The organism is Actinokineospora inagensis DSM 44258, from assembly GCF_000482865.1.
In the GTDB taxonomy this organism is placed as follows: domain Bacteria; phylum Actinomycetota; class Actinomycetes; order Mycobacteriales; family Pseudonocardiaceae; genus Actinokineospora; species Actinokineospora inagensis.
Genome location: NZ_AXWW01000051.1, coordinates 1 through 55103, shown reverse-complemented (window position 1 = coordinate 55103; position 55103 = coordinate 1). Strand labels below are relative to the sequence as shown.

Annotated in this window: 69 protein-coding genes (1 of these 69 running past the window's edge); 6 read left to right on the top strand and 63 right to left on the bottom strand. The window is 68.4% G+C overall.

Annotation, left to right across the window (positions count from 1 at the left end; translation table 11 throughout):
* Positions 1-29: the beginning of a type VII secretion protein EccB gene (gene eccB, locus H504_RS35975; RefSeq protein WP_051386041.1), read on the bottom strand. It extends 1600 nt beyond the left edge of the window; only the first 29 of its 1629 coding nucleotides appear in the window; the start codon lies at positions 27-29; its stop codon lies beyond the left edge, outside the window.
* Positions 30-437: 408 nt separating this feature from the next.
* Here eccB and eccE point away from each other — a divergent pair, with 408 nt between their 5' ends.
* From eccE to H504_RS0119515, 3 genes are all read left to right on the top strand, one after another.
* Positions 438-1622, top strand: coding sequence for a type VII secretion protein EccE (eccE, locus tag H504_RS0119525; RefSeq protein WP_026424148.1), 1185 nt, complete (start codon positions 438-440; stop codon positions 1620-1622).
* 31 nt (positions 1623-1653) lie between these two features.
* Positions 1654-2385, top strand: a complete 732-nt coding sequence (locus H504_RS0119520) for a hypothetical protein (protein ID WP_026424147.1) — start codon at positions 1654-1656, stop codon at positions 2383-2385.
* A gap of 432 nt (positions 2386-2817) precedes the next feature.
* Complete coding sequence (locus tag H504_RS0119515; protein ID WP_026424146.1) at positions 2818-4446, top strand: S8 family serine peptidase; 1629 nt, start codon at positions 2818-2820, stop codon at positions 4444-4446.
* A 554-nt stretch (positions 4447-5000) separates the two neighbouring features.
* Here H504_RS0119515 and truA read toward each other — a convergent pair.
* The 46 genes from truA to H504_RS40265 form a co-directional block, all read right to left on the bottom strand.
* Positions 5001-5771 carry a tRNA pseudouridine(38-40) synthase TruA gene (gene truA, locus H504_RS0119505; RefSeq protein ID WP_245614362.1) on the bottom strand — a complete coding sequence of 257 codons (771 nt, stop codon included), beginning with the start codon at positions 5769-5771 and terminating at the stop codon, positions 5001-5003.
* A gap of 71 nt (positions 5772-5842) precedes the next feature.
* Positions 5843-6382 carry a 50S ribosomal protein L17 gene (rplQ, locus tag H504_RS0119500; RefSeq protein ID WP_026424144.1) on the bottom strand — a complete coding sequence of 180 codons (540 nt, stop codon included), beginning with the start codon at positions 6380-6382 and terminating at the stop codon, positions 5843-5845.
* 40 nt (positions 6383-6422) lie between these two features.
* Entirely contained in the window at positions 6423-7472 is a 1050-nt protein-coding gene (locus H504_RS0119495) for a DNA-directed RNA polymerase subunit alpha (RefSeq protein WP_026424143.1), read from the bottom strand.
* A gap of 123 nt (positions 7473-7595) precedes the next feature.
* Positions 7596-8201, bottom strand: a complete 606-nt coding sequence (gene rpsD, locus H504_RS0119490) for a 30S ribosomal protein S4 (RefSeq protein ID WP_026424142.1) — start codon at positions 8199-8201, stop codon at positions 7596-7598.
* A gap of 23 nt (positions 8202-8224) precedes the next feature.
* Positions 8225-8632, bottom strand: coding sequence for a 30S ribosomal protein S11 (rpsK, locus tag H504_RS0119485; RefSeq protein ID WP_026424141.1), 408 nt, complete (start codon positions 8630-8632; stop codon positions 8225-8227).
* 15 nt (positions 8633-8647) lie between these two features.
* Complete coding sequence (locus H504_RS0119480; protein ID WP_026424140.1) at positions 8648-8830, bottom strand: hypothetical protein; 183 nt, start codon at positions 8828-8830, stop codon at positions 8648-8650.
* Positions 8827-9207 carry a 30S ribosomal protein S13 gene (rpsM, locus tag H504_RS0119475; protein WP_026424139.1) on the bottom strand — a complete coding sequence of 127 codons (381 nt, stop codon included), beginning with the start codon at positions 9205-9207 and terminating at the stop codon, positions 8827-8829. The genes H504_RS0119480 and rpsM overlap by 4 nt, the downstream gene beginning before the upstream one ends.
* Positions 9208-9384: 177 nt before the next feature.
* Complete coding sequence (gene rpmJ, locus H504_RS0119470) at positions 9385-9498, bottom strand: 50S ribosomal protein L36 (protein ID WP_018682809.1); 114 nt, start codon at positions 9496-9498, stop codon at positions 9385-9387.
* 79 nt (positions 9499-9577) lie between these two features.
* Positions 9578-9799, bottom strand: a complete 222-nt coding sequence (gene infA / locus H504_RS0119465; protein WP_005166804.1) for a translation initiation factor IF-1 — start codon at positions 9797-9799, stop codon at positions 9578-9580.
* Positions 9800-10005: 206 nt separating this feature from the next.
* On the bottom strand, positions 10006-10776 hold the full coding sequence (map, locus tag H504_RS0119460; protein ID WP_026424138.1) for a type I methionyl aminopeptidase: 771 nt from the start codon (positions 10774-10776) through the stop codon (positions 10006-10008).
* A gap of 53 nt (positions 10777-10829) precedes the next feature.
* Positions 10830-11384, bottom strand: coding sequence for an adenylate kinase (locus tag H504_RS0119455; RefSeq protein ID WP_026424137.1), 555 nt, complete (start codon positions 11382-11384; stop codon positions 10830-10832).
* Positions 11381-12685: a preprotein translocase subunit SecY gene (gene secY / locus H504_RS0119450; RefSeq protein WP_026424136.1), complete on the bottom strand. Its 1305-nt coding sequence runs from the start codon at positions 12683-12685 to the stop codon at positions 11381-11383. Before secY ends, H504_RS0119455 begins: the two co-directional genes overlap by 4 nt.
* A gap of 1006 nt (positions 12686-13691) precedes the next feature.
* Positions 13692-14147 (bottom strand): 50S ribosomal protein L15, encoded by a 456-nt coding sequence (rplO, locus tag H504_RS0119445; RefSeq protein ID WP_157440516.1) that lies wholly within the window; start codon positions 14145-14147, stop codon positions 13692-13694.
* Positions 14144-14326, bottom strand: coding sequence for a 50S ribosomal protein L30 (gene rpmD / locus H504_RS0119440; RefSeq protein ID WP_035304961.1), 183 nt, complete (start codon positions 14324-14326; stop codon positions 14144-14146). Before rpmD ends, rplO begins: the two co-directional genes overlap by 4 nt.
* 2 nt (positions 14327-14328) lie before the next feature.
* Positions 14329-14991 carry a 30S ribosomal protein S5 gene (gene rpsE / locus H504_RS0119435; protein ID WP_026424133.1) on the bottom strand — a complete coding sequence of 221 codons (663 nt, stop codon included), beginning with the start codon at positions 14989-14991 and terminating at the stop codon, positions 14329-14331.
* A gap of 31 nt (positions 14992-15022) precedes the next feature.
* Entirely contained in the window at positions 15023-15433 is a 411-nt protein-coding gene (rplR, locus tag H504_RS0119430) for a 50S ribosomal protein L18 (RefSeq protein ID WP_084467897.1), read from the bottom strand.
* Positions 15430-15969 (bottom strand): 50S ribosomal protein L6, encoded by a 540-nt coding sequence (gene rplF, locus H504_RS0119425; RefSeq protein WP_026424131.1) that lies wholly within the window; start codon positions 15967-15969, stop codon positions 15430-15432. The genes rplR and rplF overlap by 4 nt, the downstream gene beginning before the upstream one ends.
* A 12-nt stretch (positions 15970-15981) precedes the next feature.
* On the bottom strand, positions 15982-16380 hold the full coding sequence (gene rpsH, locus H504_RS0119420; protein ID WP_018682819.1) for a 30S ribosomal protein S8: 399 nt from the start codon (positions 16378-16380) through the stop codon (positions 15982-15984).
* 119 nt (positions 16381-16499) lie between these two features.
* Positions 16500-16685, bottom strand: coding sequence for a type Z 30S ribosomal protein S14 (locus tag H504_RS0119415; protein WP_026424130.1), 186 nt, complete (start codon positions 16683-16685; stop codon positions 16500-16502).
* A 3-nt stretch (positions 16686-16688) separates the two neighbouring features.
* Positions 16689-17285 (bottom strand): 50S ribosomal protein L5, encoded by a 597-nt coding sequence (rplE, locus tag H504_RS0119410; RefSeq protein ID WP_051386040.1) that lies wholly within the window; start codon positions 17283-17285, stop codon positions 16689-16691.
* Positions 17286-17287: 2 nt separating this feature from the next.
* Positions 17288-17605 (bottom strand): 50S ribosomal protein L24, encoded by a 318-nt coding sequence (gene rplX / locus H504_RS0119405; protein WP_026424128.1) that lies wholly within the window; start codon positions 17603-17605, stop codon positions 17288-17290.
* A gap of 1 nt (position 17606) precedes the next feature.
* Complete coding sequence (rplN, locus tag H504_RS0119400) at positions 17607-17975, bottom strand: 50S ribosomal protein L14 (RefSeq protein WP_026424127.1); 369 nt, start codon at positions 17973-17975, stop codon at positions 17607-17609.
* A 73-nt stretch (positions 17976-18048) separates the two neighbouring features.
* Positions 18049-18345 carry a 30S ribosomal protein S17 gene (gene rpsQ, locus H504_RS0119395; protein WP_026424126.1) on the bottom strand — a complete coding sequence of 99 codons (297 nt, stop codon included), beginning with the start codon at positions 18343-18345 and terminating at the stop codon, positions 18049-18051.
* A complete protein-coding gene (gene rpmC / locus H504_RS0119390; protein WP_026424125.1) occupies positions 18342-18587 on the bottom strand; it encodes a 50S ribosomal protein L29 in 246 nt (81 codons plus the stop codon). Before rpmC ends, rpsQ begins: the two co-directional genes overlap by 4 nt.
* Positions 18587-19006 carry a 50S ribosomal protein L16 gene (gene rplP, locus H504_RS0119385; RefSeq protein WP_026424124.1) on the bottom strand — a complete coding sequence of 140 codons (420 nt, stop codon included), beginning with the start codon at positions 19004-19006 and terminating at the stop codon, positions 18587-18589. Before rplP ends, rpmC begins: the two co-directional genes overlap by 1 nt.
* Positions 19007-19009: 3 nt before the next feature.
* Positions 19010-19831 carry a 30S ribosomal protein S3 gene (gene rpsC, locus H504_RS0119380; protein WP_026424123.1) on the bottom strand — a complete coding sequence of 274 codons (822 nt, stop codon included), beginning with the start codon at positions 19829-19831 and terminating at the stop codon, positions 19010-19012.
* A complete protein-coding gene (rplV, locus tag H504_RS0119375; RefSeq protein WP_035304959.1) occupies positions 19831-20253 on the bottom strand; it encodes a 50S ribosomal protein L22 in 423 nt (140 codons plus the stop codon). The genes rpsC and rplV overlap by 1 nt, the downstream gene beginning before the upstream one ends.
* Before the next feature lie 45 nt (positions 20254-20298).
* Positions 20299-20580: a 30S ribosomal protein S19 gene (rpsS, locus tag H504_RS0119370; protein ID WP_018682829.1), complete on the bottom strand. Its 282-nt coding sequence runs from the start codon at positions 20578-20580 to the stop codon at positions 20299-20301.
* Between the two features lie 18 nt (positions 20581-20598).
* Entirely contained in the window at positions 20599-21432 is an 834-nt protein-coding gene (rplB, locus tag H504_RS0119365; protein ID WP_026424121.1) for a 50S ribosomal protein L2, read from the bottom strand.
* Between the two features lie 14 nt (positions 21433-21446).
* Positions 21447-21746, bottom strand: a complete 300-nt coding sequence (gene rplW / locus H504_RS0119360) for a 50S ribosomal protein L23 (RefSeq protein ID WP_018682831.1) — start codon at positions 21744-21746, stop codon at positions 21447-21449.
* The gene (gene rplD / locus H504_RS0119355; RefSeq protein ID WP_026424120.1) at positions 21743-22432 is read right to left on the bottom strand and encodes a 50S ribosomal protein L4; all 690 of its coding nucleotides are present in this window, start codon (positions 22430-22432) and stop codon (positions 21743-21745) included. Before rplD ends, rplW begins: the two co-directional genes overlap by 4 nt.
* A complete protein-coding gene (rplC, locus tag H504_RS0119350; RefSeq protein ID WP_026424119.1) occupies positions 22432-23082 on the bottom strand; it encodes a 50S ribosomal protein L3 in 651 nt (216 codons plus the stop codon). Before rplC ends, rplD begins: the two co-directional genes overlap by 1 nt.
* Positions 23083-23116: 34 nt before the next feature.
* Positions 23117-23422 carry a 30S ribosomal protein S10 gene (gene rpsJ, locus H504_RS0119345; RefSeq protein ID WP_003938093.1) on the bottom strand — a complete coding sequence of 102 codons (306 nt, stop codon included), beginning with the start codon at positions 23420-23422 and terminating at the stop codon, positions 23117-23119.
* 338 nt (positions 23423-23760) lie between these two features.
* Entirely contained in the window at positions 23761-24954 is a 1194-nt protein-coding gene (gene tuf, locus H504_RS0119340; RefSeq protein ID WP_026424118.1) for an elongation factor Tu, read from the bottom strand.
* Between the two features lie 134 nt (positions 24955-25088).
* Positions 25089-27194: an elongation factor G gene (gene fusA / locus H504_RS0119335; RefSeq protein WP_026424117.1), complete on the bottom strand. Its 2106-nt coding sequence runs from the start codon at positions 27192-27194 to the stop codon at positions 25089-25091.
* Positions 27195-27261: 67 nt separating this feature from the next.
* Positions 27262-27732 carry a 30S ribosomal protein S7 gene (gene rpsG, locus H504_RS0119330; protein WP_026424116.1) on the bottom strand — a complete coding sequence of 157 codons (471 nt, stop codon included), beginning with the start codon at positions 27730-27732 and terminating at the stop codon, positions 27262-27264.
* A 1-nt stretch (position 27733) separates the two neighbouring features.
* Positions 27734-28108: a 30S ribosomal protein S12 gene (gene rpsL, locus H504_RS0119325; RefSeq protein ID WP_026424115.1), complete on the bottom strand. Its 375-nt coding sequence runs from the start codon at positions 28106-28108 to the stop codon at positions 27734-27736.
* 403 nt (positions 28109-28511) lie between these two features.
* Complete coding sequence (locus tag H504_RS0119320; RefSeq protein WP_026424114.1) at positions 28512-28925, bottom strand: Imm1 family immunity protein; 414 nt, start codon at positions 28923-28925, stop codon at positions 28512-28514.
* A complete protein-coding gene (locus tag H504_RS0119315; RefSeq protein WP_026424113.1) occupies positions 28922-29329 on the bottom strand; it encodes an Imm1 family immunity protein in 408 nt (135 codons plus the stop codon). Before H504_RS0119315 ends, H504_RS0119320 begins: the two co-directional genes overlap by 4 nt.
* A complete protein-coding gene (locus H504_RS0119310) occupies positions 29326-29697 on the bottom strand; it encodes an Imm1 family immunity protein (protein ID WP_169735424.1) in 372 nt (123 codons plus the stop codon). Before H504_RS0119310 ends, H504_RS0119315 begins: the two co-directional genes overlap by 4 nt.
* 41 nt (positions 29698-29738) lie before the next feature.
* Positions 29739-30146 (bottom strand): Imm1 family immunity protein, encoded by a 408-nt coding sequence (locus H504_RS0119305; RefSeq protein ID WP_169735423.1) that lies wholly within the window; start codon positions 30144-30146, stop codon positions 29739-29741.
* Positions 30147-30188: 42 nt separating this feature from the next.
* Positions 30189-30569, bottom strand: coding sequence for an Imm1 family immunity protein (locus tag H504_RS0119300; RefSeq protein ID WP_026424110.1), 381 nt, complete (start codon positions 30567-30569; stop codon positions 30189-30191).
* Positions 30566-31162 (bottom strand): DddA-like double-stranded DNA deaminase toxin, encoded by a 597-nt coding sequence (locus H504_RS35970; protein WP_051386039.1) that lies wholly within the window; start codon positions 31160-31162, stop codon positions 30566-30568. Before H504_RS35970 ends, H504_RS0119300 begins: the two co-directional genes overlap by 4 nt.
* A 190-nt stretch (positions 31163-31352) precedes the next feature.
* Positions 31353-31505: a DUF397 domain-containing protein gene (locus tag H504_RS40275; RefSeq protein WP_084467893.1), complete on the bottom strand. Its 153-nt coding sequence runs from the start codon at positions 31503-31505 to the stop codon at positions 31353-31355.
* Between the two features lie 4 nt (positions 31506-31509).
* Positions 31510-31662 carry a DUF397 domain-containing protein gene (locus tag H504_RS40270; RefSeq protein ID WP_084467891.1) on the bottom strand — a complete coding sequence of 51 codons (153 nt, stop codon included), beginning with the start codon at positions 31660-31662 and terminating at the stop codon, positions 31510-31512.
* A gap of 4 nt (positions 31663-31666) precedes the next feature.
* Entirely contained in the window at positions 31667-31771 is a 105-nt protein-coding gene (locus tag H504_RS40265) for a DUF397 domain-containing protein (protein WP_425394066.1), read from the bottom strand.
* Between H504_RS40265 and H504_RS44065 the strand changes: the two genes are divergently transcribed.
* Positions 31722-31994 (top strand): hypothetical protein, encoded by a 273-nt coding sequence (locus tag H504_RS44065; RefSeq protein ID WP_035304957.1) that lies wholly within the window; start codon positions 31722-31724, stop codon positions 31992-31994. The genes H504_RS40265 and H504_RS44065 overlap by 50 nt on opposite strands.
* Here the strand turns inward: H504_RS44065 and H504_RS40255 are convergent.
* Positions 31979-32134, bottom strand: coding sequence for a DUF397 domain-containing protein (locus H504_RS40255; RefSeq protein WP_211239360.1), 156 nt, complete (start codon positions 32132-32134; stop codon positions 31979-31981). The genes H504_RS44065 and H504_RS40255 overlap by 16 nt on opposite strands.
* Positions 32135-32148: 14 nt before the next feature.
* The gene (locus H504_RS0119265) at positions 32149-33018 is read right to left on the bottom strand and encodes a helix-turn-helix domain-containing protein (RefSeq protein WP_245614361.1); all 870 of its coding nucleotides are present in this window, start codon (positions 33016-33018) and stop codon (positions 32149-32151) included.
* 141 nt (positions 33019-33159) lie between these two features.
* Between H504_RS0119265 and H504_RS0119260 the strand changes: the two genes are divergently transcribed.
* Positions 33160-33351, top strand: a complete 192-nt coding sequence (locus tag H504_RS0119260) for a hypothetical protein (RefSeq protein WP_026424107.1) — start codon at positions 33160-33162, stop codon at positions 33349-33351.
* A gap of 311 nt (positions 33352-33662) precedes the next feature.
* Positions 33663-34541: a DUF4082 domain-containing protein gene (locus tag H504_RS0119255; protein WP_026424106.1), complete on the top strand. Its 879-nt coding sequence runs from the start codon at positions 33663-33665 to the stop codon at positions 34539-34541.
* Here H504_RS0119255 and H504_RS35960 read toward each other — a convergent pair.
* The 14 genes from H504_RS35960 to H504_RS0119185 all read right to left on the bottom strand — a co-directional run bounded on the left by H504_RS35960 (position 34502) and on the right by H504_RS0119185 (position 54901).
* Entirely contained in the window at positions 34502-35647 is a 1146-nt protein-coding gene (locus H504_RS35960) for a glycosyltransferase 87 family protein (RefSeq protein ID WP_084467885.1), read from the bottom strand. The two genes, H504_RS0119255 and H504_RS35960, sit on opposite strands and share 40 nt — an antisense overlap.
* A 203-nt stretch (positions 35648-35850) precedes the next feature.
* Positions 35851-39747 (bottom strand): DNA-directed RNA polymerase subunit beta', encoded by a 3897-nt coding sequence (locus H504_RS0119245; RefSeq protein ID WP_026424105.1) that lies wholly within the window; start codon positions 39745-39747, stop codon positions 35851-35853.
* Positions 39748-39850: 103 nt separating this feature from the next.
* Positions 39851-43354: a DNA-directed RNA polymerase subunit beta gene (gene rpoB, locus H504_RS0119240; RefSeq protein ID WP_026424104.1), complete on the bottom strand. Its 3504-nt coding sequence runs from the start codon at positions 43352-43354 to the stop codon at positions 39851-39853.
* A gap of 318 nt (positions 43355-43672) precedes the next feature.
* On the bottom strand, positions 43673-44581 hold the full coding sequence (locus H504_RS35955; protein ID WP_157440515.1) for a hypothetical protein: 909 nt from the start codon (positions 44579-44581) through the stop codon (positions 43673-43675).
* Positions 44582-44594: 13 nt separating this feature from the next.
* Entirely contained in the window at positions 44595-45182 is a 588-nt protein-coding gene (locus H504_RS35950; RefSeq protein WP_051386036.1) for a hypothetical protein, read from the bottom strand.
* Between the two features lie 30 nt (positions 45183-45212).
* On the bottom strand, positions 45213-46475 hold the full coding sequence (locus H504_RS0119225; RefSeq protein ID WP_026424103.1) for an MCE family protein: 1263 nt from the start codon (positions 46473-46475) through the stop codon (positions 45213-45215).
* Positions 46475-47665, bottom strand: coding sequence for an MCE family protein (locus tag H504_RS0119220; RefSeq protein ID WP_026424102.1), 1191 nt, complete (start codon positions 47663-47665; stop codon positions 46475-46477). The genes H504_RS0119225 and H504_RS0119220 overlap by 1 nt, the downstream gene beginning before the upstream one ends.
* On the bottom strand, positions 47662-48858 hold the full coding sequence (locus H504_RS0119215) for an MCE family protein (RefSeq protein WP_026424101.1): 1197 nt from the start codon (positions 48856-48858) through the stop codon (positions 47662-47664). Before H504_RS0119215 ends, H504_RS0119220 begins: the two co-directional genes overlap by 4 nt.
* Before the next feature lie 7 nt (positions 48859-48865).
* Positions 48866-49858 (bottom strand): MCE family protein, encoded by a 993-nt coding sequence (locus tag H504_RS0119210; RefSeq protein WP_026424100.1) that lies wholly within the window; start codon positions 49856-49858, stop codon positions 48866-48868.
* A gap of 13 nt (positions 49859-49871) precedes the next feature.
* Positions 49872-50906, bottom strand: a complete 1035-nt coding sequence (locus H504_RS0119205) for an MCE family protein (RefSeq protein ID WP_026424099.1) — start codon at positions 50904-50906, stop codon at positions 49872-49874.
* Positions 50903-52246, bottom strand: coding sequence for an MCE family protein (locus tag H504_RS0119200; RefSeq protein WP_026424098.1), 1344 nt, complete (start codon positions 52244-52246; stop codon positions 50903-50905). Before H504_RS0119200 ends, H504_RS0119205 begins: the two co-directional genes overlap by 4 nt.
* Positions 52243-53076 (bottom strand): MlaE family ABC transporter permease, encoded by an 834-nt coding sequence (locus H504_RS0119195; RefSeq protein WP_035304954.1) that lies wholly within the window; start codon positions 53074-53076, stop codon positions 52243-52245. The genes H504_RS0119200 and H504_RS0119195 overlap by 4 nt, the downstream gene beginning before the upstream one ends.
* Positions 53076-53846 (bottom strand): MlaE family ABC transporter permease, encoded by a 771-nt coding sequence (locus H504_RS0119190; protein ID WP_026424096.1) that lies wholly within the window; start codon positions 53844-53846, stop codon positions 53076-53078. Before H504_RS0119190 ends, H504_RS0119195 begins: the two co-directional genes overlap by 1 nt.
* Positions 53843-54901: an ABC transporter ATP-binding protein gene (locus H504_RS0119185; RefSeq protein ID WP_026424095.1), complete on the bottom strand. Its 1059-nt coding sequence runs from the start codon at positions 54899-54901 to the stop codon at positions 53843-53845. The genes H504_RS0119190 and H504_RS0119185 overlap by 4 nt, the downstream gene beginning before the upstream one ends.
* Between the last annotated feature and the right edge of the window lie 202 nt (positions 54902-55103).

Sequence of the window (55103 nt, the reverse complement as noted above, 5' to 3'; positions counted from 1 at the left end):
TGGGACTTGGTGGTCGGTGTTGATGGCATTCTCGGCCTGCTGCTCTCCCCGTCGCGGTACGGTTCCGCAGGATAGCCGTACGGTGTCGGCCGGACGCGGGTCTCCACCAAACCTGTGGACAACTCCCGCGGCCGAACCGATGACGAGGGGAAGAGAACGAGCGGATGTCGGTGACCACACCCCCACGGCAGGGCCGCACGCCTCCTCCCGGCCAGCCACCGCGGCCGGGCCCGGGTGGGCCCGGCGGACCTGGCGGCCCCAGTGGGCCCGGCGGACCTGGCGGACCCGGTGGACCTGGCGGCGCGGGTCGACCGCCGGGACCGCCCGCGGGCCCCGGTGGTCCCGGACCCGCCGGTCAGGCCGGTCCGCCGCCGCGGCCGACCACCCGGGTGGCCGCGCGCAGGCGCAACCGGGGCGCGAGCCTGGGCGCGCTGCCGGTGGCGAACCTGGTGGTGCTGGAGGTCGGCGTCGCGATCGGCCTGGTGCTGCTCGCGGTCGACCTGGACCTGCTGTACGTGGCGATCGGCGTCGTCGTCGTGGCGCTGGTGGGAGCGTTCCTGCGCTGGCGCGGCCGCTGGTTCACCCAGTGGATCGGGCTCACCGTGCGCTACACGTTCCGCTCACACGCGCGGATCAGCAAGCCCGCCAATCCGGTGTCGATCGAGAACCTGGCGGCCGCCGACGGGTCGACGGTGACCGGGCCGGACGACCCGCGGGTCAGCCTGCTCCGGCTGGCCGTGCCGGACCTGGTGGTCGCGCACGGCGTGGACCACGAGCGCAGGCCGCTGGGCATGGCCTGGCACGAGGGCACCTGGACCGCGGTGCTGCTGGTCGACCCGGCGCCCGCGCTGGTCAGCCAGGTCGGGTCGACGCCGAGCCTGCCGTTGGGCGCGCTGGCGCCGTGCCTGGAAGACCGCGGTGTGGTGCTCGACGCGATCCAGGTGATCTGGCACTGCTATCCCGGTAGTGCCGCCTTACCGCCGAACTCCCCTGCTCTGGCCTCTTACCTCGAAGTGCTCGGCCCGCTTTCCGCCGCTGCCCGCCGTACGACGTGGGTCGCGGTGCGGTTGGATCCCCGGCGTTGTCCCGCTGCGGTACGCGAACGCGGCGGCGGTGTCGTCGGCTCGCACCGGGCTCTTATCGGTGCCTTGTCCCGGGTGCGCAACGCACTGGAGTCGCGCGGTGTGCCCACCCGGCCGCTGGACCCCGACGAACTGCTCAAGGCGGGGATCTCGTCCGCCGAGCTGACCGGGGTGGCCGGGTCGACCGAGCCGGTGAGCCTGCGCGAGCGCTGGACCGGCGTGACCGCGGCGGGCATCGGCCACGCGAGCTACGCGATCACCGGATGGCCCCAGGGCAAGCCCGCCACCAGCATCAACGCCCTCACCGGCGTGCGCGCCCTGTCGGCGACGGTCGCCATGTCGATCTCGCCGGGCAGCGACGACGGCCAGGTCGGTCTGCGCGGCCTGGTGCGGGTCAGCGCCCGCACGCCGGAGGAGCTCAACCACGCCGACGAGCGGCTGGGCGCCATCTCCGACCGGCTCGGCGTCACGCTGACCCCGCTGCGCGGCCTGCAGATCGCCGGTCTGGCCGCGACGCTGCCGCTGGGCGGGCAGGCATGAGATCCAGGCAGCTCAGGCAAGGAGTACGGGCATGAGTTCGTCGAGCAGGCTGCTGGACACCAAGGGCGGCACCGCGGGCATCGCGCCGGAGTTCCTGGTCTCGCCGGACATGCTGGACGCGGTGAGCCCGTCCGGCGACCGCGGCGGCATGGTGCTCGGCTCCGGGCTGCAGGGCGAGCCGCTGACGATCTCCGCGCTGCGGCCTGCGCCGACCAGGATCGTGCTGGTCGGCGGGCTGTACCTGGCCCGGCAGGTGGCGCTGCGGGCGATGGCGGTCGGCGCGTGGGTCGTCGTGGCCACCGGCCGACCGGCGGCGTGGCAGGTGCTGCAGAAGGCCGCCGGGACCAGCCCGGACGGGCGTCCGGCGCCGCTGGTGCAGATCCGCAGGCTCAGCCCGGTGGAGCTGCCACGACCGTCGGAGGACGGTCCCCTGTTGGTGGTGCACGACGGTGGCCCGACTCCGCAGGAGCTGTTCCCGCCGCGCTCGCCGTGGCAGACCACGGTCTACGTGCTGCCGTACATGCACCCGCAGGCCGGGGCGACCGCGAACGCCGCCGACCTGGTGCTGCTGCAGCGGCTGCCGGTCGGTCAGGCCCAGCTCGCGGCCAGGGTCTGGCGGCTGCCGCCGCCGATGGTGCAGCAGTTGACCACGCTGGCCGATGACCAGGTGGTGGCGCTCGGCCGGAACCTGTGGCGGCCGTTGCGGCTGGTCACCACCCAGAAGGAACAGCAGATCCTCGGCCCGGTCCGCCGGGGAGATTAGCGTCACACCACCCGTTCGCGGTGGGTGACCGCGAACGATCGGCCCGCCGTGCCGGGCCCGCCCCTTTTTGGCTGGTTGAAGCCACAACCATCCCGCACCTGGCGCGCACCGGAAGCGAAAACGAGCACCCGGTGTGATTGTCGAGCGCGGTGACCGCCGGGTCACCGCGACCAACCCGCTCACGAGCCCTCAAGAAAACACCCGATCGGCCGAACTGACAGACCCAAGCGGGTCACGCCGGACTCTTCGCCCGGTGCGCTCCGTGACTGTTCACGTTTCAGCCACACAACCGGGTGTCGTCGCTCGAGTCGGGCACGGCGACCGCTGGGGTAGGGAAGACGTCGTTTCCGCGCGCCTTCCCCCTCGCGGTGGCCACCGTCCGAACCGGCCGACCAGACCCGTGTGTGTCCCCTGGTGAAGGAGACCAACACAATGGGTATGTCTCGTGCCGCCTACCTCCGGCGCGCGGGTGGAGTGGGCCTCGGCCTGGCCGCGGTGGTAGCCACCGCCGCCGTCGGGTTCAGCCTGTCCAACTCGGCCACCGCCGCTGAAGGCCCCATCCTGGGCGCCAACACCCCCAACGCGATCCCCAGCAGCTACATCGTGGTGCTCAAGGACAACGTCACGGCCGCCGCGGCGACCACGACGTCCGACGGCATCACCCACAAGTTCGGCGGCATCATCAAGCAGCGCTTCGCCCAGACGGTGAAGGGCTACTCGGCCAAGATGTCCGAGCAGCAGGCCAAGTGGACCGCCGCCGACCCGTCCGTCGCCTACGTCGAGGCCGACCAGAAGGTCAACGTCACGACCGACCAGGTCAACCCGCCGTCGTGGGGCCTGGACCGGATCGACCAGGCCGCGCTGCCGCTCAACACCAAGTACACCTACACGGCGACCGGGTCGAACGTGAACGTGTACGTCATCGACACCGGCATCAACCTGACCCACAGCGAGTTCGGCGGCCGCGCGGTCAGCGGCATCGACACCGTCGACAACGACAAGGACGCCACCGACTGCAACGGCCACGGCACCCACGTGTCCGGCACCATCGGCGGCAGCACCTACGGTGTCGCCAAGGGCGTCAAGCTCATCGGTGTCCGCGTGCTCGACTGCAACGGCTCCGGCACCACCTCCGGCGTCATCGCCGGTGTCGACTGGGTCACCGCGAACCGCGTGAAGCCCGCCGTCGCCAACATGAGCCTCGGTGGCGCCTCGTCCACCGCGCTCGACCAGGCCGTGCAGCGCTCCATCGCCGCGGGCGTGACCTACGCGATCGCCGCCGGTAACTCCAACGCCAACGCGTGCAGCTACTCCCCGGCCCGCGTGCCGGAGGCCATCACCGTCGGCGCCACCACGAAGACCGACGCGCGCGCCAGCTACTCGAACTACGGCTCGTGCACCGACATCTTCGCCCCCGGCGACGGCATCACCTCCGCGTGGATCGGCGGCACCACCGCGAAGAACACCATCAGCGGCACCTCGATGGCCAGCCCGCACGTGGCCGGTGTCGCGGCCCTGTACCTGTCGGCCAACCCGAACGCCACCCCGGCGCAGGTGTCCACCGCCCTGGTGAACGCCGCCACGACCGGCAAGGTCACCACCCCCGGTGACGGCTCGCCGAACAAGCTGCTGCAGTTGGTCCCGGCCACGACCGGCACCCCGACGCCGACCCCGACGCCCACCCCCACGCCGACCCCGACCCCGGTGCCCGCCGGGTGCGCCGCCGTCACCAACGCGGCCAAGGTCAACGTCCCGGACATGGGCGCCGCCGTCACCAGCAACATCACCATCAACTGCACCGGCAAGGCGGACGCCTCGTCGAAGGTGATCGTCGACATCATCCACACCTACCGCGGCGACCTGAGCGTCGACCTCATCGCCCCGGACGGCACCACCTACAGCCTGAAGAAGATGTCCACCACCGACTCGGCCGACAACGTCAAGGAGACCTACACCTTGAACCTGTCCACCAAGTCCGCCGCAGGCATCTGGAAGCTCTCCGTCCGCGACGGCTACAAAGCCGACGTCGGCTACATCAACAGCTGGACCCTGGACGTCTGACAGCCAGATCACCACTGACAAGTGAACAGTCGAGCCCCCGGGAGACACGGATGTCTCCCGGGGGCACTCGACCTTTGTCCACATGGGATGGAGTTGTCCACTCCCCTCACCACCCCACGCGCCTCGAAAAGCCCACCCATATCGACGAAGCTCCACACTCGCACCGCGCGCCTCGAAAGCCGCCGATACCAACCGCCCGCTGGGGTGAAGTTGTTGTGTTTGGGGGGACGGCAACCGCAAAGCTGACAGGCGGGTAAGGCCACGCTTTCCAGTGGCCCCGCCTTTTAGCCTTGCCCCGCGGTTGCCGTAGGGGCCCCGAACACAACAACTTCACCCCAGCGGGCACAGCCCGCAAAATCTGGCGCCCCAGGCCGGCGTCGCCGCCAGGCGACCAGGCCGAACCCCGAAGCACAGCGAGGCCCAGAGACCCCTCACACCAAGATCAACCCAAACTTGAGCCCCTGAATACAAAGCCTAGCCCGAAGCACCGACAAGATCTCCCACGCCGAGATCACATGCGGTTATCGACAGGACCGACAAGCCCGCCGGAAGTGTCAACGGGTGCGGATGCGGCGGGTTTGGGTTGCGCGGGCGGCCAAGTCGGCGGTGGCGGGGTAGTCGACCTGGGTGAGGGTGAGGCCGTGGGCCGGGGCGACTGTGATGGCGCTGGGGCGTTCGGCGGCGGAGAGCATGGAGGACGGCCAGGTGACTGGTTTGCGGCCTTCGCCGACGGCGAGGAGGGCACCGACGAGGCTGCGGACCATGGAGTGGCAGAAGGCGTCGGCGGCTACCCGTGCTGTGAGGATGTCGCCCTCGCGGGTCCACGCCAACTGCTGGAGTTCCCGGATGGTTGTGGCGCCTTCACGGCGTTTGCAGAAGGCGACGAAGTCGTGTTCGCCGAGCAGCAACTCCGAGGCGGCGTTGAGGGAGGGGACGTCCAGGGGGCGGGGCCAGGTGACGACGTGGCCCCGGTTGAGGGGGTTCGCGCGCCATTGGGTGTCGCAGACGCGGTAGGCGTAGTGGCGGCGTAGGGCGGTGAAGCGGGCGTCGAAGTCGGGGGATGCCTCGGTGAGCGCGGTGACGCGGACGTCGGCGGGTAGGGCGCGGGAGAGGCGGTGCAGCAACGTGTTCAGGTCCACGGACGGGGGGATGTCCATGTGGGCGACCTGACCGGTGGCGTGGACCCCTGCGTCGGTGCGGCCCGCGACGGTCAGGCGGACGCGGCGGCGGAGGATCTGGAAGAGGAACTCCTCGATGATCCCGCACACGGTGCGACGATTGGGCTGCACGGCCCAGCCGGAGAAGTCGGTGCCGTCGTAGGCGATGTCGAGCCGGACGCGGACGAGCCCGCCGTCCTCTGCGGGGGCGGCGGGCTCGTCCGGGTGGTGCTGAGCTGTCAGGACTTGTCCTCAGTGGACGCCGAAGCGGTGTCCTCAGTGGACTCGGTGGGCTCGACGACCTCGGCCGCGGGCTCCTCGGTCGTGTCCTCGACCTTGGGGTCCTCGGTCTTGGGCGCCTCGACCTTGGCGTCCTTGGCGAACTTGGTCTTGCGCGCGGCCTCGGCCTCGGCGGTGACCGTCTTCTCCTGGATCAGCTCGATCACGGCCATCGGGGCGTTGTCGCCCTTGCGCGGCAGCGTCTTGGTGATCCGGGTGTAACCGCCGGTGCGGTCGGAGAAGAACGGGCCGATCTCGGTGCACAGGCGCTGCACGACGTCCTTGTCGCGGATCACCTTCATGATCTCGCGGCGGTTGTGCAGGTCGCCGACCTTGGCCTTGGTGATCAGCTTCTCGGCGTACGGCCGCAACCGCTTCGCCTTGGCCTCGGTCGTGTGGATGCGGCCGTGCTCGAACAGCGCGGTGGCCAGGTTGGCCAGCAGCAGCCGCTCGTGGGCCGGACCGCCGCCGAGTCGGGCGCCCTTGGTTGGGGTGGGCATGTCTTGCTCCTTGGGGAAAGCTCAGGAGTCCTTACACGGACTAGAGCTGCTCGGTCTCTGCGTAGTCCTGGCCGTCGTCGGTGCCGGGGTCCGGGCTGTCGCTCCACGTGTCGGCGGCGAAGTCGGTCGCGGCGGCGGTCGGGTCGAACCCGGGCGGGCTGTCCTTGAGCGCCAGGCCGAGGCCGACCAGCTTCATCTTGACCTCGTCGATCGACTTGGCGCCGAAGTTGCGGATGTCGAGCAGGTCCGCCTCGCTGCGCGACACCAGTTCGCCCACCGTGTGGATGCCCTCGCGCTTGAGGCAGTTGTACGACCGCACGGTGAGGTCGAGGTCTTCGATCGGCATCGCGTAGGCGGCGATGGTGTCCGCCTCCTGCGGCGAGGGGCCGATCTCGATGCCCTCGGCGTCCACGTTGAGCTCGCGCGCCAGACCGAACAGCTCGACCAGCGTCTTGCCCGCCGACGCGACCGCGTCCCGCGGCGTGATCGACGGCTTGGTCTCGACGTCGAGGATGAGCTTGTCGAAGTCGGTGCGCTGCTCGACGCGGGTCGCCTCGACCTTGTAGGTGACCTTGAGCACCGGCGAGTAGATCGAGTCGACCGGGATGCGGCCGATCTCGGCGCCCGCCTGCTTGTTCTGCACGGCCGGGACGTAGCCGCGACCGCGCTCGACGACGAGCTCGATCTCCAGCTTCCCCTTGCCGTTCAGGGTGGCGATGTGCAGGTCCGGGTTGTGCACCGTGACACCCGCGGGCGGCACGATGTCACCGGCGGTCACCTCACCGGGGCCCTGCTTGCGCAGGTACATCGTCACCGGCTCGTCCTCCTCGGAGGAGACGACCAGCTCCTTGAGGTTGAGGATGATGTCGGTGACGTCCTCCTTGACCCCGGGCACGGTGGTGAACTCGTGCAGCACGCCGTCGATGCGGATGCTGGTCACGGAGGCGCCGGGGATCGAGGACAGCAGGGTCCGCCGCAGCGAGTTGCCCAGGGTGTAGCCGAAACCGGGCTCGAGCGGCTCGATGACGAAGCGGGAGCGGGTCTCGTTGACCGGCTCCTCGGCGAGGCCGGGACGCTGTGAGATGAGCACTTCTTGGTTCTTCCTTCCCGATGGCGCCCGCTATTTGACGCCGGTGGTGATTGGGACGACCGCCCACTGCGGCGCGGTGGGCGGTCGGGGCGGCGGCAGTCGGCACCGCCGCCCCCGAAACGACTACTTCGAGTAGAACTCGACGATCAACTGCTCCTGGACCGGGACGTCGATCTGCGCGCGCTCGGGCAACTGGTGCACGAGGATGCGCAGGGTCGACGGGACCACCTGCAGCCAGCCCGGGATCGGGCGGTCGCCGTAGGACTCCTTGGCGGCGACGAACGGCAGCGTCGGCAACGACTTCGGCTTCACATCGATGATGTCGAACCGCGACACCTGGAAGCTGGGGATGTTGACCTTGTGGCCGTTCACGATGAAGTGGCCGTGGCTGACCAACTGCCGCGCCTGGCGGCGGGTGCGGGCCAGGCCCGCGCGGTAGACCACATTGTCCAGCCGGGACTCGAGGAGCTGGAGCAGGACCTCACCGGTCTTGCCCTTGCGGCGCACGGCGGTCTCGTAGTAGCGGCGGAACTGCCGCTCGAGGATGCCGTAGGTGTAGCGCGCCTTCTGCTTCTCCTGCAACTGCTGCAGGTACTCGGTGTCCTTGCTGCGGCCGCGGCCGTGCTGGCCGGGCGGGTACGGACGGCGCTCGAAAGCCTGGTCGCCGCCGACGAGGTCGACCTTGAGCCGACGGGAGATCCGGGTGGCCGGACCGGTGTAGCGTGCCATGTCTGGTTAGTCCTCCCCGTTCCTCAGACCCGGCGCCGCTTGGGCGGGCGGCAACCGTTGTGCGGCTGCGGGGTCACGTCCTGGATGGTGCCGACCTCGAGGCCCGCCGCCTGCAGCGAGCGGATCGCGGTCTCCCGGCCGGAGCCGGGGCCCTTGACGAACACGTCGACCTTCTTCATGCCGTGCTCGGCGGCCTTGCGGGCCGCGTTCTCCGCCGCCATCTGCGCGGCGAACGGGGTGGACTTGCGGGAGCCCTTGAAGCCGACGTGGCCGGAGGACGCCCAGGCGATCACCGCGCCGGTCGGGTCGGTGATCGAGACGATCGTGTTGTTGAACGTGCTCTTGATGTGGGCGTGCCCGTGCGAGATGTTCTTCTTTTCCTTGCGCCGGACTTTCTTGACCCCGGCGCCGGTACGGCTCTTGGGTGGCATGTCTGCGGGTTTCTCCTACTTGGTGCGCGAGGTGGTGAACTCGGGAGCTGCGTTGCGGATGATTGATCCAGCGTCCGTGTAGAGCTCGCGCAGGGCGGCCGGGCGGGCACACCTCGGCGCGACGGTGAGGGCCATGAAGGCCCGGTTCCGGCGTCGTTGCGGGACGACGGCGACCACGGTCTCGCAGCTCTTGCTCACTTCTTGCCGGCCTTCTTCTTGCCGGCGACGGTCTTCTTCGGGCCCTTGCGGGTGCGGGCGTTGGTCTTGGTCCGCTGACCGCGGACGGGCAGACCGCGGCGCCACCGCAGGCCCTCGTAGCAGCCGATCTCGATCTTGCGTCGAATGTCGGCCTGCACCTCGCGGCGGAGGTCACCCTCGACCTTGTAGTTGTTCTCGATGTGGTCGCGCAGACGAACCACGTCGTCGTCGGTCAGGTCCTTTGCCCGCAGGTCCGGGCTGATCCCGGTGGCGGCCAGCAGCTCCTTGGAGCGGGTCCGGCCGATACCGAAGATGTAGGTCAGCGCGATCTCCATCCGCTTTTCGCGGGGGAGGTCGACGCCTGCGACACGTGCCATTGCGGCGGTATCTCCTCTTTGCTCTCCCCAGGTCTGCTCCCGCACCGCCCCGGAGATGTGCTCCGGGCCCCGGCCTGGGTCCGGGGGTGAGTCGGGTCCGAATGACCCGACAGGTGGCGGGAGGTCCTCTTACCTTGCTGTCGCGTAGCTCGGCGAACTGCTAGGCGGTGGGACTGCTCAGCCCTGGCGCTGCTTGTGGCGCAGGTTCTCGCAGATCACCATGACCCGGCCGTGGCGGCGGATCACCTTGCACTTGTCGCAGATCTTCTTGACGCTCGGGTTGACCTTCACGTCTGTCTTCTCCTGCTTCGGCCGCGTGCTCCCCGAGCGGGAGCACCAAGTAGTGGCTGTCCGGCTCGCGCCGGACCCGTCACTTGTAGCGGTAGACGATGCGACCGCGGGACAGGTCGTAGGGCGACAGCTCTACGACGACCCGGTCCTCGGGCAGGATGCGGATGTAGTGCTGCCGCATCTTGCCGCTGATGTGTGCCAGCACCTTGTGGCCGTTCTCCAACTCGACGCGGAACATCGCGTTGGGGAGTGGCTCGACCACGCGGCCTTCGACCTCGATGGCCCCGTCCTTCTTGCCCATGTCCTCCGCGTTTCGTGACGGTGGGTGTTGCTTCGGCTTGCCCGCCGGACGCACGGGCGCGGCACAGTGAACCCACTGAACCCCACCGGGTGACACGCACGACGGAATCGGCGCTATACAGCACCAGCGGTCAAGTGTACGCGCGTGCGGTGAAGCCCCCAAATCGGGGGGTACCGACCGGGTGGTGGCCGGTCGGTCCGGGTCGGCTACTCCGGGGCGGTCAGCACCCAGGGGCCGTCGTCGGTCACCGCGACGGTGTGCTCCCAGTGGGCGGCCCGGGACCCGTCGGCCGTGACGACGGTCCAGCCGTCCGCCAGTTCCACGGTCTCCTCGGTGCCCAGGGTCAGCATCGGCTCGATGGCGATGGCCATGCCGGTGCGCAGCCGGGGGCCCTTGCCGGGCTTGCCGTAGTTCGGCAGGAACGGGTCCATGTGCATGGCGCTGCCGATGCCGTGGCCGCCGTACTCGCGGACGATGCCGTAGGTGCGACCGTGGCTTCGCTCGGACGAGTGCACCGAGCTCTCGATCGCGTGAGAGATGTCGGTGAGCCGGGCACCCGGGGCGACGGCGGCGATGCCCGCCTCCATCGACGCCTTGGTGGCCGCGGACAACGCCTGCTGCTCGTCGGTGATCGACCCGACGAACAGCGTCACCGCCGAGTCGCCGTGCCAGTCGTCCAGGATGGCGCCGCAGTCGACCGAGATGAGGTCGCCGTCGGCCAGCACCTGCTCCCGGGAGGGGATGCCGTGCACGATCTGCTCGTTCACCGACGCGCAGATGCTCGCCGGGAACCCGTGGTAGCCCTTGAACGACGGGACGGCACCCGCGTCGCGGATGGTCTGCTCGGCCAACTCGTCGAGCTCCGCGGTGGACACCCCGGCTTTCGCCGCGGCGGCCACGGTGGCCAGCGCCCGCGCCACCACCAGCCCGGCCGCGCGCATGGCGTCCAACTGGGCCGGGGTCTTGATCTCGATCATCCGCGACCGCCAGGAAGCCAGCGCCAGCCGGAACCCGCCGAACAGACCACCGGTCACGTCCGGTCGCGCAGCGCCGAGAGCACGCGCTGGGTGATCTCGTCGACGTCGCCGACCGCGTCCACGGTGATGACCGCGGTGCCGTAGTAGTCCAGCAGCGGCTCGGTCTCCGAGCGGTAGATCTGCTGGCGGCGGCGGATGACTTCCTCGTTGTCGTCGTCGCGGCCGCGGGCGAGCAGCCGCTCGACCACCACGTCCTCGTCGATCTTGAACTCGACCACCGCGTCGACCGAGGTGCCCGCGTCGCCGAGGATCTTGCCGAGCACCTCGGCCTGGCCGACGTTGCGCGGGAACCCGTCGAGCAGGAACCCGCCGCGCGCGTCCGGCTCGTCCAGCCGCTCGCGCACCATCTCGTTGGTCACCTCGTCCGGCACCAACTGCCCGGAGTCGAGGTAGCGCTTGACGTCCTGCCCCAGCTCGGTGTTGTTCGCGATGTGCGCCCGGAAGAGGTCGCCGGTCGAGATGTGCGGGACCCCGAACTCCCGGCTCAACGCCGTGGCCTGGGTACCCTTCCCCGCGCCGGGCGGACCAACGAGAACAACACGCGTCACCTGAGGAACCCTTCGTAGTTGCGCTGCATCAACTGGCTCTCGATCTGCTTCACGGTGTCGAGGCCGACACCGACCATGATCAGTACCGCGGTGCCACCGAACGGGAAGTTCTGGTTGGCGCCCTGACCACCGGTGAGGTCGAGGAAGAAGTTCGGCAGCACCGCGATGATGCCGAGGTAGATGGAGCCGGGCAGGGTGATCCGGCCCAACACGAAGTTCAGGTACTCCGAGGTGGGGCGACCGGGGCGGATGCCGGGGATGAAGCCACCGAACTTCCGCATCTCCTCGGCGCGCTCGTTCACGTTGAACGTGATGGTGATGTAGAAGTACGTGAAGAAGATGATCAGCGCGAAGTAGACCGCGATGTGCACCCAGTCGGACTGCTTGACGATGTGGTTCGCGATGAACCGCTGCCAGGCCGAGTTGTCCTGGCCGACCAGCCGGGAGATCAGGTCCGGCAGGTACAGCAGCGACGAGGCGAAGATGACCGGGATGACACCGGCCTGGTTGACCTTCAGCGGCAGGTAGGTCGAGGTACCGCCGTACATCCGGCGGCCGATCATGCGCTTGGCGTACTGCACCGGGATCCGGCGCTGGCCCTGCTCGACGAACACGACGCTGGCGATGATCAGCAGGCCGAACGCGCAGACCACGGTGAAGACCAGGCCACCGCCCTGGCGCAGGATGTTGCCGCCCTCGGCCGGGATGCGGGCCGCGATGTTGACGAACATCAGCAGCGACATGCCGTTGCCGATGCCGCGCTCGGTGATCAGCTCGCCGAACCACATGATCAGCGCGGTGCCCGCGGTCATCGTGATGACCACGACGGCCAGGGTGAACACGTTGCTGTTCGGGATGATGTCGTCCGGGCAGTTGCCGAACAACTGCTTGCGGTCGGCCATCGCCACGATGCCGGTCGCCTGCAGCACCGCCAGCGCGACGGTCAGGTACCGGGTGTACTGGGTGAGCTTGTTCTGCCCCGCCTGGCCTTCCTTCTTCAACTGCTCGAAGCGCGGGATGACCACGGTCAACAACTGGATGATGATGCTCGCGGTGATGTACGGCATGATGCCGAGCGCGAACACGGAGAGCTGCAGCAGGGCACCGCCGCTGAACAGGTTCAGCAGGCCGTAGACACCGTTGGCGTCGACCGAGTTCAGACACTTCTGCACGTTCGGGTACGACACACCCGGAGACGGCAGCAGCGCGCCGACCCGGTAGACGACGATGATCCCGATCGTGAAAAGGATCTTGCGGCGCAAGTCCGGCGTCGCGAGAGCCGAGCGGAAGGCGCTGAACACGCAAGAACCTCCTCGGCGTCACCGGCAGCTCATTACCGGTGAACGGCTGACCGGCTGTCGCCGGCGGGTACAGGGCCCGGCCGCCAGGTGTTGGCAAACCAGGAGCGCCCCAGGGCAAGCAACCCCAGAGCGTGCTCACGACTCTAACAGCACGCGGGGTTGCTCCAGCACCCCGAGGTCCGGACAACCTGCCCGCTACCGGTGACAGCGGGGGTGATGTGGCTAACACCGGTCCGGCTCGTGCTCGATCTTGAAGCCGGTGACCTGCGACAACGCTCGATTGGATCTTGCTGATCGGCCGGTGTGGCCGACACCTCGACCCGGCCGAACCTGCCTGCGCCCGCGGTGGGCCAGCGGGTGACCGGGCGGTTAATACGGGAAATCACCAGTGTTGGAACGGGATTCCCGACGGTTGTCCACAATGACCTGAGCTGTCCACAGGACGGCGCCACACCCCCTTGACAAGGCGGCGGTCGCGCTACCGTCAGGAATGGGCCCCCGGCCCCCGGGTGGGAGGGGTCCGGCCTGGACCCGGCGGCGGCGAACGTCAAGGCGCACGACCGGATGAACCGCACAGCCGCATAAACGGCACGGCCGCCGGACGCGGGAGGCGGCAGTGGGATGAGCGGCACCGCGGCTGGATGAGCGGGATGGCAGCCAGGTGGGCGTGGCGGCAGCCGAATGAGTGGGCGGCACCGGCCGTTACTGTGCGGCAACCCGCGCGGCCACCGGGTCCGCGACCCGACCCGACGCAGCCAACCCAGCCATGACGGCGATTGCCGGGCCGGTCGCCGGTGCCTGCTGCTCAGCCGGGGCAGCGTGCTCATGACAGCGCAGGTCGGCACAACGGGCTGGGTCCGGACAAGACTGGGGTCCGGACAAGACTGGGGTCCGGACAAGACTGGGGTCCGGACAAGACTGGGGTCCGGACAAGACTGGGGTCCGGACAAGACTGAGGCCCGGACACGGGGAGCGTGTCCGGGCCTCAGGTGGGGCGTGGTGGTGCTCAGGCGGCCGTCACCAGGGTGGCGGTGCCACCGGCGGCGGTGAGCTTCTCCGTGGCGCTGGTGGAGAACTTGTCGGCCGTGACGTCGAGTTTGACGCCGTTCAGGTCGCCGTCGCCGAGGACCTTGACCAGGTTGCCCTTGCGGACCAGGCCTGCGGCGATCAGGTCGGCGATGCCGACCTTGCCGCCGTCGGGGAACGCGGTGGCCACGTCGCCGACGTTGACGACCTGGTACTCGACCCGGAAGCGGTTCTTGAAGCCCTTGAGCTTCGGCAGCCGCATCTGGAGCGGCATCTGGCCGCCCTCGAAGCGCGCGGGGACGTTCTTGCGCGCCTTGGTGCCCTTGGTGCCGCGACCGGCGGTCTTGCCCTTGGAGCCCTCACCGCGACCGACGCGGGTCTTGGCGGTGTTGGCGCCCGCGGCGGGCCGCAGGTGGTGGATCTTGATGGCCATCAGTCGACCTCCTCGACGGTGACGAGGTGGCGGACGGTGTGGATGAGGCCGCGCACCTCGGGGGTGTCCTCGCGCACGGTGAACTGGCGGATCTTGCGCAGACCGAGCGTGCGCAGCGACTCGCGGTGGTTGCGCTTGGTGCCGATGCCGCTCTTCACCTGGGTGACCTTGAGCTTGGTCATGGTCACGCCCCCGTACCGGCGGTGGCCGCGGCGGCGCGGGCGCGGAGCATGCCCGCGGGGGCCACGTCTTCCAGCGGCAGGCCGCGGCGGGCCGCGACCTCCTCGGGGCGCTGCAGGCCGCGCAGGGCGGCCATGGTGGCGTGCACGATGTTGATCGCGTTGTCGCTGCCGAGCGACTTCGAGAGCACGTCGTGGATGCCCGCGCACTCCAGCACGGCGCGGACCGGGCCACCGGCGATGACGCCGGTACCGGCGCTGGCCGGGCGCAGCAGCACGACACCGGCGGCCTTCTCACCCTGGATGGGGTGCGGGATGGTGCCGCCGATGCGGGGGACGCGGAAGAAGTTCTTCTTCGCCTCCTCCACGCCCTTGGCGATGGCGGCGGGCACCTCCTTGGCCTTGCCGTAGCCGACACCGACCATGCCGTCGCCGTCACCGACGACGACCAGGGCGGTGAAGCTGAAGCGACGACCACCCTTCACAACCTTGGCGACCCGGTTGATGGCGACGACCCGCTCAAGATGCGGGGTCTTCTCGGCCGCGGCGCCGCCGCGGCCGCCACCGTCACGCCGGTCCCGACGGTCCCGGCGCTCACCGCGCTCGTTCCCGCCCTGACCGCCGCCGGGGCCGCCCTGGCCGCCGAACTGCCGCGTACGTCCCGGCATCAGGCGTTCCTTCCCTTGTGCAGATCCATCATCAGAACTCCAGCCCCGCTTCGCGGGCCGAGTCGGCCAGCGACGCGATGCGGCCGGTGTACTTGTTGCCGCCGCGGTCGAAGACGACCTTGGCGACGCCCGCGGCCTTGGCGCGGTCGGCGAGCAGTGCGCCCACCTTGGCCGCGCGGGCCTTCTTGTCGCCGTCGACGGCGCGCACGTCGGCCTCGAGGCTGGTCGCGCTGACCAGGGTGTGCCCGGCCAGGTCGTCGACGATCTGCGCGGTGATGTGCCGGGCGGACCGGTGCACGACCAGGCGGGGGCGCTCCGAGGTGCCCGCGACCTTCTTGCGGAGCCGGAAGTGCCTGCGGCCCTTGGCGACGCGGCGGCGCGTGGAGATGTCCTTGCCAACCGGCTTGCGCTTGGTGGCGGTGGTTGTGTCGCTCATGATCACTTACCCGTCTTTCCGACCTTGCGGCGGATCTTCTCGCCCGCGTACCGGACGCCCTTGCCCTTGTACGGGTCGGGCTTGCGCAGCTTCCGGATGTTGGCGGCGACCTCGCCGACCTGCTGCTTGTCGATGCCGGAGACGGAGAACTTGGTGGGACTCTCCACGGCGAAGGTGATGCCCTGCGGGGCGGCGACCTTCACCGAGTGCGAGTAGCCGAGCGCGAACTCCAGGTCCGAACCCTTGGCCACGACGCGGTAACCGACGCCGTGGATCTCCATCTTCTTCTCGTAGCCCGCGGTGACGCCGACGACGATGTTGTTGACCAGCGAGCGGGTCAGGCCGTGCAGGGCCCGGTTCTGCCGCTCGTCGTTGGGCCGGGTGACCTGGAGCGTGCCGTCCTCGGCGCGCTCGACGGTGATCGGCTCGGCCACGGTCAGCGACAGGGCGCCCTTGGGGCCCTTCACGCTGACGCTCTGACCCTCGATGGTGACGTCGACCCCGGACGGAACGGGGATCGGAAGCCTTCCGATGCGAGACATCTGCTTTCCCCCTTACCAGACGTAGGCGAGGACTTCGCCGCCCACGCCCTGCTTGCCCGCCTGGCGGTCGGTCAGCAGGCCACCGGACGTGGAGATGATCGCCACGCCGAGGCCGCCGAGCACCTTGGGCAGGTTGGTCGACTTCGCGTACACCCGCAGGCCGGGCTTGGACACCCGGCGCAGACCGGCGATGCTGCGCTCGCGGTTGGGGCCGTACTTCAACTCGACGACGAGGTTCTTGCCCTTCTCGCCGTCTTCGTCGCGGTAGCCCGCGATGTAGCCCTCGCGCTTGAGGATCTCCGCGATGCTCGCCTTGAGCTTGCTGTGCGGCAGCACGACCGCGTCGTGGTACGCCGAGTTGGCGTTGCGCAGACGGGTCAAGAAGTCTGCGATCGGGTCGGTCATCGTCATGGTGACCTGTCAACCTTTCTCGCCGGGGTTCCCCGGGGGGCCTACGGCGAACTGGGGGGTTTACGAGCCGGTGGCCGGTCCGCCCACCCCGGGAAACCCGGGGTGGGCGGGGTCCACGACTACCAGCTTGACTTGCTCACGCCGGGCAGTTCGCCGCGGTGTGCCATCTGCCGCAGGCAGATCCGGCACAGGCCGAACTTGCGGAACACCGAGTGCGGGCGACCGCACCGGTTGCACCGGGTGTACGCGCGCACCGCGAACTTGGGCTTGCGGGCGGCCTTGGAAACCAGCGCCTTCTTGGCCATCTCTCACTGCTCCTTGAAGGGGAAGCCCAGGTGCTTGAGCAGCGCCCGGCCCTCCTCGTCGTTGGTCGCGGTGGTCACGACGGTGATGTCCATGCCGCGCTGCCGGTCGATCGAGTCGGGGTCGATCTCGTGGAACATCGACTGCTCGTTGAGACCGAAGGTGTAGTTGCCGTTGCCGTCGAACTGCTTGCCGGACAGGCCGCGGAAGTCGCGGATACGGGGCAGCGCGATGGTCAGCAGCCGGTCGAGGAACTCCCACATCCGGTCGCCGCGCAGCGTCACGCGCGCACCGATCGGCATGCCCTCGCGCAGCTTGAACTGGGCGATGGACTTGCGGGCCTTGCGGACCTCGGGCTTCTGGCCGGTGATGGTGGCGAGGTCGCGGACCGCGCCCTCGATCATCTTGCCGTCGCGGGCCGCCTCGCCGACGCCCATGTTGACGACGACCTTGACCACGCCCGGGATCTGCATGACGTTCGCGTAGTCGAACTCGCCCTTGAGGGACGAGACGATCTCTTCGCGGTAGCGCGTCTTGAGGCGCGGGATGACCTTCTCTTCCGAAGACCTGCTCGCAGGGTCGAGAATCTGTCCAGTAGTCATGATCAGATCTCCTTCCCGTTGCCCTTGCCGCGGGCCACGCGGACCTTGCGGCCGTCATCGTTGACCTGGTAGCCGACCCGGACGGCCTTGCCGTCCTGCACCAGCATCACGTTGCTGACGTGGATCGGGGCCTCCTGGGTCACGATCCCGCCGGACTGCGCGCCGCGCTGGGTCTGGGTGATCCGGGTGTGCTTCTTGATCCGGTTCACACCCTCGACCAGGACCTTGCTCGTCTCCGGGTAGGCGTGGATGACCTTGCCCTTGGCGCCCTTGTCCTTGCCCGAGATGACGACGACCGTGTCGCCCTTTTTGATCTTCATGTCAGAGCACCTCCGGCGCCAGCGAGATGATCTTCATGAACTTCTTGTCGCGCAGCTCGCGGCCCACCGGGCCGAAGATGCGGGTACCGCGCGGCTCGCCCTCGGCCTTGATGAGGACGGCGGCGTTCTCGTCGAAACGGATGTACGAGCCGTCCGGGCGGCGGCGCTCCTTGACGGTGCGCACGATGACCGCCTTGACGACGTCACCCTTCTTCACACCGGCACCGGGGATCGCGTCCTTCACGGTGGCGACGATGATGTCGCCGATGCCCGCGTAGCGGCGACCGGAACCACCGAGAACACGGATGCAAAGGATTTCCTTCGCACCGGTGTTGTCGGCGACCCGCAGTCGCGACTCCTGCTGGATCACTGCTTGCTCCTGACCATTCTTGGCCCGCCGGATTTCCGACCCGACGGGCTCGGCCTTGCCTTGGTGAGTCTGCTTACTTGGCCTTCTCGAGGATCTCCACCAGCCGCCAGCGCTTGGTCGCCGACAGCGGACGGGTCTCCATCAGCAGGACCCGGTCGCCGACACCCGCGGTGTTCTCCTCGTCGTGCGCCTTCACCTTGGTGGTGGAGCGCAGGACCTTGGCGTAGCGCGGGTGCTTCTTGCGGTCTTCCAGCGCGACCACGATGGTCTTGTCCATCTTGTCGGACACGACCAGGCCCTCGCGGACCTTGCGGTTGTTGCGCGCCTCGACCTCGGCGGTCGTCTGGCTCACGGTCTCGTTCTCGCTCATGCGGCACCTTCATTGCTGGTCGCGTCCGGGGACGCCGAGAGGCCGAGCTCGCGCTCACGCATCACGGTGTAGACCCGGGCGATGTCGTGCCGAACGGTGCGCAGCCTGCGGTTGTTGTCCAACTGGCCGGTGGCCATCTGGAAGCGGAGGTTGAACAGCTCCTCCTTGGCCTCGCGCAGCCGCAGCACCAGCTCCTCGTCGGTCAGCTCGCGCAGGTCACCAGCGGTGGTCCCAGCCGCCATCAGAAGTCACCACCCTCACGCGTGACGATCCGGCACTTCATCGGGAGCTTGTGGATGGCGCGGCGCAGCGCCTCGCGCGCGACCTGCTCGTTCGGGAAGGACATCTCGAACATGACCCGACCCGGCTTGACGTTGGCCACCCAGTACTCCGGGGAACCCTTACCGGAACCCATCCGGGTCTCGGCGGGCTTCTTGGTCAGCGGGCGGTCCGGGAAGATGTTGATCCACACCTTGCCGCCACGGCGGATGTGCCGGTTGATGGCGATACGGGCGGACTCGATCTGCCGGTTGGTCACGTACGCGGGCTCGAGCGCCTGGATGCCGAACTCGCCGAAGGTGACCCTGGTTCCGCCCTTGGCCGCACCCGAGCGCTTCGGGTGGTGCTGCTTGCGGTGCTTGACCCTGCGGGGGATCAGCATGGGTCAGCCCTCCCCGTTGGTGCTGTTCTCGGCCGGAGCCTCGTTCTTGGTCTGCGCCTCGGCGGCGGCACGGCCCGCCTCGGTGCTGGTGGCCGTGGTGCCGGAGGCACCGGAGCGGCGGGCGCGGTTCGGGCGCTCGCGGCGCGGCTCGCGGCGGTTGTCCGGCGCGGCCGAGCGGACGTCGGACTCGCGGCGGCCGCCGACGACCTCACCCTTGTAGATCCACACCTTGACGCCGATGCGGCCGAAGGTGGTGCGGGCCTCGAAGAAGCCGTAGTCGATGTCGGCGCGCAGCGTGTGCAGCGGGACCCGGCCCTCGCGGTAGTGCTCGGAGCGGGACATCTCGGCGCCGCCGAGGCGGCCACCGCACTGCACCCGGATGCCCTTGACCTGCGGCGAACGCATGGCCGACTGGATGGCCTTGCGCATCGCGCGGCGGAAGGAGACCCGGTTGGACAACTGCTCCGCGGTCACCTGGGCGACCAACTGGGCGTCCGCCTCGGGGTTCTTGACCTCGAGGATGTTGAGCTGCACCTGCTTCTTGGTGAGCTTCTCCAGCTCACCGCGGATGCGGTCGGCCTCGGCGCCGCGGCGGCCGATGACGATGCCCGGCCGGGCGGTGTGGATGTCCACCCGGACCCGGTCGCGGGTGCGCTCGATCTCCACCCGGGAGATGCCCGCCCGCTCCATGCCCTTGGCCAGCAGCTTGCGGATCTTCACGTCCTCCGCGACGTACTCCGCGTACTGCTTGTCGGCGTACCAGCGCGACCGCCAGTCGGTGGTGATGCCGAGTCGGAAGCCGTGTGGGTTGATCTTCTGCCCCATTACCGGGCACCACCCTTCGTGCTCGTCCGGCGCTTGGGCGCCTGCTTGGCCGCGGGGCGGGACTCGACCTCGACCGTGATGTGGCTGGTGCGCTTGCGGATCCGGTAGGCCCGGCCCTGCGCGCGCGGCCGGAACCGCTTCAGCGTCGGACCCTCGTCGACGTAGGCGACGGCGACCCAGAGGGTCTCCGGGTCCAGGTTGAAGTTGTTCTCGGCGTTGGCGACGGCGCTGGCCAGCACCTTGGCGACCGGCTCGCTGGCTGCCTGCGGCGCGAACCGGAGCACGGCCAGGGCCTCGCTGGCGCTACGTCCCCTGATGAGCTCGACGACGCGGCGCACCTTCATCGGCGTGGCGCGAACGTAGCGAGCCCGAGCCATGGCGCGCGGGTACTCCGCCACCTCGGCCTCATTGCGGGCGTTCATCGCTGCTTCCCTTGCTCTCTTCTGCGTTGCTCTTGATTCGGCCGACTAGCGGCGGCGGGCCTTGCGGTCGTCCTTGATGTGGCCCTTGAAGGTGCGGGTCGGGGCGAACTCGCCCAGCTTGTGCCCCACCATGGCCTCGGAGACGAACACCGGGACGTGCTTGCGGCCGTCGTGCACCGCGATGGTGTGACCCAGCATGTCCGGGATGATCGTGGACCGACGGGACCAGGTCTTGATGACGGTCTTCTTGCCCGACTCGTTGAGCGCGTCCACCTTCTTGAGCAGGTGGTCGTCCACGAACGGGCCCTTCTTCAGGCTGCGTGGCATTGTCTTCTACCTCCCTGCTCAGCGCTTCTTGCCGGTACGGCGGCGGCGGACGATCATTCGGTCGCTGGCCTTGCGGCGCCGGGTGCGACCCTCGGGCTTACCGGCGGGGTTGACCGGGTGGCGACCACCGGAGGTCTTGCCCTCACCACCACCGTGCGGGTGGTCGACCGGGTTCATCGCGACACCGCGGACGGTCGGGCGCTTGCCCTTCCAGCGCATCCGGCCCGCCTTGCCCCAGTTGATGTTGGCGTGCTCGGCGTTGCCGACCTCGCCGACCGTGGCGCGGCAGCGCACGTCCACGTTGCGGATCTCGCCCGAGGGCATCCGCAACTGGGCGTACGGGCCGTCCTTGGCCACCAACTGCACGCTGGCGCCCGCGGACCGGGCGATCTTGGCGCCGCCGCCGGGGCGGAGCTCGATCGCGTGGATCACGGTGCCGACCGGGATGTTGCGCAGCGGCAGGTTGTTGCCCGGCTTGATGTCGGCGCGGGGGCCGTTCTCAATCGGGTCGCCCTGCTGCAGCTTGTTCGGCGCGATGATGTAGCGCTTCTCGCCGTCGGCGTAGTGCAGCAGCGCGATGCGCGCGGTGCGGTTCGGGTCGTACTCGATGTGCGCGACCTTGGCGGGCACGCCGTCCTTGTCGTTGCGCCGGAAGTCGATCAGCCGGTACGCGCGCTTGTGGCCACCGCCCTTGTGCCGGGTGGTGATCTTGCCGTGCGCGTTGCGGCCGCCGCGCCCGTGCAGCGGGCGGATCAGCGACTTCTCCGGGGTCGACCGGGTGATCTCGGCGAAGTCCGAGACACTGGCGCCGCGACGACCGGGGGTCGTCGGCTTGTACTTGCGGATACCCATGTCTGCTCAGTCCCTTACGCGGCCGGGCCGCCGAAGATCTCGATCGGCTTGCTCTCGGCGGACAGCGTCACGATTGCCCGCTTGGTGTCCTTGCGCTTGCCGTACCCGGTGCGGGTGCGCTTGCGCTTGCCGTTGCGGTTCAGCGTGTTGACGCTGACGACCTTCACGCCGAACACCTTCTCCACCGCGATCTTGATGGCGGTCTTGTTGGCGTCCGGGTGCACCACGAAGGTGTACTTGTTCTCCTCGAGCAGCCCGTAGGACTTCTCGGAGATCACCGGCGCGAGAAGGATGTCTCGGGGGTCGGGGATCACTTGTCCTCCTCCGAGGTCTGTGCGGCGGCCTCGCTCGCGGTGGCGCGCGCCTTGCCGACCTTGACCGGCCGCGACAGGAAGTCGTCGTAAGCGGCCTTGGTGAACACCACGTCGTCGTTGACCAGCACGTCGTAGGTGTTGAGCTGGTCGGGGGCGATCACGTGCACGTGCGCGAGGTTGCGCACCGACACCCACGAGACGTCCTCGTCCCGGGTCAGCACGACCAGCACGCGCTTCGCGCTGGTGATCGACTCCAGCAGCAGCCGGGCGGTCTTGGTCGACGGCTTGTCGCCGTCCACCAGGCCGGTGACCACGTGCACCTGGCCCGCGCGCGCCCGGTCGGAGAGGGCACCGCGCAGGGCGGCGGCCTTCATCTTCTTCGGGGTCCGCTGCGAGTAGTCGCGCGGCTGGGGGCCGTGCACGACGCCGCCGCCGACGAACTGGGGCGCGCGGGTCGAACCCTGGCGGGCGCGACCGGTGCCCTTCTGCCGGTACGGCTTGCGGCCACCGCCCGCGACCTCGCCGCGGGTCTTGGTGGAGTGCGTGCCCTGGCGGGCCGCGGCGAGCTGGGCCACCACGACCTGGTGCATCAGCGGCACGTTGGCCTGGACGTCGAAGACCTCGGCGGGCAGCTCGACGCTGCCGTCGGTCTTGCCGCCCGGGGCCTTGATGTCAACGCTGCTCATCAGGCACCGCCCTTCGCGGCCGTCTTGAGGAACACCAGACCGCCCTTGGGGCCGGGGACGGCGCCCTTGAGCAGGATCAGGCCGGACTCGGCGTCCACCTGGTGCACCGTGAGGTTCTGGGTGGTCACGCGCACGTGACCCATCCGGCCCGCCATGCGCAGGCCCTTGAAGACGCGACCCGGGGTGGCGCAACCGCCGATGGAGCCAGGCGAACGGTGCTTGCGCTGGGTGCCGTGCGAGGCGCCCAGACCGCGGAAACCGTGCCGCTTCATGACACCGGCGTAGCCCTTGCCCTTGGAGGTGCCGGTCGCGTCGATGACCTGCCCGGCCTCGAACACCTCGGCGGTGATCTCCTGGCCGATCTCGTAGGTCTCGGCGTCGGCGGTGCGCAGCTCGATCAGGAAGCGGCGCGGGGTGACACCGGCCTTGGCGAAGTGCCCGGCCTCGGGCTTGTTCACCTTGCGCGGGTCGATGGCGCCGTACGCCAACTGGACGGCGACGTAGCCGTCGGTCGCCTGGGTGCGCACCTGCGTGACCACGTTGGGTCCCGCTTTGACGACGGTCACCGGGACGACCCGGTTGTTCTCGTCGAAGACCTGGGTCATCCCGAGCTTGGTACCCAGGATCCCCTTCATCTGCCTGTCAGACATGACTGTGTGTTCTCTCCGCCGCTCTGCGCCGCACTTACTGGATGTTGACGTCGACACTCGCAGGCAGGTCGATGCGCATGAGCGCGTCCACCGTCTTCGGGGTCGGGTCGAGGATGTCGATCAGACGCTTGTGCGTGCGCATCTCGAAGTGCTCGCGCGAGTCCTTGTACTTGTGCGGCGAGCGGATGACGCAGTAGACGTTCTTCTCCGTGGGCAGCGGCACTGGCCCCACGACCCGCGCGCCGGTGCGCGTCACGGTCTCCACGATCTTGCGCGCGGACGCGTCGATCGCCTCGTGGTCGTAGGCCTTGAGCCGGATGCGGATCTTCTGTCCCGCCATGGTGGCTTGCCGTTCCTCTTCTCGTTGCGATGTCGGCAGACCTGTCAGGCCGAACCGCGCCGCTTCCCTGTTCACATGCTGCGATCCCCGGCTCCCGGTCCACGCGGTCGGGCGTGTCGCGCCCGCTTCGCATGGCGGTCCCTTGGACGAACTCCGCGGGCAAGCCGAACATCTTCGTCTATAGGGGTCCGATGAGGCGAACCCCGGCTCTCACGCGGAGGCGGCCGGTTCGAAACGAACCCGGCCGCCCCGCGACGAGCAACCCGTAAAGGATGCCACACCCAGGTGTGACGATCCAAATCGGGGGGTTGGAAGTGACGCCAACCCCCCGACCGGAACTACTTCAGGATCTTGACGACCCGGCCCGCGCCGACGGTCCGGCCACCCTCGCGGATGGCGAAGCGCAGACCCTCGTCCATCGCGATCGGCTGGATCAGCGCGACGGTCATGCCGGTGTTGTCACCGGGCATCACCATCTCGGTGCCCTCGGGGAGGGTCACCACGCCGGTCACGTCGGTGGTGCGGAAGTAGAACTGCGGGCGGTAGTTGTTGAAGAACGGGGTGTGCCGACCGCCCTCGTCCTTGCTCAGGATGACGACCTGGGCCTCGAACTCGGTGTGCGGGGTCGTGGTGCCCGGCTTCACGATGACCTGACCGCGCTCGATGTCCTCGCGCTTGATGCCGCGGAGCAGGAGGCCGACGTTGTCGCCAGCCTGGCCCTGGTCGAGCAGCTTGCGGAACATCTCGACCCCGGTGACGGTGGTCTTCTGCGCCTTCTCGCGGATGCCGACGATCTCGACTTCCTCGTTGACGTTGATGATGCCGCGCTCGATGCGACCGGTCGCCACGGTGCCACGACCGGTGATCGTGAAGACGTCCTCGACGGGCATGAGGAACGGCTTGACGACATCGCGCTCGGGCTCCGGGATCGACTCGTCGACCGCGTCCATCAGCTCGATCAGGCGGGCGCCCCACTCGGCGTCGCCCTCCAGCGCCTTGAGCGCGGAGACGCGGACGACCGGGAGGTCGTCACCCGGGAAGTCCTGAGCCGAGAGCAGCTCGCGGACCTCCAGCTCGACCAGTTCGAGGATCTCCTCGTCGTCGACCATGTCGGCCTTGTTCAGGGCGACGACGATGTAGGGCACACCGACCTGGCGGGCGAGCAGCACGTGCTCGCGGGTCTGCGGCATCGGGCCGTCGGTCGCGGCGACCACCAGGATGGCGCCGTCCATCTGCGCCGCACCGGTGATCATGTTCTTGACGTAGTCCGCGTGACCGGGGCAGTCGACGTGCGCGTAGTGCCGCTTCTCGGTCTGGTACTCGATGTGCGCGATGGAGATGGTGATACCGCGCTGCTTCTCCTCCGGCGCCTTGTCGATCTCGTCGAACGGCGTGAAGGGGTTCAGGTCGGGGTACTTGTCGTGCAGGACCTTCGAGATCGCCGCGGTCAGCGTGGTCTTTCCGTGGTCGATGTGACCGATGGTCCCGATGTTGACGTGCGGCTTGGTCCGCTCGAACTTCGCCTTCGCCACTTGATGTCCTCCTGGACTTGTACGTTCCGCCTGACCGAAAGTCTTATTCGGATGGCGGCTTCAGGGTCGAATGTGCGGACCCCGGGGAGTTCCCCGGAGAGCCCGCACGTAATGTGCGGTGCTCCGGTGAGGGGCTACTCCCCCGTCGCCTTTGCGATGATCTCCTTCGCGACGTTCGCGGGAACCTCGGCGTAGGAGTCGAACACCATCGAGTAGTTGGCCCGACCCTGGGTCTTGGACCGCAGGTCGCCCACGTACCCGAACATCTCCGACAGCGGCACCAGGGCCTTGACGACCCGTGCCCCGCTGCGCTCCTCCATGGCCTGGATCTGGCCACGGCGGGAGTTCAGGTCGCCGATGACATCGCCCATGTAGTCCTCGGGCGAGGTGACCTCGACGGCCATCATCGGCTCCAGCAGCACCGGACCCGCCTTGCGGGCGGCTTCCTTGAGCGCCATGGAACCCGCGACCTTGAACGCCATCTCGGAGGAGTCAACCTCGTGGTAGGCGCCGTCCAGCAGGGTCAGCTTCAACCCGACGAGCGGGTAACCGGCGAGAACACCGTACTGCATGGCGTCCTGCGCACCGGCGTCGACCGACGGGATGTACTCGCGCGGCACGCGGCCACCGGTGACCCCGTTGGCGAACTCGTAGAGCGCGCCGTCGCTCTGGGTGGTGTCCAGCGGCTCCAGCTTGATGACGACCTTCGCGAACTGGCCCGACCCACCGGTCTGCTTCTTGTGGGTGTAGTCCAGCTTCTCGACCGTCTTGCGGATGGTCTCGCGGTAGGCCACCTGCGGCTTGCCGATGTTCGCCTCGACCTTGAACTCGCGGCGCATCCGGTCGACCAGGATGTCCAGGTGCAGCTCGCCCATGCCCGCGATGATCGTCTGGCCGGTCTCGTCGTCCAGGCTGACCTTGAAGGTGGGGTCTTCCTCGGCCAGCTTCTGGATCGCGGTGCCCAGCTTCTCCTGGTCGGCCTTCGTCTTGGGCTCGATGGCGACCTGGATGACCGGGTCCGGGAAGGTCATCGACTCGAGCACGATCGGGTGGGCCGGGTCGCACAGGGTCTCACCGGTGGTGGTGTCCTTGAGCCCGATCACCGCGTAGATGTGCCCGGCGATGGCCTCCTCGACCGGGTTCTCCTTGTTGGCGTGCATCTGGAAGATCTTCCCGATGCGCTCCTTGCGGTCCTTGGTCGAGTTGATGACCTGGGTGCCGCTGGGTACCCGGCCCGAGTAGACCCGGACGTAGGTGAGCTTGCCGAAGAACGGGTGGGTGGCGATCTTGAAGGCGAGCGCCGAGAACGGCTCCGCCAGCTCCGGCTTGCGGAACTGCGGGGTCTCACCGTCCTGCAGCGTGCCCTCGACCGGGGGCAGGTCCAGCGGCGACGGCAGGTAGTCGATCACCGCGTCCAGCATGGGCTGCACGCCCTTGTTCTTGAACGCCGAACCGCAGAGCACCGGGTACGCCGAACCGTCGTTGACGATCTTGCGGATGCCCGTCTTGATCTGCTCGACGGTCAGTTCCTCGCCACCGAGGTAGAGCTCCATCAGCGCGTCGTCGGTCTCGGCGACCGCCTCCAACAGCGCGTCGCGGAACTCCTCGGCCTTCTCCTGGAGGTCGGCCGGGATGTCCTCGATGGTGTAGTCCTCGCCCTTCTTGACCTCACCGCGCCAGGTCAGCGCCCGCATCTCGACCAGGTCGACGACACCGATGAAGTCCGACTCGGACCCGATCGGGATCTGGATCGGCAGCGGCTTGGCGCCGAGCCGCTCGGAGATGGTCTTGATGGTGAAGTAGAAGTCCGCGCCCAGCTTGTCCATCTTGTTGACGAAGCAGATGCGGGGCACGTCGTACTTGGTGGCCTGGCGCCACACCTGCTCGGACTGGGGCTCGACGCCTTCCTTGCCGTCGAAGACCGCGACCGCGCCGTCGAGCACCCGCAGGTTGCGCTCCACCTCGACGGTGAAGTCGACGTGGCCCGGGGTGTCGATGATGTTGATCTGGTGGTCTTTCCAGTAGCAGGTGGTCGCCGCGGAGGTGATGGTGATCCCCCGCTCCTGCTCCTGCTCCATCCAGTCCATGACCGCGGCGCCGTCGTGCACCTCGCCGATCTTGTAGCTGATCCCCGTGTAGAAGAGGATCCGCTCGGTCGTCGTGGTCTTGCCCGCGTCGATGTGGGCCATGATCCCGATGTTGCGGACCTTGGCCAGGTCGGTCAGCACGTCGAGTGCCACGGGTTCTTCCCCTGTCCTTGAGCTGCGGCGCCGCTGAGGGTCCGGCCAGGCGGCCGAACCCCTTGTCTCACCAGCGGTAGTGGGCGAATGCCTTGTTGGACTCGGCCATCTTGTGCGTGTCCTCGCGGCGCTTGACGCTGGCGCCGAGGCCGTTGGAGGCGTCGAGCAGCTCGTTCATCAACCGCTCGATCATGGTCTTCTCCCGGCGGGCCTGCGAGAAGGACACCAGCCAGCGCAGCGCGAGCGTGGTGGAGCGGCCCGGCTTGACCTCGATCGGCACCTGGTAGGTGGCACCACCGACGCGGCGGGACTTCACCTCCAGGGTGGGCTTCACGTTGTCCAGCGCGCGCTTGAGGGTGACGACCGGGTCGGTGCCGGTCTTGTCGCGGGCACCTTCGAGGGCCCCGTAGACGATGCGCTCGGCCACCGAGCGCTTGCCGTCCTTGAGGACCTTGTTGATGAGCTGGGTGACCAGCGGCGAGCTGTACACCGGGTCGGAGATCAGCGGCCGCTTCGGGGCCGGTCCCTTGCGGGGCATGTCAGCTCTTCTCCTTCTTCGCGCCGTAGAGGCTGCGGGCCTGCTTGCGGTTCTTCACGCCCTGCGTGTCCAGCGAGCCCCGAATGATCTTGTAGCGGACACCGGGGAGGTCCTTAACACGGCCGCCGCGCACGAGCACCATCGAGTGCTCCTGCAGGTTGTGCCCCTCACCCGGGATGTATGCCGTGACCTCGATGCCACTGGTCAGCCGAACGCGGGCGACCTTGCGCAGCGCGGAGTTCGGCTTCTTCGGGGTGGTGGTGTACACGCGGGTGCACACGCCACGGCGCTGCGGGCTCCCCTTGAGAGCCGCAGTCTTCTGCTTGGCGACCTTGTCCTGGCGGCCCTTGCGGACGAGCTGCTGGATCGTGGGCATAGACCGGCTTTCTCTTTGACTCCCGACACCCGCGCGGGGCGCCGAAGGCACTGTGTACTTGCGTTCCTGCTCTTCCGCCCGCCCCCCGAGGTCGGGCGTGTCGCCCTCGCTCGCGGCACCCGCACGGGAAGAAAATCATCCCAACGGGGTTCGGGAGGAACTCCGGCGTGACTGGCAGGAGTCCGCCCGGCGACATTCGAGCGAACGCCTGCCAAGCGGACCGCGCGGCACAGGCACACGGACCGACCCGACATGGGTCGGGCACGAGTAGCAAAGATACCTTGGTCGTGACGGGGAGGTCAAAACGGGGGTACCCCGGGTGCGCTCCGGTTGGTCCACCCGAACGCGTGGCAACCATCATGCCGTCGTGTGACGTCGCTCTCCGTGACCCGCCCACCCCAGCCTACCCGGCCCCTTCCTCCCGCCAGACCACCATCCCGGGCCGGTCACCCCCCGAGGTGAAGAACGCTTCGGCGGCGGCGAGGACGTCGGCGTAGGGGATCTGGGCGCAAGCGGGGAACTCGGACGCGTTGCTCATGTAGCTGTAGATGATCGGCTCACCGGCGGCAAGATCGCCGTTGTGGCTGGACCACAGACCCGGGCCGGTATAGGACAACACACCGACGTCACCGTGAACCCCGACCCCGAACTCCGGGGTGTCGTCATCGCCGTCGATGTACCAGAGGCTGAGCAACGGGGCGTCGTACGCCACGGAGTCCGCACGCACCCGCTCCACCATGGCCCGAACCGCAGCCAGGTCGGCGAGAAGGTGGCCGTCCTCGTCTTCGTAGCGATAGAAAGCCCGGATCGCTTTCACGTCTGTTCGCGCCAGGCGATCGAGGTGGGGCGATCGCCTCGGGAGTGGAAGAACTCGGCCGCGGCGGCGCGGATCTGGGTGAGGGGGAGGCGGGCGCTGTCGGGCATCTCGACCGGGGTGTCCATGTTCTCGTATTCGGTGACACCGGCGGTCGACGTGGTGGGGTCGTGGGAATACCAGATACCGTGGTGGCTGCGACCGGAGTGGTAGAGGACACCGTGATCGCGGTCGACGCCGATGGCGAACTCGGGGGTGGTGGGGTCATCCTCGAAATAGACCTGGACGGCGATCGGGTACGGCTGAGTGCTGAGATCGACCAGCAGGGCGTCCAACTCCTCGGCACTGGCGAGCGGTATTCCCACCGACTCGTGGACGCGGGAATAGTAGGCAGTCGCGAAGGTCATTTCTCTTCCTGCCACGCGACTGACGAAGGTCGGTCACCACCGGATACGAAGAAGAACTCGGCGGCGGCGAGGACTTCGGGGTAGGGGATTTGATTGTTGGTCGAGAACTCGGTGGCGTTCGACATGTAGCTGTAGGTGACGACTTCGCCGGTGTCCGGGGTGCCGTTGTGGCTCGACCACAAGCCCGGCCAAGCACGACCCGTGTAGGACAACACGCCAACGTCGCCGTCGACGCCGACGCAGAACTCCGGGGAATCGGCGTCGCCGTCGACGCACCACTGGGTGAACAGGGGGGCGTCGTAGCGGACGGAGTCTTGCCGGACTCGGTCAACCAGGGCACGTACGGCGGCCAGGTCCGCGAGGAGCAAACCATCCCGATCTTCGTACCTGTAGAACGCACAGACAGCGTTCACGCCTGTTCGCGCCAGGCGACCGAAGTGGGGCGGTCGCCGTGAGAGTGAAAGAACTCGGCGGCGGCCGCGCGGATTTGGGTGAGCGGGAGGCGGGCATTGTCGGGCATCTCGATCGCGGTGTCCGAGTTCTCGTAGTCGGTGAGGCCGATCGACGTGATGGCGGGGTTGTGGGTGTACCAGACACCGATGTGGTTGCGGCCGGAGTAGTAGAGGGCGCCGTGGTCACCGTCGATGCCGATGGCGAACTCGGGCATGTCGGGGTCGTCCTCGAAATAGACCTGCACGAAGATCCGGCGGGTCTGGGTACTCAGGTGGAGCAGGAGAGCGTCCAACTCCTCGGCACTGGCGAGCGGGACTCCTGTCCGCGCGTGGGCGCGGGAATAGTAGGCAGTCGCGAAAGTCATGTATCCCATCTCTCTTCCTGCCACGCGACTGACGAAGGTCGGTCACCGCCGGATACGAAGAAGAACTCGGCGGCGGCGAGGATTTCGGGGGTATGGGATCTGGTTGTTGACGCGGAACTCGGTGGGGCTGCCCAGGTACTCGTAGTCGACGGTTTCGCCGTTGTCCGGGGTGCCGTTGTCGCTGAGCCACAGGCCGGGCCAGGAACGACCGGTGTAGGAAAGCACGCCGACATCACCGTGGACGCCGAGGGCGAGTTCCGGGGTGGCGGCATCGCCGTCGATGTACAACTGGGCGAGCAAGGGGATGTCGTGGTCGCGGGAGTCCCGGTGCATCTCGGCCAGGAGGAACCGGACGGCGGCCAAGTCCGGGAGCAGTGCGACATCCTTGTCGCCGTAGTCGTAGTAGGCCTTGATCGGGCTCACGATTCTCCTCGATATGTTTTGAGAAATCCACGCGCACCGTGAACGGTCATGGAGTAGCCTTTAGGCAGGATCTTGGGAATCTGCCCGTCGCAACCATACTCGCCAGGGCAGGGCATATTGTTGATCACCAGGGTGACCGACCGTATCTCCGACAGTCTCATGTGCACCGCGAGTGTGATTTCCACATCAGAAGTTCGAGTCGGGATCTGGGTGGACCGGGCTTGGTACCACTTCACCGCGTGTTCGTACTTCTCGTCGCGGCCGCTGACCTCCGAGTGGATCATTCCGTCCGAACCGACCCAGCGACCGTGGGTCTTGGGGCGTGGCGACCCGGGTGGCCGCTGGCGCCACCTCACCAAGTCGGGCGGCATGTCCCGGCGAAGTGCGGCTACCTGGTCGGCGTCGAGCGAAGCAGTCGACCTGGGGAGGCTGATCTCCGGGGCGGTGGGGCCGAGGTAAGCGGTGAGGTGGTGCTCGATCGCTGCGAGGGTGGTGAGGAGGGCAGTGGCGGCGGAGCGGGCGGCGAGGAGGGGTTCGGTGGCGTGGGTGTGACCGGCGGCGCCGGTGAGGATGGTGTCGACGCAGTGGTGCACCGCGGGTGAGGGTGTCGGTGAGGGATTGAGCGGCGGACTTGAGGTGCGTGAGGGCGGTGAGTGTTCGTCGGAGCTGAGCGAGGTGCTCGGCGATGGACACGGGGTCCAGGGTTGTGACGGCGGGCAGGGAGGGGAAGACGGATGACGGCCCCTGATCAGGTTGGGATCAGGGGCCGTCATTGGGGGGTTGTCAGCGGGCGAGGTGGCGGGCGAGGGCGCGGAGGTCGACCGCGAGGCTCGGGCCGGTGGGGTTCTTCGAATCCCGGACGGCAGACAAGTCGCTGCGGACCTCCACGCAGTCCATGCCGTTGTTGCTGCGGCTGGACTTACGCCAGGTGACCATGGGATCAGCCCCTCAAGTGACGAGCCAGGGCGCGGAGGTCGACCGCGAGGCTCGGGCCGGTGGGGTTCTTCGAATCCCGGACGGCAGACAAGTCGCTGCGGACCTCCACGCAGTCCATGCCGTTGTTGCTGCGGCTGGACTTACGCCAGGTGACCATGGGATCAGCCCCTCAAGTGACGAGCCAGGGCGCGGAGGTCGACCGCGAGGCTCGGGCCGGTGGGGTTCTTCGAATCCCGGACGGCAGACAAGTCGCTGCGGACCTCCACGCAGTTGCTGCCGTTGTTGCTGCGGGTGGACTTGCGCCAGGTGGCCATCGGTCAGCCCCTCAGGTGGCGCGACAGGGCACGAAGGTCGACCGCGATGCTCCGGCCAGCCGGGTTCTTCGAATCCCGGATGGCGGACAGGTCGTTGCGGACCTCCACGCAGTCGGTGCCGTTGCTGCTGCGGGTGGACTTACGCCAAGTGACCATGGGTCAGCCCTTCAAGTGACGGGACAAGGCACGGAGGTCGACCGCGAGGCTTGGGCCGGTGGGGTTCTTGGAGTCCCGGATGGCGGACAGGTCGTTGCGGACTTCCACGCAGTCGCTGCCGTTGCTGCTGCGGGTGGACTTGCGCCAAGTGCTGGTCATGGTGCCCTCCGGGATCACGTGAAGGCGGCCAGCCGGGTCTGGATCGCGGCGGCGGACTCTGCCGGTGACAGGGCCACCGTGCGTAGCTGGTCCGCATTCCGAGTGTACTGCGCGACTTGGCGCTGTTCCTGGATGTATATCGCGTCATCCGGAATCTCCACGTAAACCACCGGCCTGGCCTGCTGCTGACTATCCTCATCGAGGAAGTGGAGCAGGGTGAACTTGCCCTCCAGCCCATCATGGCGACCGACCGAAGTAGGCAGCACCTGGATCGCGACGTTGCTTCGTTCTCCCAGGGCAAGCAGGTGCTCCAGTTGGCCGCGCATTACCTCGGCCGAGCCGCCGATTGGCCTATCGAGTACCGACTCTTCGACGATCATCGTTACGTGCAATGGGTTCTTGTCGCTGAAGACCCGTTGCTGGCGTTCCATCCGCAGGCCGACCAAACGCTCCTCCTGGTCCGGCCGGACGCGCGAACTCGGTGCGGTCACGCCTGCGGAATAGTCGCGGGTTTGGGTCAGGGCGTGCAGGACCAGCGGCGCGTAGGTGACGACGTGGGAAGCCAAGCCCTCCAACCCGATGTAGGTGCGCAGCCAGTCCGGTATCACGTCGTTCCACCGGCCGAGCCAGCTTGACTTGTCGGCGCGGCCTGCGAGGTAGGTGAGGCGGTCGACGTCGTAGGTGGGGGCGCCGTAGCGGGTCAGCATCACGTCGATCTGTTGCGGTGAGGGCAAATGCCTGCCGACCTCGAAGTGTGCGACCATCCCGCCGGATATCTTGAGCGCCTTGCCGACCTCCGCCTGGGAGACGCCTGCCTGCTTGCGGTAGTTGGTCAGCTCCACACCGATCAGCCACCGCAGCGCCGAGGGGTCCACGCGTTCCACGATCAGATTCTCCCGTGCTCGTTGAGGCTGCACAGTGTGCCGCATCGGTGACCCTGAGCAATATCACCCGATGGTGTTATAGATCGAGCTGGGTTGATAGCTATACGTTGAACGCACTGGTCGACGAAACAGGAGGGTCGGATGAACGCGACAGAGATCCGGGTCAGTGCGGGCCTGGAGGTGGCGAGCGACTGCGCGATCCGCTCGTACCCGTGTGGCGACAAGGCCATCGCCATCGTGTTCGGCGAGGGCCGCGACGGGGTCGAGATGGTGTGCGCACCGGAGAGCCTGGAACGGCTGGTCACGGTGGCCAGCGCGGCGCTCGCCAAGTAGCGGACGTGGTCCCTGGCTGCTCACGACAGCCAGGGGCCACATCCTTTGTGGACAACCAACGGCCGCCCGGGATCCATGGTGCCCGCCGGGAGCACCGCGCTGCCACGCGGGTGGCGGTTGAACACCTTCATCCCGTTGCGGGGACGGATATCCGGCCCCGGCTCACCCGTCCGGGCGCCTGCCGCTCGGCGCAAGCCCCACTGGGCCACGCGCCACTAGTCACCCGACTGGCCGCTCCGCCGTCCGACGCACTCGATTACCTTGTCGCGCACCGGTTTTCGCCAAGGCCGGTTTCCGCCAAGGAGGGTGCCGTGCGTCGCCTGGCCGCGCTTGTCTTCGCCTTGCCGCTGCTGCTGTTGGGCCAGCTCCCCGCCCACGCCGCCGAACCGCCCACCGCGTGGCTGGACGGACTGCCCGACGACACGCTGGTCACCGCCGGTCAACCGATCACCCTGCACGGCCACTCGGCGGGTGTCCCCGGCGACGGCGTGAAGTACACCGAACTCGCCGACGGCGACCCCAACCACTACCTCGTCATCGCGGGCGCAGGCCAGACCGACTGGACGTACACGCTCACCCCGAACGACTGGCAGGTCGGCCCGCTGACCATCTGGGGCCGCGTGGTGCTCGACAGCTTCCGCACGGTCGCCCTCCCGCTCGCCCACATCCGGGTCGGCTACCCGCGCACAGACCCGGTGACCTGCCCGTGCAGCTACCTACCCGCGAGCAAGAGCTCCGGGGTGTACGACGAGCACCACCCGATGGAGCTGGGCCTCAAGTTCTTCGTCGACCGCCCCAGCACCATCACCGGAATCACCTACTACGGCGCCGCCCCGTCGACCGGCGGCACGGTCGGGCACCTGTGGTCCACCGACGGCACACTCGTCGCCACGACGACATCGTCCCCGGACCCCTTCCACTTCACCTTCGACACCCCGGTCGCCCTGAAGCCCTACGCGACCTACGTGGCCGCCTACACCACCACCAACGGCCTCTACGCCGCCAGCCCCGGCTTCTTCACCAGCGACGTCCCCCGAACCTCAGGCCCGATCACCGCCATCGGCAACCCGTACGCCTACGGCTACGGCGAAGGCCCCGGCGTGTACGGCAACGGCGGCCAGTACCCGCGCGCCACCTACAACGTGACCAGCTACGAGGTCACGCCGATCGTCGTGCCGACGGGGGGCTGATCCCGCGCCGACACCGCCAAGACGGCCAGGAACACCAACAGGTAGAGGTTCCCGACGACGAACTGGAGCAAGCCGGTCACGACCGCGGGACCCGAGCCGTCTGGCGGGTCGGCGAGCGCCAAGACCAGCGGCAAGGTGCCGAGAACCAGCACCGCCGGTACACACCACCAGAACCGCCTGTGCCACAGGCGATCGGCCACGACCACGACGAGGGGCGCCACCCACACCCAGTGGTGCCCCCACGACCACGGGGAGATCGCCGCCGCGCCCAAGCCCACCACCGTGATCGCGAGCAGCCGATCACCGCGTCGGGTGAGCTGGGTCGCGACGACGAGGGTGGCGGCGCACACGACCACCGCGGCGACGGCCCACACCCACGGCGGGAAACCGCCGCGCAGCAACAATCCGCGGATCGACTGGTTGTGCGGCGAGGTCAGGTCGGCGTAGATGCGACCTGTGTCGGCGAACATGCCGCCGAACCAGTAGTCGGCGGAGTCCAGTGGCAGCACGATGAACCCGAGGATGACCGTGCCCGCCGCCGTCGTCGCGGCGACGGCGGCCTCGCGGAACCGGCGAACCACGAGCAGGTAGCCGATGAAGATCAGCGGCGTGAGCTTGAGCCCAGCGGCGAGACCGACTCCGACGCCGCGCCACCACACCCCGTCGCGCCCGGTCAGATCTCCGAGCACCAGCGCGACGAGCAGCAAGTTGATCTGTCCAACGTAGACACTCGCGTGCACGGTCTCGGTCAGCAGCAGGGCGGCGACGACCCCGACGACCGGCGCGATCGCGCGAACCCCCAGCGACAGCCAGGATCGGCGGACCACGAACACCAGCAGCGCGCCGTTCCCCACCACCGCAAGGACTTTCGCCGCGGTCCCGGACATGACGGCCAGCGGCGTGAACAGCAGGGCCGAGAACGGCGGGTAGGTGAACAACAACCCGTTCCAGACCGGGCCGCGGTACAGGTGGCCGCCGGAGCGCACCACCTCCGCGCCACCCCGGTAGACCGCCAGGTCGATGGCGTCGGCGCGCACCGCCAACCCCAGCACCACGAGGGCGAGGCCCCCGCCCACGACGGTGAGCACCACTGCGCGCGCGTTCACGAACTTCCCTCGGCATCAGGGGATCCAGCCACGCCGGAACCCCAGGCGTAGATCAACTACGCCCAGCAGAACGGCGGAACGCGGTCCGGCACAAGGAAGTTCTGTGAAATTGCCGGTGAAAGTGGTCACCGGCGGGAAAGCACGCGGAAACGACAACACCCCCGGCCGTGGCCGGGGGTGTTGTCTTCGCTCAGAGCGGGGTACTACCGGTAGTCACGACCGAAGTCGTAGTCGTCCAGCGGGACCGCCGCGCCGGTGCCGGTGCCGAACACGTCCGGCGTGTAGTAGCCGTCGTCGTAGGACGGGATCGCGTAGGCGGCGACCCGGGCCTCTTCGGTCGGCTGGACCTGGATGTTGCGGTACTTGTTGATGCCGGTACCGGCCGGGATCAGCTTGCCGATGATCACGTTCTCCTTCAGGCCGACGAGCTTGTCCGAGCGGCCGTTGATGGCGGCGTCGGTCAGCACGCGGGTGGTTTCCTGGAAGGAGGCCGCCGAGAGCCACGAGTCGGTGGCCAGCGACGCCTTGGTGATGCCCATCAGGACCGGGCGACCGGAGGCGGGCTCGCCACCGGAGGCCACGACGCGGCGGTTCTCCGACTCGAACTCGGCGCGTTCGATCAACGCGCCGGGCAGGAACTCGGCGGAACCGCTGTCCAGGATGGTCACCCGGCGCAGCATCTGCCGGACGATGACCTCGATGTGCTTGTCGTGGATGGACACACCCTGCGCCCGGTACACCTTCTGGACCTCGTCCACCAGGTGCAACTGCGCCTCGCGGGGACCCATCACGCGCAGCACCTCGTGCGGGTCCCGGGTGCCTTCGAGCAACTGCTGGCCGACCGCCACGTGGTCACCGTCGGACAGCGGGCCGTCCGGGGTGGCCGCGAGCCGCTGGCGCTTGGACAGCTTCTCGAAGATGATCTCCTCGCTGCCGTCGTCCGGGATCAGGGTGATCTTCCAGAACCGGTCGCCGTCTTCGATCCGGACCCGGCCGTCGACATCGGCGATCGGGGCCTTGCCCTTGGGGACGCGGGCCTCGAACAGCTCCTGCACACGGGGCAGACCGGTGGTGATGTCGTCGTTGACGACGCCGCCCTGCTGGAACGTGCGCATGGTCAACTGGGTGCCGGGCTCACCGATGGACTGCGCGGCGACGATGCCGACGGCCTCACCGATGTCGACCAACTGGCCGGTCGCCATCGAGCGGCCGTAGCAGGTCGCGCACACGCCGACCTGGGCCTCGCAGGTGAGCACGGAGCGCACCTTGACCTTGGTGACGCCGTAGGACAGCAGCTTCTCGATGGCCGGGTCGCCCAGGTCGTCGGCCCGGTTGAGCAGGACCTCGCCGTTGGGCGCCTTGACCTCGTCGGCGACGCAGCGCGCGTAGACGCCGGTCTCCACGTGCTGGGCGCGCACGGCCCTGTCGCCCGCGGGCTCGCCGAGCTTCATCATGATGCCGCGGGTGGTGCCGCAGTCGACCTCGCGGACGATGACGTCCTGCGACACGTCCACCAGACGCCGGGTCAGGTAACCCGAGTCGGCGGTGCGCAGTGCGGTGTCGGCGAGACCCTTGCGGGCACCGTGCGTGGCGATGAAGTACTCCAGCACCGACAGGCCCTCGCGGAAGTTCGCCTTGATCGGCCGCGGGATGAACTCGCCCCGGGGGTTGGTCACCAGACCGTTCATGCCCGCCAACTGGCGGATCTGGGTCATGTTGCCCGCCGCGCCCGACTTCACGATCGTCGGGATCGGGTTCTCCTCCGGGAAGTTCTCCTCCATCGCGCGGGCCACGTCCTCGGTCGCGTTCGACCAGACCTTGACCAGCTCGTTGTTGCGCTCCGACGCGGAGAGCTGACCGCGCTGGTAGCGCTTCTCGACCGTGTCGGCCTTCTTCTCGTACTCGTCGAGGATGCCCTTCTTGGCGGGCGGTACGACGACGTCCGAGATGGCGATGGTGACACCCGAGCGGGTGGCCCAGTAGAAGCCCGCGTCCTTGAGCTTGTCCAGCGTCCGCGCCACGGTGACCATCGGGTACCGCTCGGCGAGGTCGTTGACGATCGCGGCCTGCCGCTTCTTCGGCATCGGCTCGTTCATGAACGGGTAGTCCGGCGGGAGCAGCTCGTTGAACAGCACCCGGCCCAGGGTGGTCTCGGCCAGCCACGGCTGACCGGGGGTCCAGCCCTCCGGCTGCATGCCCGCACCGGGGTACCGGTCCGAGATGCGGATCTTCACCGCGGACTGCAGGCCGATCACGCCGCGGTCGAAGGCCATGATGGCCTCGGCAGGCGAGGAGAACGCCAGGCCCTCGCCGACGCCGCCCGCCTTCGGGCGGGTCAGGTGGTAGATGCCGGTGACCATGTCCAGACGCGGCATCGCCAGCGGGCGACCCGACGCCGGGGACAGGATGTTGTTCGACGACAGCATCAGGATCCGCGCCTCGGCCTGCGCCTCGGCGGACAGCGGCAGGTGGACCGCCATCTGGTCACCGTCGAAGTCGGCGTTGAACGCCTCGCAGACCAGCGGGTGCAACTGGATCGCCTTGCCCTCGACCAACTGCGGCTCGAAGGCCTGGATGCCCAGGCGGTGCAGGGTGGGCGCGCGGTTGAGCATCACCGGGTGCTCGGTGATGACCTCTTCCAGCACGTCCCACACGGCCGGGCGGGCCCGCTCGACCATCCGCTTGGCGGACTTGATGTTCTGCGCGTGGTTCAGGTCGACCAGCCGCTTCATCACGAACGGCTTGAACAGCTCCAGCGCCATCGCCTTGGGCAGGCCGCACTGGTGCAGCTTGAGCTGCGGGCCCACCACGATGACCGAACGGCCGGAGTAGTCAACCCGCTTGCCGAGCAGGTTCTGCCGGAACCGGCCCTGCTTGCCCTTGAGCAGGTCGGACAGCGACTTCAGCGGCCGGTTGCCCGGACCGGTGACCGGACGGCCGCGGCGGCCGTTGTCGAACAGCGCGTCGACGGCCTCCTGCAGCATCCGCTTCTCGTTGTTGACGATGATCTCGGGCGCGCCGAGGTCGATCAGCCGCTTCAACCGGTTGTTCCGGTTGATGACCCGGCGGTAGAGGTCGTTCAGGTCGGAGGTGGCGAACCGGCCACCGTCGAGCTGCACCATCGGCCGCAGGTCCGGCGGGATCACCGGGACGCAGTCGAGCACCATGCCCATCGGCGAGTTGCGGGTCGCCTGGAACGCGGCGACGACCTTGAGCCGCTTGAGCGCGCGCAGCTTCTTCTGGCCCTTGCCGCTGCGGATGGTCTCGCGCAGGATGTCGGCCTCGGCGTCCACGTCGAAGTCGCGGGCCAGGGTCTGGATGGCCTCGGCGCCCATCGACCCGGTGAAGTAGTCGCCGTAGCGGTCGATCAGCTCGCGGTAGAGCATCTCGTCGGCGATGAGCTGCTTGGAGTCGAGCTTGGTGAAGGTGGTCCAGATCTCGTCGAGCCGGTCCAGCTCGCGCTGGGCGCGGTCGCGGAGCTGGCGCATCTCCCGCTCGCCGCCCTCCTTGACCTTGCGCCGGATGTCGCTCTTGGCGCCCTCGGCCTCGAGCTGGGCCAGGTCGGCTTCGAGCTTCTGCGCGCGGCCCTCGATGTCGGCGTCGCGCTTGTTCTCGACCTGCTTGCGCTCGACGCCCATCTCGGACTCGAGGGTGGGCAGGTCGTTGTGCCGCAGCTCGGTGTTCACCGAGGTGATCACGTACGCCGCGAAGTAGATGATCTTCTCGAGGTCCTTGGGGGCCAGGTCGAGCAGGTAGCCCAACCGGGACGGCACGCCCTTGAAGTACCAGATGTGGGTGACCGGCGCGGCCAGCTCGATGTGGCCCATCCGCTCGCGGCGCACCTTGGCGCGGGTGACCTCGACGCCACAGCGCTCACAGATGATGCCCTTGAAGCGCACGCGCTTGTACTTGCCGCAGTAGCACTCCCAGTCCCGGGTGGGACCGAAGATCTTCTCGCAGAACAGCCCATCCTTCTCCGGCTTCAACGTCCGGTAGTTGATGGTCTCCGGCTTCTTGACCTCACCAAACGACCACTGCCGAATGTCGTCCGCGGTAGCAAGGCCGATGCGCAATTCGTCGAAGAAGTTGACGTCCAGCACGTCTGTTCTTCTCCCCTTCTTGGTTACAGCACGAAAATGGGGGGATCAGTGCCTGGCCCGCCGGGAACGGTTTTCCGAGCCGTTCCCAGCGGCGGCGGCTAGGTCAGTTGACGACGTCGTCCACGGACGGCGACTCATTGCGGGACAGGTTGATGCCGAGGTTGGCCGCGGCACGCTCCAGGTCCTCGTCGTCGCCGTCGCGCATCTCGATGGCCGCGCCGTCGCTGGACAGCACCTCCACGTTCAGGCACAGCGACTGGAGCTCCTTGAGGAGCACCTTGAACGACTCCGGGATGCCCGGCTCGGGGATGTTCTCGCCCTTGACGATGGCCTCGTACACCTTCACGCGGCCGAGCACGTCGTCGGACTTGATGGTGAGCAGCTCCTGCAGCGTGTAGGCCGCGCCGTAGGCCTGCATGGCCCAGCACTCCATCTCACCGAAGCGCTGACCACCGAACTGCGCCTTACCACCGAGCGGCTGCTGGGTGATCATCGAGTACGGGCCGGTGGACCGGGCGTGGATCTTGTCGTCGACCAGGTGCAGCAGCTTGAGGATGTACATGTAGCCGACCGAGACCGGGTACGGGTACGGCTCGCCGCTGCGACCGTCGAACAACTGCGCCTTGCCGTCCTCCTTGACCATCCGCTCGCCGTCGCGGTTCGGCCGGGTGGAGGCGAGCAGGCCCTGCAGCTCGTTCTCCTTCACGCCGTCGAACACCGGGGTCGCGGTGTTGGTGTCCGGCTCGACGTCGTAGAGGTCCTCGGGCAGCTTCGACGCCCAGTCCGGGCTGCCCTCGATCTGCCAGCCCTGTTTGGCGATCCACCCGAGGTGGGACTCCAGGATCTGGCCGATGTTCATCCGTCGCGGCACACCGTGGGTGTTCAGCACGACGTCGACCGGGGTGCCGTCGGCGAGGAACGGCATGTCCTCGACCGGGAGGATCTTGCCGATGACGCCCTTGTTGCCGTGCCGACCGGCCAGCTTGTCGCCGTCCTGGATCTTGCGCTTCTGCGCCACGTACACCCGGACCAGCTCGTTGACGCCGGGGGGCAGCTCGTCCTCGTCCTCGCGGGAGAACACCCGGATGCCGATGACCTTGCCGGTCTCGCCGTGCGGCACCTTCAGCGAGGTGTCGCGGACCTCGCGGGCCTTCTCACCGAAGATCGCGCGCAGCAGCCGCTCCTCCGGGGTCAGCTCGGTCTCGCCCTTCGGGGTGACCTTGCCGACCAGGATGTCGCCCGCGCCGACCTCGGCGCCGATCCGGATGATGCCGCGCTCGTCGAGGTCCGCGAGGACCTCCTCGGAGACGTTCGGGATGTCCCGGGTGATCTCCTCGGCGCCGAGCTTGGTGTCCCGCGCGTCGATCTCGTGCTCGTCGATGTGGATCGAGGTGAGCACGTCGTCCTGCACCAGGCGCTGGGACAGGATGATCGCGTCCTCGTAGTTGTGCCCCTCCCACGGCATGATCGCCACCAGCAGGTTCTTGCCGAGGGCCATCTCACCGTCCTCGGTGCACGGACCGTCCGCGATGACCTGGCCCGCCTCGATCCGGTCGCCCTCGGCGATGATCGGCTTCTGGTTGATGCAGGTGCCCTGGTTGGACCGGCGGAACTTGTGCATCCCGTAGGTCTGCCGGGTGCCGTCGTCGGCCATGATCGTGATGAAGTCGGCGGAGAGCTCCTCGACCACACCCGACTTCGACGCGGTGACCAGGTCGCCGCCGTCGACCGCGGCGCGCAGCTCCATGCCGGTGCCGACCAGCGGGGACTCCGAGCGCAGCAGCGGAACGGCCTGGCGCTGCATGTTGGCGCCCATCAGCGCGCGGTTGGCCGCGTCGTGCTCGAGGAACGGGATCATCGCGGTCGCGACCGACACCATCTGCCGCGGCGAGACGTCCATGTAGTCCACGTCGAACGGCTCGATGAACTCGACCTCACCGCCGCGCTTGCGGACCAGGACGCGCTCCTCGGCGAAGTGGTTCTCCTCGTCGAGCGGGGCGTTGGCCTGCGCGATGACGTGCCGGTCCTCCTCGTCCGCGGTCAGGTAGTCGATCTGGTCGGTGACCTGGCCCTCGACGACCTTGCGGTACGGGGTCTCGATGAAGCCGAACGGGTTGACCCGCGCGTAGCTCGACAGCGAGCCGATCAGGCCGATGTTCGGGCCTTCCGGCGTCTCGATCGGGCACATCCGGCCGTAGTGGCTGTGGTGCACGTCGCGCACCTCCATGCCCGCGCGCTCCCGGGACAGACCGCCGGGGCCCAGCGCCGACAGGCGGCGCTTGTGGGTCAGGCCCGCGACCGGGTTGGTCTGGTCCATGAACTGGGAGAGCTGCGAGGTGCCGAAGAACTCCTTGATCGCCGCCACCACCGGGCGGATGTTGATCAGGGTCTGCGGGGTGATCGCCTCGACGTCCTGGGTGGTCATCCGCTCGCGGACGACCCGCTCCATCCGGGACAGGCCGACCCGGATCTGGTTCTGGATCAGCTCGCCGACGGTGCGCAGGCGGCGGTTGCCGAAGTGGTCGATGTCGTCGACCTCGACCGGCACCGTGTTGGCGTCTTCGCCCTTGCCCACGGTCATCTCGGTGTCACCCGCGTGCAGCCGGACCAGGTACTCGATCGTGGTGACGATGTCGTCCTCGGTCAGCACGCCGGACTGCATCGGCAGCGACACGCCCAGCTTCTTGTTGACCTTGTACCGGCCGACCTTGGCCAGGTCGTAGCGCTTGTCCTTGAAGAACAGGTTCTCCAGCAGGGTCTGCGCCGACTCCTTGGTCGGCGGCTCACCCGGGCGCAGCTTGCGGTAGATGTCCAGCAACGCCTCGTCGGTGCCCGCGGTGTGGTCCTTCTCCAGGGTGGCCAGCAGGGTCTCGGAGAAGTGGAACCGCTCGCGGATCGCCTCGGTGGTCCAGCCGAGCGCCTTGAGCAACACGGTCACCGGCTGGCGGCGCTTGCGGTCGATGCGCACGCCCACGGTGTCGCGCTTGTCGACGTCGAACTCCAGCCACGCGCCCCGGCTCGGGATGACCTTGACGCTGAAGACGTCCTTGTCGGTGGTCTTGTCGATCGCGGTGTCGAAGTAGACCCCCGGCGAACGGACGAGCTGGGAGACCACGACCCGCTCGGTGCCGTTGATGATGAACGTGCCCTTGTTCGTCATCACCGGGAAGTCACCCATGAACACCGTCTGGCTCTTGATCTCGCCGGTGGTGTTGTTGGTGAACTCGGCCGTGACGAACAGCGGTGCCGCGTAGGTCATGTCCTTGTCCTTGCACTCCTCCACGGAGGCCTTGACCTCGTCGAAGCGCGGGTCGGAGAAGGACAGGGACATGGAGCCGGAGAAGTCCTCGATCGGGGAGATCTCGTTGAGGACTTCCTCAAGGCCGCCGACGGGGTTCTCGTCACCGGCGTCGACGCGGCGCTGGAACCACGCCTCGTTGCCGGTGAACCACTCGAACGACTGGATCTGCAGGTCCAGCAGGTTGGGGGTGCCCAGCGGCTCGCGGATCTTCGCGAACGAGACCCGGCGGGGGGCGTTCGGGATGCCGGCGTTCGAGGGGGTGGAGTTGGTCGCAGCAGTGGCCTTGGTCGCGCGGGAGACTGCCAAGATGCGTCCTTCCAGGACTATGAGCGGTTGACAGCCGCGCTAGCAACAGATAACGCGCCTGTCAAGGGTGCCGTGGTGCCCAACATCCTAGCTCTTGGCAAAGGGCGTGCGGAAAGTGGGCAGCGCAAAGGGGCAGTCTAGCCACTATAGAGGCGACTGTCGAGGCCCGCCGCTCAATCGGTCCTCCCGCTCAGTACGTGCTGGGTAACAGACTGACCCCGAGCGGTCCCCGAGTCAAGATGCCACGCTAACCAGACCACTTTTGCAGCAGTGCGACGCCGCTCACCGATCGGCCCTTGACCTGCGCAAACACTGCTGCTAGCCACAGCCGCCGGGGGCCTGGGCGACGGCGGCGGGCTGGTCGAGCAGGTCGAAGTCGGTGATCTTCCAGGTGCCGTCCAGCTTCTCCGCCCGGATGCCGAACAGGGCCCCGCTGGCGGTCGTCTGGTCCTGGTCGGCCCGGGTGGTCGACTGGTCGACGAACACGAGCACGTCCGCCTTGGCCCCCTCCAGCCGCTGGATGCCCATGTCGCGGACCTTGGAGGTCACCACCAGCTTCTGCTCGGGGGCGAGCGTGCGCAGTTGGGCGAACAACTTGTCGTACTGGCAGACGGCGGTACCCGCCAGCGTCTCCTTGACCGCCTTCGCGCTCGCGTCGAGGTCGGTGTAGCTGTAGGACAGCGTCCGCTCGACGGCCACGGTCAGCTTCCCCTGCACCTCGCTGGTCGCGGCCGAGTCGACCAACGCGGTGTTGTCACCGTCAACCCCGCTGGTCAACGCGTCGGCCTCCCCCTTGAACCAGAACCCGGCGGCGACGAACAGCACGATCACCACGCCCGCCTGGACGCCGGTCCACACACTCGGGGCGAACCACCGGGCGATCCGCCCAGGGGTGCGCTGCTCGGTGGTGGTGGTGACCTGGCGAGGGGGCTCGACCGGGGCACCGGTCTCCCGGCGCTTGCCGGTCGGCTTGCCTGCGCCGCCGATGACCCCGCTGGTCACGGCCTGGTCGGCGGGCTCCTGGGCCGGGTCCGGGTCGGCGGCCGGCTCGGCGGGGCGGGGACGCGGGCGGGCAGACCGAACCTGCTCGGGTGGCTCAACCGGCTGGGAGTCGGCGGGGTCCTCGGGGAGGTCTTGGCGGGGCTGGGCGGTCGGCTTGCGCAGGCCCGCTACGCGGGGGCGGCGGGCGGCGGGACCGCCTGCGCGGCGGCGGGGTGGGGTCGGCACGGGTGCGGTCCTCTCAGCCTGCGGGGGTGAACGGGACGGGGGTCACGTCGCTGAGCTTCCAGCCCTGGTCGGTGCGGACCACCGTGGCCTGCAGGCGCAGGTACTTCGGGGTGGCCTGCTTGCCCTCCGGGGTCACGTCGACCTTGAGCGCGGCGATGACGGTCGCGGTGCCCTCGCGGTCGCGCAGGTCGGTGACCGCGATCTTGAGGACGCTGGCGGTGGTGGTGGTCTTCGCCTGTTCGAGGGTGGTCTTGCTGGTGGCCCGCCGGTTGACGAAGTCGTCGTGCAACGCGCCGGTGGAGGCGTTGATCCAGCGGTCGAGGTCCTGGTCGACGTGCCGGTAGTCCAGGGTGCTGACGGTGACCAACGCGGCACCGGCGACCCGGGCGGCCTCGTCGCGGGTGCGGGCCACGTCGAGGTCGTCGTTGTTGTACGCGCGCAGCCACGCGAACCCGAACCAGGCCATGAACACGGTTGACACCATCATCAGCACCAGCAGCCCCAGATAGACCGGGTGCCGGACGCGCCGCCGGGACCGCTCCGGTTCCTCGGCGGTCGGCTCGGCGGTCCCGGTGTCACCACCATCAACGTCGACGGTCATCTGGCTCCTCTTGTCCACGGCACGGGCAGGCTATCCCCCGAGGCCGAGCAGGTCGGCGAGGGCTGCGAGCCGCGGCACTCCCGGTTGGGTGATTGTGCCGGGGACGCTGTCCTGCGCCAGCTCCGCGAGTTCCTGGGCGGACCGGTCCTTGTTCGCGGCCACCTGCCCCTGAGTTGGGGCGACGGGTTTGCCGCCGTAGGGCGCGTTCTGCGAGCCGCGCACGGTGATCGGGCTGCCGACCGGTTCCGCGCAGTACGCCTGCGAGTTCTCCGGGACCGGCGTGGTGTCGTTGCCCGCGCGGCGCTGGGTGCCCTCGTAGCCGCGGGTGCAGGCGGGCGGGTCGAACAGGTTGAGCACGAGCCCGAGGTGGGCGGTCCCGTCCGGGGCGACTGTCTTCGGTCCGACCGCGACGACCGGGTAGGCCACCAGCGCCAGTTCGAGCCCGTTGACCCGGGTGACCAGGATGTTCGACGTGGTCAGCAGGTTCGCGGTGAGGTACCCGATGCCCTGCCCGGACTCCCGCAGCAGCCCGGACACCGCGTCGGCCGCGCCCGGGGTCGCCGCGATCAGTCGCCGGATGTCCGGGTCGGACGAGCGCAGTTGCGCGGAGAGGTCCTTCAGGTCCGAGGCGAACGACTTGATGTTCCCGGACTGGGCGGCCTGGGTGGCCAGCACGATCGACCCGTCGTCGATCAGCTTGATCGTCTGCGGCAGGTTGACCTTCGCCGCCTCGGTGAACTCGCCGGTCGTGTCGATGAGCGTGCGCAGGTCCTGGCCGGTCCCGTTGAACGCCTTGTCCAGTTCGTCCACGACGGTCCGCAGCGAGTCGGTCGGGACCGAGGTGGCCAGCGAGTCCAGGTCGCGGATGACGGTGTCCGTGCTGACCGGTGTCTTGGTCCGGCCGACCGGGATCACCGACCCGTCCCGCAGCCCGTCCCCGGTCTCGGTGCGCGGCCGCAGGTCGACGAACTGCTCCCCCACCGCCGACCGGTTGGCGACGACCGCGTCCAGGTCGGCCGGGATCACCGGCGCCGAGGGGTCGATGTCCAGGTCGACGTCGATGCCGTCGTGGGTCAGGTGCAGCGCCCCGACCCGGCCGACGGTGACGCCCCGGTAGGTGACCTCGGCGTTGGTGAAGATGCCCCCGGAGTCGGCGAGCTGCAGGGTGACCCGGTAGCCGTTGGCGCCGAACACCCGTCCGATGTCGGTGAACCGGAACGCCGCGTAGCCAACGGCGAGCACCGAGATCACCAGGAACGCGACCAACTGCAGGCGGACCTTCCCGGTCAACATCAGGCCCCACCGCCCAGCAGGATGTCGAACAGTCCGGGTTGGTGCTGGTTGCCCGAGGTACTGGGCACCGGCAACGACGGCAACGACGGCATGGCGGGCAACGGCAGTCGTGGTGGGGCGTTGGCGGGGACGCCGGTCTGCCCGTTGGTCAACTGCCCGACGATCGGCACGTCCTGCAGCGGGTTCTGCCGGGAACGGCTGAGGTTGTCGACGATGTCCTGCAGGTTCAGGTCGATCTTGGCGTAGAGGTTGAAGTAGTCGCCCTGAACGCCCTTCACGGCCTGGTCGGTGAACGGGAAGGTGAGCAGCAGCTCCAGGGACTTGGGCAGGTTGGTGCCCGCCTCGCCGAGCTTCTGCAGCGTCGGGGTGAGGGCTTTGAGGTCGGCGACCAGGTCGGCCTGGCTCTTGTTGACCGTGTCGACCGCGACCCCGGACAGCGAGTCGAGGCTCTGCAGCATGGTGACCAACTGGTGGCGCTGGTCGGCGAGGACCTGCAGACCGGGCCCGATGTTGTCGACGACGTCGGCGACCCGGTCCTTCTGGGCGTTGAGGGTGCTGGCGAGCCGGTTGACGCCGTCGAGGGCGCGCACGATGTCGTCCTTGCCCGCGTCGAGCGTGGTGACCATGGTGTTGACGTTGCCCAGCAACGAGCGGAGCGCGGTCTCGTTGCCGTCGGTCGCCGCGTTCAGCTCCTTGGTGATGGTCTGCAACTGCTCGACGCCGCCGCCGTTGAGCAGCATGGACAGCGCGCCCAAGACCTCTTCGACCTCGGTGTTGCGGTTGGTGCGGTCGACCGGGATGAGCGCACCGTCGGCGAGTTTGCCGCTGGCCTGGGTGGGCGGCGGGCTGAGCTCGACGTACTTCTCGCCGAGGAGGCTGGACTGGCGCAGTTGGGCGAGGGCGTTCGCGGGCAGGTCGACGCCGCCGTTGACCAGCAGGGTGACCTCGGCGGTCCACCCGTCGGCGGCCAGCGCGATGCTGTCGACCCGACCCACGGTGACCTCGTTGACCTTCACACCCGACTGCGGCACGAGGTCCAGCACGTCCTTGAACTGCACCCTGACCCGGTACGGGTGGTCGCCGAGATCAGCGCCACCGGGCAGCGGCAGGTCGTAGATCCCGGTAAAACCGCAGCTAGACAAGGCCATCGCGGCGGTGGCGAACACAGCGGCCAATGCCAGGCGCCTCATGTGCCACCCCCGAGCGAGTAGATGTCACCGGCGGCGGGCAGCGGCAGGATCGGGAGCTTCCCGTTCCGCATGGACTCGATGACCTGGGCGGGCGACGGCAGCGGGACCGCGCCCTGGACCACGGGGGCCAGTTGGTCGCACAGGTCGGCCAGCGTCGTCGGCAGCGGTTTCGCGGTGCCCTGGCGGACCAGCTTGCACACGGTGACGATCGGCGGCTGGGTCAGCTCGTTGAGGTCGGCGCGCGCGTCGAGCGTCCCGGACGAGGCGTTGTAGGTGTTGATCACGTTGCTCAGCGCCAGCGGGGCCACGTCCAGCGTCTCGGCGAGCGCGGCCCGCTGGTCGACCAGCACCCTGGTCACCGAGGCCAGCTTGTCCACATTGGACTTGATCCGGCCCCGGTTGTCGTTGATGAACTGCCGCACCGAGGTCAGCGCGATGCCGAGCTGGTCGACGGCCTCGGCCAGGTTGCCGCGCTCACCGGAGAGGAACTTCGACGCCTCGGCCAGCTCGCCGGTGAACTCCCGCACGTTGTCGTCGTCGGCGGCCAGCGTGCTGGTGAACTTCTGCAGTTGGGTGATCGTGCCGAACAGGTCGTCGGAGTTGCCGGACAGGGTGCTGCTGAGCTGCCCGAGCTGGGTGACGGTGTCGTGCACCGCCTGCCCGTTGCCGTCCAGGTTCTTGGCCAGCGTGTTCAGCAGGTCGGCCAGGGCGCCGTCCTTGTTGGCCCCGTTGGGGCCTAGGGTCTCGCTGACCCGGGCGAGGCTGGCGTAGAGGTCGTCGACCTCCAGCGGGGCGGCCGTGCGGTCCCTGGGGATGACCGCGCCGGTCGCCAGCTCGGCGCCGCCGGTGAAGGCGGGGGTGAGCTGCACGTACCGGTCGGACACCAGCGACGGCGCGACGATCACGGCCTGCGCGTCGGCCGGGATCTGCACGGTCCGGTCCACGGACATCTCCACCTCGACCCGGTCCCCGCGCGGGGTGATCTTGTCGATGGTGCCGACCCGGACACCAAGCACCCGGACGTCGTTGTCCTCGTAGAGCCCGACCACGCCCGCGAAGACGGCGGTGTAGCGCTTGGAGTTCGGTTCGCTGAACAGCCACCACAACACGGCCGCGACCACCAGCCCGAGCACGCAGGCGACGGTCACCAGCCGGGCGGCGTCACGGCGGGCCTTGGTGCTGAAGGTGCTCATCGCGCGCTCATTTCCCGGCCCCCAGACAGCCTTGCTGGTTGACCGGGCCGATCGACGGCGGCAGCAGCCCGCAGATGTAGTTGTCGAACCAGCGGCCGGTGCCGATCGCGTTGTTGAACTGGCGGACGAACGGGGCGAACTTCTTGATGCCCTCGGCCAGCGCGTCCTGGTTGCGCTGCAACATGGCGGTCAACTGGTCGAGGTTCTGCAGCACCGGGCCGAGCTGCGCGGTGTTGTCCGACACCAGGCCCTGCAACTGGGTCGAGAGGTCCTTGGTGCCGGTGAGCAGCGCGGCGATCGCGTTCTTGCGGTTGTTGAGCTCGTTGAGCAGCAGGCTGCCGTCGGAGAGCAGCGTGGTGACCTCGGCGTCCCGGTCGGCCAGGGTCGTGGAGATCTGCTTGGTGTTGGCCAGCAGGTGGGCGAGTTCCCGGTCCCGCGAGGAGATGGTGCGCGAGAGCGACTGCAGGCCGTTGAGCGCGCCGCGCACGTCGCCGGGGGTGTCGGCAAACGTTTGTGAGAGCACCTCGAAGCTCTTGGCCAACTGGGTCGTGTCGATGTCGTTGGCCGTGTCGGCCAGACCGCGGAACGCCTCCAGCACGTCGTAGGGGGCGGTCGTGCGGTCCCGCGGGATGCGGGTGCCCGGGTCGAGGACCTTGGTGCCCACCGGGTCCAGCGCCAGGAACTTCTGGCCCAGCAAGGTCTTGATCTTGATCTCGGCCCGGGACTGGTCGCCGACCCAGGCGTCCTTGACCTTGAACCGGACGACCACCCGGTCCCGGTCCAGCGACACGTCCGAGACCGACCCGACCTTCACCCCGGCGATCCGCACCTCGTCGTCCGGCCGCAGCCCGGCGGCCTCGGCGAACTCGGCGCTGTAGGTCGTGCCGCCGCCGATGATCGGCAGGTCGTCGGAGTAGACCGCGGCCAGCAGCACCAGACCGATGGTCAACAGGCTGACCAGGCCGATCGGCACCGGGTTCCGGGACCGGAAGGACCTCATCGCGGGCACCCCCTCATTGCAGACACCGGGCCTGGTTGGCGGGCAGCACCGGGATCTCCAGCGGTGTGGTCACCAGACCCGGCACCCCGACCTCGCCGGACGCCTCGCACAGGAAGAAGTTGAACCAGGAGCCGTAGCTGACCGTGCGGGTCAAGGCGGACGTCTTGGTCGGCAGGAACTGGATGAAGTGCTCCACGGTGGACTCGTTGTCGTCCAACGTCTTCACCAGCCCACCCAGGTTCGCGATGTCCTGCTTCAACGGCTCCCTGGCCTGGCCGAGCAGGCCAGACGTCGTTGTGGTCAGACCGCCGAGGGCGTCGATCGCGTCGCCGATCGGCTTGCGGTCCTCGGCGAGACCGCTGACCAACTGCTGCACCTGGACGATCACGGTGGACAACTGCTCGCCGTGCGCGTTGACCGTGGTGAGCACGCTGTTCAGGTTGGTGATCACGTCGCCGATGACCTTGTCCCGGTCGGCGAGCGCGCTGGTCAGCGAGGCCGTGTGGGTCAGCAGCGTGTCGATCGTGCCGCCCTCGCCCTGCAGGACCTGGATGACCTCGTAGGACAGCTTGTTCACGTCGTCCGGCGACAGGGCCTGGAACAACGGCTTGAACCCGTTGAACAACTGGGTCAGGTCCAGCGCCGGTTTGGTCTGCTTGACCGGGATCGTGTCGCCCGGGTTGAGCACGGCACTGGGGTTGTCCGCGGCGCCCTGGCTGAGCGCGATGTAGCGCTGGCCGACCAGGTTCCGGAACTTGATCTGCGCGACCACCGAGGCGGGCAGCCTGCGGTTCGCGTCGACGGTGAACGTCACCTGGGCCTGGTTGTGGTCGGCGACCTGGACGTCCTCGACCTGCCCGACCCGCACCCCGGCGATCCGCACGTCGTCCCCGGGCAGCAGCGAGGTGGCGTCGGTGAACCGGGCGCCGTAGCTGTCCGTGTCGGCCAGGTCGACGTTGGCGATGCTGATCGCGAGCACGGCGGTGGCGGCGACGGTGACCACCATGAACACGGCCAGCTTGACCAGCGGCGCGGCGAGACCCCTCACTTGAAGCTCACCTCCGCACCCCGGAACGCCGGGCCGAGCAGCAGGCTCGACCAGCCCGGCACCTGCTCTGGCTGGACACCCAGGTCCGGCGCGATGAGCTCGGCCAGGAAAGCCCGCTCCTGCGGCGAGTTCGCGATACCCAGGTCGGCACCGTCGGTCGCCGCGTTCGTGCTCGTCTGGCCCGGGTTCGCCGGGTTCGCGGGCGGCAACAGTCCATCTTGGACAGACCGGGCGGGCGCCGGGTTGGACGCGCCGTCACGCAATGGGCCATCCGGCGGGGACTGCGGGAACGGCGACGGGAACTTGGTGAAGTCGTAGCAACGCGGACCGCGGTTCTCCTCGTAGCGCGGCTCGTCCTTGCCCGGCTTGTACGGGCCGCGGTTCACGGTGACCTCGATCGTCGCGTGCAGACCGGGCTTGTTCGTACCCTTGCCGAAAGCCTTGTCGAGCGCGTCGACGTCCTCGGACATCAACTGCAGCAGGCACGGGTACTCCGGCGCGTACCGGGCCAGCGTCTCCAGCGTCGGGCGGGACGTGTCGGCGAGCTGGATCAGGTTGCCCCGGTTGACCCGCAGGAACGACTCCAGGTCCCGCGACGCCGTGGTCGCCGTCGCGTAGAGGGCGTCCAGGTTGGACCGCTGGTCGGCGATGGTCTTCGACGTCGCGGTGAGGTCGGTCAGCGCCTGGACCAGGTCGGGGGCGGCATCGGCGTAGGTGTCGCTGACGGTGGCCAGCGTGCGCAGGTCTTTCTGCAACTGGGGCAGGTGCGGGTTCAGGTCGCCGACGAGATCGCCCAGGTCGGACAGGGTCTTGCCGAGGTCCTTGCCGCGACCCTGCAACGCGGTGGAGATCGCGGTCAACGTGCTCGACAGCTTCTGCGGCTGCACGGCCTGCAGAACCGGGAGGAGGCTTTGCAACGCCTGCTCCAACTCGACGGCCTGCACCGAGGTGTCCTGGTGGATGCGGTCCCCGGCGGCCAGCGGCTTGGCCGAGGCGTCGTCGGGGATCTGCAGGGCGACATAGCGCTCGCCGAACAGGGTCTTGGGCAGGAACCGGGCGGAGACGTTGCTCGGGATCATCCCGATCTTGTCCGGCTCCAGCGCGAGGTCGAGTTCGGCGCCCGCCCCGGTCGGGGTGATCCCGCGGACCTCACCCACGACCAGGCCGCGCACCTTGACGTCCGAGTGCACCGCGAGCTGGTTTCCCACGTTGTCCGTGGTGAGCGTGACGTTGTCGACCGGGGTGAAAGCCTTGTTGTACAAGGCGATGCTCAGCGCCACCAGGCCGGCGATGACCACGATGAACAGCAGACCGTTGAGCCTGCGCCGGATCGTCTTCATCCCGCGATCCGCACTGTCGTCGTGGTGCCCCAGATCGCGAAGCCGATGAAGAAGTTCACCAGCGCGACGGTGACGATGGTGGTCCGCACCGCCCGCCCGACCGCGATGCCGACCCCGGCCGGGCCGCCGCCGGCGGTGTAGCCGTAGTAGCAGTGCGTCAGGATGATGATCACGGCGAAGATCAGCACCTTGCCGAACGACCAGAACACGTCCTGCGGTGGCAGGAACAGGTTGAAGTAGTGGTCGTAGGTGCCCGCGGACTGGCCGTAGAACTCGACCACGATCGTCCGCGACGCGAGGTAGGAAGTGAGCAGGCCGACGATGTAGAGCGGGATGACGGCGATGAACCCGGCGATGATCCGGGTGGTGACCAGGAACGGCAGGCTCGGCACCGCCATCACCTCCAGCGCGTCGATCTCCTCGGAGATCCGCATCGCGCCGAGTTGGGCGGTGAACCCGGACCCGACCGTCGCCGACAACGCCAGCCCGGCGACCAGCGGCGCGATCTCCCGGGTGTTGATGTAGGCGGAGGCGAACCCGGAGAACGCGGCCGTGCCGATCTGGTCGAGCGCGGCGTAGCCCTGCAGGCCGACCACGACCCCGGTGAACACGGTCAGGCCGACCATCACGCCCACCGTGCCGCCGATGACCGCGAGCGCGCCGCTGCCGAAGCTGACCTCGGCCAGCAGCCGCATCGTCTCCCGGGTGTAGCGGCGCAGCGCGCGGGGGATCCAGGCCAGCGCCCGGACGTAGAAGGAGAGCTGGTCGCCGAGCTGGTCCAACACCCGCAGCGGGCGCCGGGCGATCCGGCGAGCGGAGTCGATGATCATCAGCTCCCCTTCGCCGGTACGACCTGCAGGTACACCGCGGTCAGCACGAAGTTGACGAAGAACAGCAGCAGGAAGGTGATCACCACGGACTGGTTCACCGCGTCCCCGACGCCCTTCGGGCCGCCCTTGGGGTTGAGCCCGCGGTGGGCCGCCACCACCCCGGCGATGAACCCGAAGATCAACGCCTTGACCTCGCTGATCCACAGGTCCGGCAACTGCGCCAGCGCGGAGAAGCTGGCCAGGTACGCGCCGGGGGTGCCGCCCTGCAGGACGACGTTGAAGAAGTACCCGCCCATCACGCCGACCACGCTGACCAACCCGTTGAGCAGGACGGCGACCAGCATGGCGGCCAACACCCTGGGCACCACCAGCCGCTGCACCGGGGAGACGCCGAGGACCTCCATGGCGTCGATCTCCTCGCGGATGGTGCGCGACCCGATGTCCGCGCAGATCGCCGACCCGCCCGCACCCGCCACCAGCAACGCGGTCACCAGCGGCGCCGCCTGCTGGATGATCGCCAGCACGCTCGCCGCCCCGGTGAACGACTGCGCCCCCAACTGCACGATCAGCGTGCCCAGTTGCAGCGCCACGATCGCGCCGAACGGGATGGCCACCAACGCGGTCGGCAGAATGGTGACGCTGGCGATGAACCAGCACTGCTGGATGAACTCCCGGGTCTGGAACGGCCGCCGGAAAACGTTGACCACGACGTCGAGCGCCAGGGCGAACAACCGCCCTGTTTCGCGCAACGCCCCGGTCGCCGCCTTCATACCCGACCGGTTTCCCGAGTGTCGTCCACACGCGGTCGAGGGGTCGGCGCGGTCAACCCGTAGCGGATTCTGTCGTCCTGGGTCAGCGAGTCGACGATGCCCTGCCGGGCGGCGTCGGGAAGGGTGTGCAGGATTCGCATGACCCGGTCCTTGCGCCTGCGCACCGCCTGCCGCTCCGGTAATCCCGGGGTCGGTTCCAATTGCGGGACCACCCCGCGCAGGTCCTCATCGGACGACCCGTCCGAGTGCCCGGCCGCCGCGTGCGCCTCCTCCTGGGCCATCTGCGCGGCGTCCTTCTCCTCGGACATCCCGATCGGCCCCAGCCTGCGCCCGTTGAGGAACTGGGCGACCACCGGCTCGTCACTGGTCAACAGGACTTCCCGCGGCCCGAACATGACGAGTTCCTTGCGGAACAACATGCCCAGGTTGTCCGGAACGGTTCTCGCCAGGTTGATGTTGTGCGTGACGATGAGGATGGTCGCGTCGATCTGCGCGTTGAGGTCGATCAGGAGCTGGCTCAGGTAAGCGGTCCGCACCGGGTCCAACCCGGAATCCGGCTCGTCGCAAAGAATGATCTCCGGGTCCAACACCAACGCCCGCGCCAACCCGGCCCGCTTGCGCATACCACCGGAGATCTCGCCGGGGAGTTTCCGCTCCGCGCCCTGCAACCCGGTCAGATCGAGCTTGTCCAGCACAATCCGCTTGATCTCCGCCTCGGACTTGCGGGTGTGCTCCCGCAACGGGAAGGCCACGTTGTCGAACAGGTTCATCGACCCGAACAACGCGCCATCCTGGAACAAGACGCCGAACAGTTTCCGGACTTCGTAGAGCTTCGCCTCGGAACAGGTGACGATGTCAACGCCGTTGATCACACACCGCCCCCGGTCGGGCTTGAGCAGCCCGATCATGGACTTGAGGAACACCGACTTCCCGGTCCCGGACGGCCCGAGCATCACCGACACCTCCCCCGGCGGCAGGCTCAGCGACACGTCCCGCCAGATGGCCTGGTTGCCGAAGCTCTTGGTCAGCCCCTCGATCACCACCTCGGCGCCCACCGCCCACCTCCCGCCACCCCGGACCGTTCACCCACGTGCAACGAGCCAGCCCCACCCGGGTTACCACCCGAAGTTACTGCCGAGTTGGAAACGTACTCGGCAAACCCCCACTTCGCTCAACCGGGTTATGATTTCCCCCACACAACTACTATCTGGTCACATCCACTAACCCTCCGCACCCGCCATTCCACCTTGTTCCCCC

Excerpts from the sequence above, each read along its gene's own strand:
- rpsM (WP_026424139.1), bottom strand. The coding sequence starts at position 9,207 with ATGGCACGTGTCGCAGGCGTCGACCTCCCCCGCGAAAAGCGGATGGAG.
- rpsD (WP_026424142.1), bottom strand. The coding sequence starts at position 8,201 with ATGGCACGCTACACCGGTCCGGCCACCCGGATCTCCCGTCGGCTCAAG.
- H504_RS0119520 (WP_026424147.1), top strand. The coding sequence starts at position 1,654 with ATGAGTTCGTCGAGCAGGCTGCTGGACACCAAGGGCGGCACCGCGGGC.
- rplF (WP_026424131.1), bottom strand. The coding sequence starts at position 15,969 with ATGTCTCGCATCGGAAGGCTTCCGATCCCCGTTCCGTCCGGGGTCGAC.
- H504_RS40255 (WP_211239360.1), bottom strand. The coding sequence starts at position 32,134 with ATGACCAGCACTTGGCGCAAGTCCACCCGCAGCAGCAACGGCAGCGAC.
- rpmD (WP_035304961.1), bottom strand. The coding sequence starts at position 14,326 with ATGACCAAGCTCAAGGTCACCCAGGTGAAGAGCGGCATCGGCACCAAG.
- rplP (WP_026424124.1), bottom strand. The coding sequence starts at position 19,006 with ATGCTGATCCCCCGCAGGGTCAAGCACCGCAAGCAGCACCACCCGAAG.
- rplV (WP_035304959.1), bottom strand. The coding sequence starts at position 20,253 with ATGAACGCCCGCAATGAGGCCGAGGTGGCGGAGTACCCGCGCGCCATG.
- H504_RS0119305 (WP_169735423.1), bottom strand. The coding sequence starts at position 30,146 with ATGACTTTCGCGACTGCCTACTATTCCCGCGCCCACGCGCGGACAGGA.
- rplQ (WP_026424144.1), bottom strand. The coding sequence starts at position 6,382 with ATGCCCACCCCAACCAAGGGCGCCCGACTCGGCGGCGGTCCGGCCCAC.
- H504_RS40275 (WP_084467893.1), bottom strand. The coding sequence starts at position 31,505 with ATGGTCACCTGGCGTAAGTCCAGCCGCAGCAACAACGGCATGGACTGC.
- infA (WP_005166804.1), bottom strand. The coding sequence starts at position 9,799 with ATGGGCAAGAAGGACGGGGCCATCGAGGTCGAAGGCCGCGTGGTCGAG.
- H504_RS0119195 (WP_035304954.1), bottom strand. The coding sequence starts at position 53,076 with ATGATCATCGACTCCGCTCGCCGGATCGCCCGGCGCCCGCTGCGGGTG.
- rplD (WP_026424120.1), bottom strand. The coding sequence starts at position 22,432 with ATGAGCAGCGTTGACATCAAGGCCCCGGGCGGCAAGACCGACGGCAGC.
- H504_RS0119225 (WP_026424103.1), bottom strand. The coding sequence starts at position 46,475 with ATGTTGACCGGGAAGGTCCGCCTGCAGTTGGTCGCGTTCCTGGTGATC.
- rpsE (WP_026424133.1), bottom strand. The coding sequence starts at position 14,991 with ATGCCGGGACGTACGCGGCAGTTCGGCGGCCAGGGCGGCCCCGGCGGC.
- H504_RS0119190 (WP_026424096.1), bottom strand. The coding sequence starts at position 53,846 with ATGAAGGCGGCGACCGGGGCGTTGCGCGAAACAGGGCGGTTGTTCGCC.
- rpsS (WP_018682829.1), bottom strand. The coding sequence starts at position 20,580 with ATGCCACGCAGCCTGAAGAAGGGCCCGTTCGTGGACGACCACCTGCTC.
- rpsQ (WP_026424126.1), bottom strand. The coding sequence starts at position 18,345 with ATGAGCGAGAACGAGACCGTGAGCCAGACGACCGCCGAGGTCGAGGCG.
- rpsG (WP_026424116.1), bottom strand. The coding sequence starts at position 27,732 with ATGCCCCGCAAGGGACCGGCCCCGAAGCGGCCGCTGATCTCCGACCCG.
- rplX (WP_026424128.1), bottom strand. The coding sequence starts at position 17,605 with ATGAAGATCAAAAAGGGCGACACGGTCGTCGTCATCTCGGGCAAGGAC.
- H504_RS40270 (WP_084467891.1), bottom strand. The coding sequence starts at position 31,662 with ATGGTCACCTGGCGTAAGTCCAGCCGCAGCAACAACGGCATGGACTGC.
- H504_RS35950 (WP_051386036.1), bottom strand. The coding sequence starts at position 45,182 with ATGACCGTCGACGTTGATGGTGGTGACACCGGGACCGCCGAGCCGACC.
- rplB (WP_026424121.1), bottom strand. The coding sequence starts at position 21,432 with ATGGGTATCCGCAAGTACAAGCCGACGACCCCCGGTCGTCGCGGCGCC.
- H504_RS0119215 (WP_026424101.1), bottom strand. The coding sequence starts at position 48,858 with ATGAGCACCTTCAGCACCAAGGCCCGCCGTGACGCCGCCCGGCTGGTG.
- H504_RS0119200 (WP_026424098.1), bottom strand. The coding sequence starts at position 52,246 with ATGAAGACGATCCGGCGCAGGCTCAACGGTCTGCTGTTCATCGTGGTC.
- rplC (WP_026424119.1), bottom strand. The coding sequence starts at position 23,082 with ATGTCTGACAGGCAGATGAAGGGGATCCTGGGTACCAAGCTCGGGATG.
- rpmC (WP_026424125.1), bottom strand. The coding sequence starts at position 18,587 with ATGGCGGCTGGGACCACCGCTGGTGACCTGCGCGAGCTGACCGACGAG.
- map (WP_026424138.1), bottom strand. The coding sequence starts at position 10,776 with ATGATCGAGATCAAGACCCCGGCCCAGTTGGACGCCATGCGCGCGGCC.
- rpsC (WP_026424123.1), bottom strand. The coding sequence starts at position 19,831 with ATGGGGCAGAAGATCAACCCACACGGCTTCCGACTCGGCATCACCACC.
- rpsJ (WP_003938093.1), bottom strand. The coding sequence starts at position 23,422 with ATGGCGGGACAGAAGATCCGCATCCGGCTCAAGGCCTACGACCACGAG.
- H504_RS0119210 (WP_026424100.1), bottom strand. The coding sequence starts at position 49,858 with ATGAGGTCCTTCCGGTCCCGGAACCCGGTGCCGATCGGCCTGGTCAGC.
- rpsH (WP_018682819.1), bottom strand. The coding sequence starts at position 16,380 with ATGACGATGACCGACCCGATCGCAGACTTCTTGACCCGTCTGCGCAAC.
- rpsL (WP_026424115.1), bottom strand. The coding sequence starts at position 28,108 with ATGCCCACGATCCAGCAGCTCGTCCGCAAGGGCCGCCAGGACAAGGTC.
- H504_RS0119415 (WP_026424130.1), bottom strand. The coding sequence starts at position 16,685 with ATGGCCAAGAAGGCGCTGGTTTCCAAGGCCGCCCGCAAGCCCAAGTTC.
- H504_RS0119515 (WP_026424146.1), top strand. The coding sequence starts at position 2,818 with ATGGGTATGTCTCGTGCCGCCTACCTCCGGCGCGCGGGTGGAGTGGGC.
- H504_RS0119220 (WP_026424102.1), bottom strand. The coding sequence starts at position 47,665 with ATGAGGCGCCTGGCATTGGCCGCTGTGTTCGCCACCGCCGCGATGGCC.
- rpsK (WP_026424141.1), bottom strand. The coding sequence starts at position 8,632 with ATGCCACCCAAGAGCCGTACCGGCGCCGGGGTCAAGAAAGTCCGGCGC.
- H504_RS0119260 (WP_026424107.1), top strand. The coding sequence starts at position 33,160 with ATGAACGCGACAGAGATCCGGGTCAGTGCGGGCCTGGAGGTGGCGAGC.
- rplE (WP_051386040.1), bottom strand. The coding sequence starts at position 17,285 with ATGACTACTGGACAGATTCTCGACCCTGCGAGCAGGTCTTCGGAAGAG.
- H504_RS0119315 (WP_026424113.1), bottom strand. The coding sequence starts at position 29,329 with ATGACCTTCGCGACTGCCTACTATTCCCGCGTCCACGAGTCGGTGGGA.